This is a genomic window from Actinacidiphila yanglinensis (assembly GCF_900107965.1).
In the GTDB taxonomy this organism is placed as follows: Bacteria; Actinomycetota; Actinomycetes; order Streptomycetales; family Streptomycetaceae; genus Actinacidiphila; species Actinacidiphila yanglinensis.
The window spans coordinates 1-57,032 of the sequence record NZ_FNVU01000015.1 but is presented as its reverse complement, the minus strand read 5'-3'; the positions used below and the strand labels follow the sequence as shown (position 1 = coordinate 57,032).

The window sequence follows — 57,032 nt, the reverse complement described above, 5'->3', positions numbered from 1 at the left end:
GTGCGGCGCCGCGCGGGGGAGCGCGTGGTGCCCGCGGGCGGCCCCCGATCCGCAATTAGTTCAACCGTTGACTTAATTGCCGGGGGTCGCATACGGTTGCCGCGGTTCCTGGGGTGCCCGCCAGTCGAGGGTGCCCCATCCGGCCAGGTCCGTGGAGGTGGAGGTGAGGATGTCCCAACCGACTGCTGTCCGCGCGACAGCGCCCCTCATCCGGTATCCGCTCGGGCGGGCGATCCACGCATCCCCTGCCAACCCGTGCTCCACTCAAGGCACTTCGGCCGGGCCGACCATGAACTGACCGGCCTGGTCCCCCCCGTGAGGACCCGACACCACCGACCAGGTGTCGAGCGTCGCAAGGGCGGACCTCCTCGCGTGCCCCCAACGCGCCCGAACCGAACGATCTTTCCGCATCCGTGCTCGATGCGCCGGCAGGGGGCGATCAGGCACGGTCGGGAACAACCCAGCATTCACACCTGACACATGGAGGTGTCGCGTGAGCAGAGCACGGAGATTGACGGTCGCGCTGCTGTCGGCAGCAGCGCTCCTGGCGTCCGCGCCGGCGACAGCCGTCGCCGCCGGACATTCCGAGCACGGGCCGGGCACGCACGGTTCCGGCGGAGCCGCGCACACCGGCGTCTACCCCGACGCCTTCGCCCGCGCCGGCTACGCGCCCAAGGCCGTCGACGCGAAGATCGGGGCGGCCTGGCAGCAGCTCTTCCACGGCGACCCGGGTACCGCGCCGACGCACGGCGACGGGCAGACCCTCTACTACCAGCTCACCCCCGACATGGCCTACGTCGAAGACATCGGCAACCAGGACGTCCGCACCGAGGGCATGGGCTACGCGATGATGCTCGCGGTCCAGCTGGGCCACAAGCACGAGTTCGACTCCCTGTGGAATTTCGCGAAGTCCAAGATGCAGATCCAGAGCGGCCCGGAACAGTACTACTTCGCCTGGCACACCGACACCACCGGCAAGGTGATCGACAGCGGCGTGGCCCCCGACGGCGACCAGTGGATCGCCGCCGCGCTGGACTTCGCGTCGGGTCGCTGGGGCGACGGCACGGGCATCTACTCCTACGGCCACGAGTCCCAGCAGATCCTGCACGCGATGTGGCACGAGTCCGACAACGGCGGCGTGGACATGTTCGACCGGACCAGCCATCTGCCGACCTTCTCCCCGCCCTTCGCGGTCGGCTACACCGACCCGTCGTACAGCCTGCCCGGGTTCTATCGACTCTTCGCCAAGGCCGACCCGGCCGACGCGTCCCTGTGGAACAGCGCCGTCACCGCGGGCGAGGCGCTGCTCCAGAAAGCCGCGGACCCGCGAACCGGCCTGGCCCCCGACTACGCGAACTTCGACGGCACGCCCTACATGAGATCGACGGAGTCGCCGACCGACAACGCCTACGACCACAACTTCCAGGAGGACGCCTGGCGGGCGATCGCCAACGTGAACGTGGACGCCGCCTGGTTCGGCGTCAAGCCCTGGCAGACCACGTACTCCAATACGCTGGAGCGCTTCTTCCAGGGCCAGGGCGTGACGACCTACGTCAGCCGCTACCACCTGGACGGCACCCCGCTGGCGCAGGGGCAGAACACCTATGAGCCGGCCCACGCCCAGGGCCTGGTGGCGATGAACTCGACCTCGGCGATCTCCGCCACCGACCGCGGCCGGACGGACTTCGTGCGGGACCTGTGGAACACCCCGGTCCCCTCGGGCCAGGCCCGGTACTACGACGGCATGCTCTACCTGCTCGGAATGCTCTACGACAGCGGCAACTTCCGTATCTGGGCGCCGGCGGCTCCCGGGCACCACTGACGCGCGTTCAGGTCCCTGGGGTCAGGCCCGGGTATCGAGCGCGCCGACGGTGCCGCCATCCCGTTCCTGGGATGGCGGCACCCTCGGTCGCGCCCCGACGCGAAGGTGCGGTCGCTGAGCGCCTGGGCGGTTGGCGGTGGGCTCTTACATGGAGGCGGGCGGCAGCGGGCTGAGTCCGGTCGGGACGGACGACCGGCTGTGCGGAGGCTGCGTCGGTCTCAGCCGGTGTCGGACGGGTTCGCCGCCGCTGTCGTGTCCTGGGCGGGCTTGAGTCGCTGGGCGAGGACGGCGGTGACGAGGCTGAGGGCGGCGAGGGCGTAGAAGGCGATGCGGTAGCCGTCCACGACGGCCGTATTGCCGCTGCCGGTGCTGTGGCTGGTGACGGTGGTGGCGATGGTGACCAGGACGGCCAGGCCCAGGGCGGCGCCGAGTTGGCGGCACATGTTGAGCAGCCCGGAGGCCACGCCGGCGTTGCGCGGGGCGATGCCGCTGGTCGATGCCACGATCGCGGGCATCATGGTCAGGCTGGTGCCCGCAGCGACGACCACGGTGGGCAGCAGCACGTGCGCGACGTAGTCGGAGTGGACGGGAATCCGCCCCAACCAGGCCAGTCCCGCGGCGGCGATGGCCCCGCCGATCCCCACCAGGCGGCGGGCTCCGACGCGGGGGATCAGCTTCTGGGACAGGAGCACTCCGATGCTGATGACCGCGACCATGGGCAGCAGGGACAGTCCGGTGCGCACGGCGCTCTGGCCCAGAACCTGCTGCAGGTACAGCGAGAGGAAGAACAGCGGCGCGGTGAGGACGGCTCCCATGCACAGCGTGAGGATGTTCCCCATGCGCACGTTGGCGAGGGAGAGGATCCCCGGTGGGACCAGCGGGTCGCTGCTGCGGCGCTCGATGGCCACGAACGCCGCGAGCAGGAGCAAGCCGGCCGCCAGGGAGACGATCACGCGGGGCGTTCCCCAGCCCGCGTCCGGGGCGGCCGAGACGCCGTGGACGAGGGCTCCGGCCGACAGCGTCACGGTGATCGCGCCGGGGAGATCGATGTGCGAGCGTCGCCGGCCGGTCGCGGTCGGCGCGAGGAACATCAGGCCGGCGATCAACAGGCCGGCGCCGATGGGCACGTTGACCAGCATCACCCATCGCCAGCTCAGCTGGGCCAGCAGGCCGCCGACCACGATGCCGGCGGCCCCCGCGCTGGAGGCGGCAACGCCCCACCAGGTCATGGCGCGGGTGCGCCGGTCGGGCTCGGTGTGGCTGGCGGTGATCAGGCTCAGGCTGGACGGTGCCAGCGCCGCCGCTCCTGCGCCCTGCACCACCCGGGCCGCCAGCAGCATCCATCCGTCCTGGGCCAGCCCGCCGGCCAGGGAGGCGAGCGAGAAGACGACCAGTCCGATGTGGAAGGTGCGACGGCGCCCGAAAAGGTCACTGGCGCGGGCGGCGAACAGCAGAAGACCGCCGAAGGCCACCAGGTAACCGTTGACCACCCACTGCTGAGCAGAGGCGGACAGGCCCAGGCCCGTCTTCATGGACGGCAGGGCCACGTTCACGATGGAGGAGTCCAGCACCACCATGAACTGCGCCACGCACGCCACAGCCGCGACGGCCGCGAGCGGGACGCGGGGCTTGGCCACCCCGTGCGAAGGATCCGGCGGCGCGGATGTCCTGGTGTCCGGGCAGGTGCGTGATCGATTGGGCATGGACGCTGCTCCTCGGAGATTCCGGATAGGCTGTCCGTCAACCGTACGGCGATGCCGGATAGGCTGTCCACTTGTTGGGGGGCTGTGCCGGAGAAGCTGGTGCACCCGGGCGCGAAGAGCAGGCGTGGAGGAGTTCATGGAGGCAGGCAGGACGGCGTTCCCGAAGAGGCGTGCGGCCGCGGAACGCAACCGCGACAAGATCCTGGACGCGGCTCGGGAGGCGTTCGCCGACCCTGCCCCTGACATCTCCATGGCGGAGATCGCCCGCCGCGCGGGGGTAGGTATGGCCACGCTGTACCGCAATTTCCCCGGTCGGCAGGAACTCCTGGAAGCGCTCTACGCCGACGAGGTCGACCAGATCTGCGACGCCGCCACGATCGAGCCGGGCCAAAGCCCTGCGGCGGCCCTCACTGCCTGGCTGCGTCTGCAGATCGCGTTCATCCCGCACAAACGGCTGATCATTTCCGAGCTGCTGGAGTACACCGACCGGGAGGGCATCACCAGCCACCGGGCTCGGGCCATCGAGGCGGGTCGTCCCCTGCTGACCGCAGCCCAGGAGTCAGGACAGATCCGCGATGACCTGACGCTGGAGCAGGTCTTCGACCTGATCGTCGCCATCGCCAAGGTCAACGAATCGCCCGACTACCTGCGGCCCCTGTTCGAGACCGCCCTCGACGGCCTGCACCGAACGACAGCATGACGAGGCCATCCGGCGAAGGCTCTCCCGAGGCTGCGGCTCGACGGGGTCCGTGTGACGCGGACGCCGTTGAACGGGCTGCCGACGCCGAGGAGTTCGCGGCCCGGTACGCGGCCTTCGGTCACTGGATGCTCACCACGGCTCCCACCGTCTGAAGCGGGTCCGGCAGGGACGGCGCACGACCCGCAGCGCCGGTGCCCGCGACGGTGACCAACACCCACAAAGTGGGCAACAGGGTCGCGCAGCGGTCCGTCTTGACAGGTTGGGGCCGAGTCGCCATGCTCTCAAGAGAAAGAACGTTCGGTCTCGATGAGTCCGGCGGCGCGGCGTACTGGGCTTCCTGCGGAGCAAACCGACCGTGGCACCTGCTGACTCACGCCTGTCCCCTTCGCGCAGTCCTGAAAGGATCACGGTGACCACCGCTGACTCATCTGCCGCCGTCACATTCGCACCAGCTCTGGACGCCTCGGCCCACCCGATGGCCGAATGCTCCGCAGGGGACACCTGAGGGCGGATCGGGCGCTCATTCATACGTACATCGGGTGACGACCGGTGTTCCTGATGGACGTCCCGAGCATCCGGGACACACCGTCTTCAATGCCGCAGCAGACCCCGAGTGCAGGATCGGCTGCCACGGCCGACCTGCCACCCGCCAGTCCAGTCCCGGCGATGGGCGTTTCCCGTCGACGCGCGATACGCCCACGACCAATCCCCAACCGCGAGACGAGATCGATCGCATGGACCACGACAAACTCACCAGTGCCATTTCCGCCGCCTGGTCGGCGGACGTGCTGCCCAGCCTGTCCGCACTGATCGGGATACCGGCGGTGTCCCCGGCTTACGACGCCGCCTGGCAGGAACACGGCCATCTCCTTGCCTCCGTCCACCACTTCCGCGACTGGCTGGCGACACGCTCGCTTCCCGGCATGCGCTGCGAGGTCGTGGAACTGCCGGGCCGTTCGCCGGTTCTGCTCGTTGACACGTCGGCGAGCGCGGAGGCCAGCGCGGGCGGCACGGTCCTTCTCTACGGGCACCTCGACAGGCAGCCGCCCGTCAGCAACTGGTCGGAAGGGCTGGGGCCCTGGCAGCCGGTGCTGCGCGACGGGCGCCTCTACGGCCGCGGGTCCGTCGACGACGGCTACTCCGGCTATGCCGCAATCACGGCTCTGGAGGCCGTCCGCGCCGCCGGTGGCGCGCACACGCGGACCGTGCTGCTCCTGGAGACGGGCGAAGAGTCCGGCAGCCCCGACCTCCCGGCCTATCTGGATCACCTTGCCGAGCGGCTCCACGACGTGTCGCTGGTGATCTCCCTGGACGCCGGCGGCGGCGACTACGAGCGCATGTGGCTGACATCGAGCCTGCGTGGGGTCGTGCAGGCGACGGTCACCGTGCGCGTGATGGACAGCGGAATGCACTCGGGCCTGGCGAGTGGGATCGTGCCGAGTTCGTTCCGCATCATGCGCCAGCTGCTGGACCGCGTCGAGGACCCGGTGAGCGGAGAGGTGCTCGTGCCGGCGATGCGGGTGGCGATCCCGCAGGAACGACTGGCGGACGCCGAGGCTCTCGCGGCTTTCGAACCGGGAGTGCTGCCCCGGCGGTACCCGCTCGTGGAGGGGATGCGGCACGTCTCGGACGACGACGTCGAACTGATCCTCAACAGCACCTGGCGCCCCACGCTTTCGGTCATAGGCGCGGCGGGCTTTCCGGAGCCCGAGGTGGCCGGCGCCGTGCTGCGGGCGTGGACCTCCCTGAGGCTGAGCTTCCGCCTGCCACCCACGGCCGACGCCGAGGCCGCACGAGCCGCACTGGTGGAGATCCTCACCACCGACGTGCCCTACGGCGCGCAGGTCGAGGTCCACGACTTCGTGACGGTCAGGGGCTGGCACGCCCCGATACCGTCTGCGTGGCTCGACGCTGCGCTGGAGCAGGCAGGTGAGCGGGTGTTCGGTGCGTCGCCCCGGAGTATGGGTCTGGGCGGCGGAATCCCGTTCATGGAAATGCTGGGCAAGCGCTACCCGCAGGCCCAATTCGTGGTCACGGGTGCGGTGGGTGCTGACTCGAACATGCATGTACCCGACGAGTGGCTCAACATCAGGTTCGCGGAGCAGATCACCACCTCGGTCGCGTATCTGCTCGATGCGCACGCACGCCGACCCCGCGGTGTGTCAATTTAACGGCTCTGTCCCGTAGTCGGTGGTGGCGGTGGGCGACACGTCTCGTTGAACTCGTACGCGAGATGTCAACGCCCTGGTGGCGACCTGGGGCGGCGCAGTGATCACCCATGCCGCTGCCGCGGACGACCTTCAGCGCTTCATGTCCCAGCGCGCTGGTGCGCACATCGAGAAGGTCGGTTCCTCCCCCGCAGTGATGGTCGGCCACCCCCAGCGCGGTCACACGTGTGATCGAGGACGCCGACCACGGCACAAAGTAAGAACGCGTCCAGGCAGAACATCACGCCTGGCCGGCCGGGCGTCGCTTCCCAGCGTCGCGCCGCCTGCGCAACCGCATCGGATGCTGGACGAGATGGAGATGAAGACGATGAGTACGCAGGATCCGATCGAGCGCCTCATGGACGCGATCAATTCGCATGACCCGCAGAAGGTCGCGGACTGCTTCACCACGGACTACCAGGTCGAAGCACCCCACCGCCCCGCGGAGGGGTTCACCGGCAACGAGCAGGTGCTCGCGAACTGGATCGGGATCTTCAAGCGCCTCCCCGACATGCGGGGCCGGGTGCTGCGCCGTGCCACCGCGGGCCCGGAACTCTGGGCGGAGTTCGAGTACGTGGGTACCGGACCGGACGGCGGGACCATCGTACTGGGCGGACCCGCCATCATGTGGGCCCGTGACGGGCTGATCGCCCGGGCTCGGTTCTACATGGCTCCCGTCCCGGCTCCGGACGCCGACTGAGCAATGGTCACCTGCGCGGGGCCGACCCGCGCGGAGTGCGTCGGTGGGCGTCGTCGGGCCGGGCGGTACCCGTCGGCGTGTCTGTGGCGGGCCTGCTTCGACTGGTGCGGCCGAGGGCTGAAATGTGGGCACACTGGTGGTCTTTCGCGGAAAACCGGCCGCGCCTCGCCCGACCCGCTCAGCGGCGGGCCGGACGAGGCGCGGCGATCGGCTGCCTGCCCGGGTAGGGGAAAGCGCTCAGGGGGTGTAGCCGACCCAGGAGTGGAGCGGGTCGGAGGTGTCGCAGGTCCACTGCGTGGCGTCGGCGCCGTTGGTGCCCGAACCGCCGTAAACGGTCAGGCACTGCTTGCTGTTGCCGTTGACCAGTTCGGAGCCGCCGGAGGCGGCCACCCGGGTCCACTGCTCGGCCGTTCCCCCGTCACACGTCCACTGGGTCGCGACGGCGCCCGGGGTGGTGGACCCGCCGTAGACGGTCAGGCAGCGGTTGCTCTGGAAGTTGCGGATCTCACTGCCGTCCCAGTACCAGTTCTGCGCGCTCTTGCCGTTGCAGTCCCACTGGGTGATGTCGGCGCCGTTGTTGAGGCTGGAGCCGTAGGGGGTCAAGCACTTGCCGGTGCCGGCGTTGCGCAGGCGAACCGTGGTGATGGCGCGGGCCGTCGGCGCGAAGTCGAACACGAGGCGCTCGGGATAGGTCTCGCCGGCCTGCCCGACCTCGCTGACGCCGCGGATACGGTCGGTCGAGGCGTCGTAGTCGATGTTCTGGGTCATGTCCGGTACGGCGGTGAGGACCGAAGGAGCGGTTCCGGACGTAGCGGTGTGGACGCAGGCGCTGGTGTCGGCGCCGGGCGTGGTGCGGTATCCCGTGTCGAAGCTGCCGGGGCACATCCCGCTGATGTAGAAGGTGCCCTTGGCGTACAGCACGCCTTGCATGGCCCAGACCGGGGAGACCCAGGCGGCGGTGGCGGTGGCCGCGGCACCGACGGTGGTGTCCGAACCGCTGTCGGCCTGCGGCAGACCGGTGGAGGTGTCGAACGGCCACCGGACGATCCGGCCGTCCGCCTGCGAGGCGTAGAACTCGTTGGAGGTCAGGGCACTGTGCTCACGGTCGAAGCTGAGGCCGTTGAGACAGGGAGAGTCGAGGGTGAGGCAGCTGGTGTCCCCGGCGGAGAGCGTGTTGTAGGCGTAGCGGATCGGCAGCACGTACGCGAACCCGTCGGGCTCGGCGGCGTCACGGTGCAGATCCGAGACCTTGGCGACGTACAGCGAACGGCCGTTGGCGATCAGCAGGTTGTCGCCGAACCAGACGAGCCCGTCACCGTGGTTTCCCGCGAGAGGGCTGACGCTGCCGTCCGCGGCGGGGGTGACGAGCAGCACGTCCTCATAGTTGGGCGTGCTGGAGGAACGGTCGACAAAGCGGATCTTCGATTCCGTGTCGTCCGGCCCGTGCCACGAAGTGGCCTCCCAGCGGCGGCTGCTGTACGTACCGTCGGCGGAGGCGGTGTGGGGCACCGAGAAGCCCTGCGGGTCCCAGTCGTTGCTGCCCGAGTCGTCGACGGCGTTGTTCCAGCAGTACCCGTCGGCATCCACGCCGGGGTTGAACGGTTCGGGGAAGCACAACCCCGCCTTGCCGTCGGCGCCCTTCCCGGCAAGGAAGTCGAGGGCGACGGGAGCGAGCCCGCTCGTCGGGGAGTCCTCGGCCTTGATCGCGCCGGTGTTGTCGCTCAGCAGGTGAAGTTTGAACTGCGAGACGGTGGCCGCATCAAGGGGCGCGAGGGGGGAGGCCGCGGCGTGCGCGGCGGTTCCGGTGCCGAGGCACAGCCCGGCGGCGAGAACCGTGGCGATACCGGCGCACTTCGCCAACCGGGCGAATCTGCGTATGAGGTGAACCCGCTTTTTCATTCGCGGATCGTACAACCGCCGTCCCGGGCCGAGGAGATCCCTGCGCGTCGCACGCCGCCTCCGTTGCCATGGTGCGCCGCGGCGCCTGCGGGCACGCTCAGTGTTGCGATCCGGGTTCCGCGCCGGGCACGGGCTGCGCCGCCTGGCCCTCCGTGGGGCGCAGGTCCTGGGAGCCATGCGGACAGCAGTTCCAGTTGCTCGGCTCCCGGGCTTCCGGGCGGCGCGGTGAACCACAGCAGGCGCTGGTGTCCGTCCTCGCTGAGGAGGTGGAAGCAGTCGAGTTCGATGACGCCGAGCATCGGGCGTGATGCCGGCAAGGGAACTCCGTAAGGTGAGTCCAGTTCCGTTTAAGGTGTATCGTTTCCGGAGTCGCGTTCATCTTACGGAGGAGGTTTCGTCGCCGCAGGGAGACCGTGCTGACGGCCTCCGCAGCGGGGTGGTCGAACTCGGCCATCGCATCATCGACGAGGTGGCCGGCGTGGACGGGCTCGTGAACAACGCGAGCGCCCTGGCGCCGGCCCTCAGCATGCCGTTGCCGGCCGGGCCAAGTGGCCTACCGGAGCCCAGTTCCGCGTCGGCGGCGACATCACCCCGACCGTCTGATCACCAACCCGCGCCCCTACGACGAACAGGACTGTCACCATGCCCTTCGCGCTGAGTTCCGTGATCATCGACGCCGCCGACATCGAGCCCGAGGGCGCCTTCTGGCACCAGTTGCTCGGCGGCTCGATCCACCGCACGCCTACCCATCACTTCATCCAGGCCCCCGGCCTCCCCGTGATCGTCGTCCAGTCGGCCCCCACCCAGATCGCCCCGAACTGGCCCGAGGGCACCTCCCAGCAGATGCATCTGGACTTCGCCGTCGAGGACCTCGCGGACGCGGACCGCACTGCCACTGCCGCCGGCGCCGTCCGGCTGCGGCCTACCACCGACGTCACCGCGAAGACCGGCAGCCGCGTCTACGCCAGCCCTGCAGGACACCCGTTCTGCCTGCGTTCCGCGTGATGCCGCATGCCGCGTCCGTGTCCCGCGAGGCTTCCGCCGGCCGGTGGGGCCACCGCGGAGTACCTCGCCCGGTGGCCGTGATCTCCGAGGAAGCCGCAGTGCTCGCCGCTGCGGCGGAGCGGTCTTTGCCCGAAGGGGCGCGCACACCCTCTCGCAGCCGGACAGGTCCGCGGCCACCGCGGTGGCACCTCCCGCAGCCGACACGCACATGAAGTGACTTCGCAACGTCCCCCGCTTCGCGATGCCCGTACCGCGATCTGCACGCGCGGAGACCGTCGGCCGCCCGTTCTCAGCGGCAACACAGACCCACGTAGCGCCGGAGCGGGCTTGGACGGGCGCTCCTGGGGGCGGCGGAACTCCTGGCTGCGGATGGACAGTTCGCCGACGAGGGCGCCGAGGTACAGCTCGCGCGCGTGCGGGTCGAGGAAGACGAAGCGGGCCTGGTTCCGTTCGGCTGCGGGGAGCGCGCGGAAGTCGGTGATCAGCCGTCCGGCGAGCGGGTTGTGGGCCAGCACGTCGAGGCGCCGGCCGAGGACGAAGGCGGGGCGGCATGCCTGCTGGAGGGTGTCCAGCAGGTCCCAGGTGGCGGGGTGGACGTGCTGGGGGCGGGGGCGCCGGCGGGCGGGCCGGGGGCGGGGGCGGGCGAGGGCGTGCAGGTGGCCGCGCTCCGCGTCGTCCAGGATTCGACGGCGGAGGGTGGCCCACTTTGTCCCCCGACCAGGCGGGCCCTTCTGCGGCCTCTTTTGCCTGTTCGGATCGAGTTCAGTAGAAGCCGGGCCTCATCGCCGGGAGTGGCGGCCGGGGCACCGTCAGAACAGACAATATGGAGGCATCACATGTCGACGTGGTTCATCACCGGCGCATCCCGCGGGCTGGGGCTGGAAATCGCGCGGGCCGCGCTCCGGGGCGGCGATACGGTCGTGGCCGCCGCCCGGAATCCGGGGAAGCTGCCGGAGGACCTGCAGACATCCGATCAGGTCCTCGGCGTCGCCCTCGACGTCACCCGGAGTGAGGAGATCACCGCGGCCGTCGAGACGGCCGTGCAGCACTTCGGCGGCATCGACATCCTCGTCAACAACGCGGGCCGTGGCCTGCTCGGCGCGCTGGAGGAGATCACCGACTCCGAAGCACGCTCGCTGTTGGACCTCAACGTCTTCGGGCTGATCAACATGACCCGCGCCGTCCTGCCGGGAATGAGGGCGGCCGGCGCCGGGAAGATCGTGCACATCGGTTCCCGCTCGGGGTTCGAGGGGGAGCCCGGGGTGAGCATGTACTGCGCCTCGAAGTTCGCGGTCGCAGGTATCGGCGAGGCGCTCGCGGCGGAACTGGAACCGTTCGGCATCCAGAGCATGGTCGTCGAACCCGGCGTCTTCCGCACCGACTTCCTCGATACCAGTTCTCTGTCGACTCCGGCTCGGCGCATCCCCGCCTACGACGGCACGCCCGCCCACGCCACCCTGGACTGGATCGGCACCGCCAACCACAGCCAGCTCGGCGATCCCGTCAAGGGCGCCGCCCTGATCTATGAGGTCACCAGTGGGGACACGCTCCCCGGGCATCTGGCATTGGGCCGCGACGCGGTCGAGCGCCAACTGGTCAAGATCCGCAGCATTCAGGACGACCTGGCGGCCTGGCGGGACAAGTCCGCGGCCACCGCCTGCGATGACGCCGCCTGATCACCCCGACCGTGAGAAAAAGGACATACTCCCTATGACAACCCTGCTTACCGGACGGCCACTTGAGGGCCGCGTGGCCGTGGTCACAGGTGCCTCCAGCGGAATAGGTGCGGCCACCGCACGCCGGCTCGCCGAACTCGGAGCCTCTGTCGCCGTCGTCGCACGCCGCCAGGAGAAGCTCTCCGCCCTCGTCGCGGACATTGCTTCGGCCGGGGGAAAGGCCATATGTCTATCCGTCGACGTCACCGACCGTGCAGCCGTCCGCACGGCCGCAGACCAGGTGTGGGAGGCACTGGGAACGGCGGACCTGGTGTTCAACAACGCGGGCGTCCAGCTGATCTCCGCCATCGATGAGCTCAAGGTCGACGACTGGCAGCGGCAGATCGATCTCAACGTCACGGGAGTGATGAACGTGATCGCCGCCTTCCTCCCGCACCTGACTGCCAGCGCCGAGAGCGGAAAGCCCGCCGACCTGATCAACACCTCCTCCATTGCGGCGACGCGCATCCTGGAGAAGTTCTCGATCTACTCGGGTACCAAGGCCTACATCAGCCACCTGACCCGTCTCATCCGGGTCGAACTGGGCCGGAAGAACGTGCGGGTGAGCGCCATCGAGCCCGGCATGGTCGATACCGAACTACCCGACCACGTCACCGACCCCGATGCCAGCGGCCTGATGGCCGGCCTGCTCCGCGACATCGAGTGCCTGCGCGACAACGACATCGCGGAGACCGTCGCCTTCATCGCTGCCCTTCCCCGACACGTCAACATCAGCGAGCTGACCATCCTGCCCACGGCCCAGCCCGTTTGACGCGACAGACAGGCGGTGTGCCCGCGCTGTTGGGGCAGCCCCGGGCACACCGGCCAAGGCCCCGGCCTCCATGTGTTCTGGCCAGGTGTTGCGGGTCCGGAGGATGCCGTCCACGCCGCCCAGGAAGGTCTCGGAGATCAGTTGCGGGTCGAGAGGCAGCCGGTTGCCATGGCGCCGTCGCAGAGCATGAGGTCCCGGGGTCCAACTCGGCCCGGGGTGTGACTGTCTCGCGCCCGTGTACGGCAACGCGGCCGACCAGCTACGGTCGAGCCGTCCTCGCCAAGTCGCGCCGCTCCGGCCGGAAAGCTCGCCTCCCGTATCCGAGACGATTGAGCGAAACTCGGAGCGTGGGTCGGAATCCCCTGGCCCTGGCCACTGGCGTTCTCACGGCCTTGAGGCTTCGGGGGCATACCGGTGCGCGGGCCCACTGCAGTGCCGTTCAGGTCAGCCCACTGGCGGTGAGGAGTTCGTGAAGGCGTTCCGCAGGCAGGATCGGGTTGGCCGCCGCGCCTTCGGCGGTGTCGGGAACGGCCAGCAGCGCGGAGACCTGGTCAGGGGGCAGGAGGGGATTGGCGGCGGCTGCCCCACGGACGCTCGCCTCGGGGTCTGTGAGCAGGCGGACGGGCGGCTGGTCCCATGTGGAGTCGGCGGCAGCCAGCGCCCGAACCTCCGGATCTTCGTGGTCGAGAAAGAGCTGCAGGCCGGTACGCGGAAAACCGGGGAGCGCCAGCAAATGGGGACGCTGACGTGGAGTCGCCAGGAAGGCGTCGAGGATCGTTTCGGGCGGTGCGCACGGGTGGTGGTAAGCCAGCAGGTGCCGGACCTCCGGATCGGGATCGTCTGCCAGGCGGTTCACGAGTTCCTCGGGGAGCCTGGAACAGGTCGCGGCGACCCGGCGTAGAAGTGGATGTGCGGACGCTGCGCACGCGGCGTACCAGTCCGTGTCCGTCGTGCGTCGTTCCGCGATGGGGCCGATGACTTCGGCCGTCCTCCCGATGACCTGGTCGATGGCATCCCGCTGCGCCCAGGTGCGAGGCAGCGGATGCACCAGTGCCCGCGTCCGCACCGCGTCCTCCGGGTCGTTCGCCAGTTCCGCCAGCACTGAGGGATCGAGGTCGGCCCTGCCGGCCACGCGTTGGCGTACGACGGGATCGGGGTCGCGCGCGAGTCGGGCGACGACATCGGCGGGAGTGTGGCGGTTGTGGGCGAGCGACCAGAGGTCGCGCCCGCTCGCGAGACATGCCTCAGCCACGGAACGGGAGACCGCGTAGTTGACCAGAATGATGGATCGGCCGTGGCAATCGCGCTCTGGAAGGTCGGCTTCCATGGCCTCGGGATCCAGGACGCGGCTGTGGACCCGCGCGGCCTCGCGTACGGCGGGGACCGGGTCGGCCAGGAGAGCATCGCGTTGCAGGGGTGTGAGCCAGAGCCACAGACCGGCGGCTCGGCGCCGCAGTTCGGGGTTCTCGTGCTCGGGCATGGCACAGCGGAACGCCTGCGATATCTGCCCGGAGACCTCCAGTTCCTGCCTGATCTCGTCTGCTGTGAGCAGTTGACCGTGACCGGCGTCGTCCTGCCTGGTCAGCAGGATTTCCAGGACGTCGTCGGGCAGCGCGTCGACCCTGCCCACGCGCGGGCGAGGGCCTGAGGCAAGGGCATTGCGCACGAACGCGTCAGGGTCGTTGACCAGCCGACCACGCTGCCCAGGGGAGACGTGCCTGTTGCGAGCCAGTCCTCGGCGCACGGCCCGTTCCGGATGCGCAATCACTGCGTCGATGACGTCCGGGGGAAGGCCGCGTTCCTCGCAGAGGATCTTCCGGGCTGGACCGGCGGCAGGGGCCAGCAGACGTAGCAGGACTTCGGACGGCGCGGCGGGGTTGGCGGCGACGCCCCGCAGCCACATTTCCGCCAGAGGGGAGGAGGGCACCTTCGCATCCTGCCCTGTCGCAGTGAACCCTTGGGCGTTTCCCACTGGATCTTGACGGACCGCGCTGCGTCTCGGCGAAGGTTGAGCGGGCAGGTCAGGGTGTCCCGTCCGGTCTCGCTGGTCCTTGCAGAGCCTCACCGTGTTGCGCACAGATCGCGATCTCGGCCGGACCAATGAGTTTCGTGCGGATCCGCAGTCGACACTGCCGGATCCACCGACACAGGTGGGCCTGTGCTGGAAACATTCCAGCGCGGGAGGAAACGCATGGAGGCAGTGATGGGCGTCGACGACTCCGCGCAGGAGCGCACGATCGGGGCGGGCGAGCAGCGGACGCGGGTGAGCGGTCCCAGGGTGTTGGTGGCGGGGGCGAGCATCGCCGGACCCGCGCTGGCCCACTGGCTGCGCCGGCGGGGGGCCGAGGTGACCGTGGTGGAGCGGGCTCCCGAACTGCGTCCCGGGGGGCAGGCGGTGGACGCGCGCGGGGTCGCCAAGGAGGTCATCAGACGCATGGGGCTGGACGCTGTGGTCCGCGCGGCGTGCACCGACACCGCCGGCGCGCACACCGTGGACGCGGACGGGCAGGTGCTGGAGACCTTCCGCGCGGACGACGACGGTGGCGACGGGTTCATCGCGGACATCGAGATCCTGCGCGGGGACCTGTCGCGGCTGCTCTACAACGACACCCGCGACGGCGTCGAGTACATCTTCGGCGACCGAATCGCCGAACTCACCCAGGATGCGGGCGGAGTCGATGTGGTCTTCGCCTGCGGCAACCGGCGGCGCTTCGACCTGGTGATCGGGGCCGACGGGCTGCACTCGCCGCTGCGGGCGATGGTCTTCGGGCCGCATGAGCGGTTCCTCCGCCACCTCGGGCACGTGCTGGCCTTCTACAGCGTGCCCAACGAGTTCGGGCTGGACCGCTGGCTGCTGGAGTACCAGCACCAGGAGTCCGGACGCTCCGCCCTTCTGCGACCCATCCAGGACGCCACCCGGGCGATGTCCATGTTCTCCTTCACCTCGCCCGGCTTCGACGTCGACCACCGTGACGTCGCGGCCCAAAAGCGCCTGCTGCGTCAGCGGATGGCGGGCCTGGGCTGGCTGGCCCCGAACATCCTTGCGCACCTGGACGACACCCCGGACTTCTACCTCGACCAGGTCGCCCAGGTGGTGATGGATCGCTGGTCGAGCGGACGCGTGGGGCTGCTCGGGGACGCGGCGTTCAGCTCCTCGCCGATGTCCGGGCAGGGCACCGGGCTGGCGCTGGTCGGCGCCTACCTGCTGGCAGGAGAGCTGGCCGCCGCCGGCTGGGACCCCGACACCGGGTTCGCCCGCTACGAGACGCGGATGCGCTCGTTCGTCGAAGCCAACCAGGAGATCGGCCGATTGAACGCCCGCAGCCGCGACGTCCCCGGGCCGGACACCCAGCCGCCCCCGGACTTCGCCGGCGAATGGTTCGCCGAGCTGGTCGGCCGCGCGATCAACGGCATCGAGCTGCCCGACTACGCGGGAGCACCGGACTCCACAGCCTCCGCCGGATCACCGATCACCTCGTCGGCCACACCGTAGCGCGGGATCGCAACGGTTCCGTCACTCGGCTGATCGGCGTGCACCGGAACTGACAAGACGTGTCGGTGCGGGTGCTGGCGCCGGACTACCAGCGCATCGTCTTCTTGCTCGACGATGCCGCGCGGGAGGGGACGGGCCCGATGGACTGCCGTCGGATCGCTCAGCGGCGGGGCTGGGAGACGTCCGCGGCCGGGGTGACAGGGGTGCGCGCGAAGGCGCGGGGGATGGCGGAGCGGGGTCGGCCGGCCAAGGAACGGGGCGGCCGGTTCAGCGCCGCCTTCCGGCCAGGCGGCGAGTCATGAGGGGGGTCTCGCAACGCCCAGGAAGCGCAGCACCGCCAGGACGCGGCGGTGGTCGGCGTCGGCCTTGGGCAGGTCGAGCTTGGTGAAGATGCTGTTGATGTGCTTGGCGACCGCGCTCTCGCTCACCACCAGTTCGGCGGCGATGCCGGAGTTGGACCGGCCGCCCGCCATCAGCTCCAGCACCTCCCGCTCGCGCGGCGTCAGCCGGTCGAGCGGATCGCTGTGCCGGCGCACCAGCAGCTGCGCGACGACCTGCGGGTCGAGCGCGGTGCCGCCGGCCGCCACCCGGCGTACCGCCTCGGCGAACTCCTCGACGTCGGCGACCCGTTGCTTGAGCAGATAGCCGACGCCCGAGGTGTTGGCGGCGAGCAGATCGGCGGCGTACCGCTCCTCCACGTACTGCGACAGCAGGAGCACGGCGGTACCTGGGTACTGGTGGCGGATCACCAGCGCGGCGCGCACTCCCTCGTCGGTGAATCCGGGCGGCATGCGCACGTCGACCACGGCGATGTCGGGACGGTGCTCCTCGACGGCCGCCAGCAGCCCTTCTGCGTCGGCGACTTGCGCGCACATCTCGAAGCCGGCCGCCTCCAGCACCTTGACCACACCGATGCGCAGCAAGAGGGAATCCTCGGCGATCACGGCGCGCACGGCAGCTCCACGGTGATGACGGTCGGGCCCCCGGCGGGGCTGCGGCAGGAGAACGTGCCGTCGACGGACGCGACGCGCTTGGCGAGCCCGGCGAGCCCGGTGCCGCCGGCCCCTGCGAGATCCGCGCCGCCCGCGCCGTCGTCCGCGACGACCACCAGCAGTGTCTCCCCGATCCGGTGCACGGTCACCTCCGCCCGGGTCGCCCGGGCGTGTTTGACCACGTTCGTCAGGGCTTCGGAGACCACGAAGTACGCGACAGCCTCGACCGTGGGTGAGGGGCGCCGCGGCAGGTCCACCGCCACGCGCACCGGAATCGGGAGGCGAGCGGCGACCCCGGACAGCGCGGCGTCGAGGCCGCGGTCCTCAAGGACGGCCGGATGCAGACCACGCACCAGGTCGTTCAGCTCGGCGATCGCCTCCTTCGCCTCGCGGTGCGCCTCGTCGATCACCTTGCGGGCATCGGCCGGCAGATCGCCGAGGGTGGCCCTGGCCAGCCCCAGATTGACGGCGAGTGAGACGAGGCGCTGCTGCGCGCCGTCGTGCAGGTCGCGCTCGATACGCCGCCGCTCGGCGTCGGCGGCGTCGAGCACGCCGGCCCGGCTCTCGGCGAGGTCGGCGACCCGGCGGGCCAGCTTCTCCGTGCGGCTGGGCCCGAGCAGGACCTCGGCCGCCCGGGTGTCCAGCCGCACCAGCGCGCCGGTCAGCCGGGGCCCGAGGAACAGCAGGGCGAGGCCGCCGGCGGTGATGTACGCGGCCTGCGTGGTGTACCCGAGGTCGGTGACCCGCCACTGCGGGGGCAGCGCCCAGATCCACACGTAGATGGAGGCGGCCACGAGAGCGGCGGCCCAGACGGCGAGGACAGCGAGGTCCAGCACGGCGAGCAGTGGACCCGCCACGGCGTGGTAGCAGACCTGCCGCCACAAGGCCCGCGAGGTCAGCCGGCGCACCGCCCACGTCCAGTTGCGTCCCGGCCCGGGTGTGGGCGGGCGCGGGAGGTCCTTGCCGACGAGTGCCCGGTAGCGCCGCCGCTGCCCGACGGTCAGCAGGGGTGTCACCACGAGCGTGAGCAGCACGGGCAGCGGAGTCACCGCCGGCACCAACGCCGCAAAGGTGCCGAGCAGCCAGAGCCACAGCGGCACCACGGCGAGGTGGAGCGGCAGGCCGGCGGCGATGAGCGCGGTCCGGTGTCCCGCCCTGCGGAACGGCCGGCCCGGCACCAGCTGCAGCCACGTCGTGAGTTGCATGCGTCAAACGGTAAAGCCGCAGGCCATCCCCGTGCCATGACGCTGCCGCCCGGTTCGGGGGTGCACTTTTCTCCACCCCGGGTCGGAACCCTGCGTTACTGACGGCGCCCTGGTGCGGGGCGGAGGGTGGAGCACGTGACAAGGAGAGCCGGCGGGGAGTGGGGGAAGACGATGCGTCAACTGGCTTTGTGCGATGAGGAAGTGGCCGACACCGAGGTGATCCCGCTCTACGAAGGGGCGGAGGAGCCGCGCCCGGCGCGGGGCATGCGGCGGGCCGGGTGGCTCCTGGTCGCCTGCGGGCTCGCCCTGCTGCCGTGGTTGTACGTGCTGGCCACCGGCCTGCCGGCCACCGCGACCGCGGCGCACTGGCCGGTCGCCTGGGTCGGGCTCGACGCGCTGGAGGCGCTCGGCCTGATCGCCACCGGCCTCCTCGCCGCCCGCGGCGACCGGCGGGTCGCCCTGGCGGCCGCCGCGACGGCGACGCTGCTTGCGGTGGACGCCTGGTTCGACACCACGACGGCGGCCCCGGGCGGCGACTTGGCCACCGCGGTCGCCATGGCGCTCGGCGCCGAGCTGCCGCTCGCCGCGCTGTGCGGCCGGCTGGCGCTGCGGACGCTGAGCCGGCCCGCGTGACGCCGACCGATCGCCCTTGGGTGGGGACGAGGACGGAGAGGCGGGACGTGTGTCCGAGCAATCGGTGAGGCCCAGCGGGGTCCTGGCGAATGACGAAACCCGACTGCTGCAACGGGCTCTCCCTGAATGGGGCGGGGCGGCGCGGTGCAGCGACCAACTCACCTTCGGCACAGGGTTCGTGGACGCTCGTGATCTGCCCGATCGGTGCCGCGTCCCGGGCCGCGCCCTGGGTGATGATGATCCGATCAAGCCCGTCACATGGGCGCGGATCCTGCTGGCTGCGGAGATCGTCTTCGTCAGCGACCTGGCAGGCTCAGGCGTCGAGTGGCAAACGACCATCGGCTCAGCGACGAGGTCACCCTCGCGCCGTGCGGGACAGCGTCACTGATGCACGACCGGCCGGAGGCAGATCCGGTGGCCGGGGAAGATGCCGTAGCCTGCACCACCCAGGCCGTGCTGCGCGGCAGCACCGTCAACCCGCTCGGCCGCCCCGTACATCAGGAGATGCAGGACCATGAGCTCGCCGATCGAGGAGCCGATGCCGGAGGCCGGGATACGGGCGGAGCCGGTGGCCGGACGACTCGAAGGACCGGCGGTGCGCAGTGGGCGGCGGGAGGCGCTGGGGCGGGTGGTGTCCGAACTGCGGGACGACAATCTGTCCGACCGGGCGGCGGCGCTGACGTACTACCTGGTCCTGTCCGTCGTGCCCGCCTTGCTGGTGGTCGTCTCCACGCTCGGGGCCGTCGGGCCGGCGGCCACCGATCCGCTGAGCCGCAGCGTCCGGCGGCTGGCGCCCGGGCCCGCGCGGGATCTCGTCACCCAGGTTCTGGCGAGCCTGCAGCGGCAGCACGTCACCGCGGGCGTCTTCGGCGTCCTGGCGCTGCTGTGGTCGGCGTCCGCGTACGCGGCGGCGTTCATCCGGGCCATGAACGCCGTCTACGACGTACCCGAGGGGCGTCCGCTGCGGGTCCTGCTCCCGCTGCGGCTCGGGCTGACCGTCCTGACCATGGCGCTGCTGACCGTCCTGGCCGCCTTGGTCGCCGTCAGCCGGGACCTGGCCGACCGGATCGGCGCCGCCCTGGGGGTCGGCCACGGCGCGGTCACCGCGTGGCAGTGGGGCAAGTGGCCGCTGCTGATCGTCCTGCTCAGCCTCTTGTTCGCCCTCCTGTACTGGGCCGCGCCCAATGCCCGGCAGCCCTTCCGCTGGGGCACGGCGGGTGGACTGGCCGCCGTCGTGCTGCTCGGGGCCGCCTCCGCCGGATTCGCCTTCTACACCAGCCACTTCGGGTCCTACAGTCGGGTGTACGGGGGCCTCGCCGCGATCATCACGTTCTTCATCTGGTTGTGGCTGTCCAACCTCGCCCTGCTCCTGGGAGCGGAGGTCAACTCCGAGCTGGACCGGCAGCGCGCCATCGACCACGGGCACCCGCCGGGCCAGGAGCCCTTCATGCCCCTGCGCAGCGCCGACAAGCTCCACGACGACGCCCTGTGACCACCCGGCAGGAGCCGGGTCGGCGGCGCAGGCCGGGGCCAGTGCGGACAGTGCGGTCCCCGAGCCCGTCCACGCGAATGGGACCGAGGCCGGCCGGGGATCGCCTCCAGGCATGCCGCCCCTCCTGACCGCTGCCACGCGGCAGTGGCCGGCGCGCACCGCGCCGCGCCGGGTCAGCCCTTGACCGCGCCGGAGAGCATGCCGCGGATGAACTGCCGCTGGAAGAAGAGGTAGAGGACCACCACCGGCACGGAGATGATCACGGCGGCGGCCGCCAGCAGGTTGACGTGGACCATGTAGCGGCCTGAGAACGCGCCCAGGCCGAGGGTCAGCGGCTGGTGGGCGGGGTCGGACACCAGGATCAGGGAGAGGAAGTAGTCGTTCCAGGTCCACATGAAGCTGAGCAGGATCAGGGTCATGACGGCGGGTTTGGCGATGGGCAGGTAGATCCGCCACAGTGAGGTCCAGGAGTTGGCGCCGTCCATCTGTGCCGACTCCCCGATGCTGGCCGGGACGGCGCGGAAGGCCGCTCGCATCCAGAAGGCGCCGAAGCTGACCCCCATGCCCACGTGGGCCAGGATGATGGCCTGGTAGGTGTCGATCAGCCCCTCGGACTGGAAGTCGTAGTAGAGCGGGACGATGATCGCCTCGGTCGGGATCATGACCCCGAGGAGCAGCAGCGGGAAGAGCACCTTCTCCCCGACCACCCCCAGCACCCCGAAGGCGAATCCGCTGAGGATCGCCAGCACCGTGGACAGGGTCACCGCCGTACCCGTGATGATCAGGCTGGACTTGAGATAGTGACTGAAGCCCGCCTGCTGCCAGGCCTGGGTGAAGTTGGACCACTGCAGGTGACCGAGGTCCAGCGTGCCGGAGATGTTCGGGCTCACCGCGACGCCGAGGATCCAGGCGACGGGGAAGAGCACCGCGGCGGCGAGCAGGCTGAGAAAGGCGTAGTTGAAGACCTTTTCCCGGGTGGAGATCATCAGTCGTCACTTTCGGAGAGCTTGACCACGACCAGCGAGATGATCAGCGAGACCACCGCGAGCACCACGCCGATGGCGCAGGCCGCGCCGACGTCCGGGTTGGCGAAGGCCCGCTGGTAGAGCACCACGGTCGGCGTGATGGTGGATGTCCCGGGACCGCCTCTGGTGGTGAGCCAGACGATGTCGAAGACCCGGATGGCGCCCAGCATGGTGAGCGTCAGCACCACGGCGAGCTGCCCGCGCAGTCCCGGCAGGGTCACCGTGAAGAACTCCCGCAGCGGGCCGGCACCGTCCATCCGCGCGGCGTCGTACAGCTCGCTCGGGATGTTCTGGATCCCGGCCCCGAACAGCACCATGCACAGCCCGTACGCCCCCCAGGTCCCGGCCAGGCCGAGGGCCGGCAGCGCCCAGGTGTAGTCGCCCAGCCAGCCGCGGGTCAGCCCGCCCAGGCCGAAGGCGGTCAGCACGGAGTTGATCGGTCCGGCGGGGGCGTAGATGCGCTTCCACACCACTGCGGCGACGGCGGGGGTGAGCACCTGGGGAAGGAAGATGATCCAGCGGTAGACGCCGGACCCGCGCACGTCCCGGCGCGCGGTCAGCGCCGCGCTCGACATCCCGAGAGCGATCGGCAGGACGGAGAAGAAGACGATGAAGAACAGGGTGTGCGCGACGGCCTGCCGCAGTGTCGGGTCGTGGACGAAGCCGGTGTAGTTGGCGAACCCGGCCCAGGTGGCGGAGGTGACCCCGTCCCAGTGGTAGAAGGACAGCCGCACCCCCTGCACCGCGGGCAGCAGCACGACGACCGCGTACACCAGCAGCGCGGGGGCGAGGTAGGCCAGCCCCAGCCAGCGGCGGCGCCGCCGGTGCGGGGACACGCGGGCGCGCCCTGCCCGGAGCGGGGGACGGACGCCTTCGGCCCCCGCGCTCGCTGCCGCCACCTTGCCGGTTCGGCTCTCGCTGAGTGTGGACACCCCTACCTCGCCAGGGTCTTCACAAAGGCGGCGTCGTTCTGGCGGGCCGCGCTGACCACCGCGCTCGGGGTGGACTTGCCGGCGAGCATGTTCTGCATCGTGGTGTTGATGGTGTTCAGCAGTGTCGGTGTGGACCAGTCGAGATAGGGCACGGAGGCGCCGTCCACCGAGAGCCGCTGGGCGATGGCCACGTCGTCGGTGAACAGCGGATCCCCGGCGGGGGCCTTCACGTCCGGGTGCAGCAGGGGCATCGTGCCCTTCTTGACCGCCAGTTCGGCCGCCTGGGTGCCGGCGGCGAAGTTCAGGAAGGCCGCGGCGGCGTCGGCGTGCTTGGACTTGGCGGAGACGGAGAAGTTGGCCGCCGAGGAGGCGGTCGCCACCGGCTTGCCACCGTCCGCGCGCGGCAGGACGAACGAGCCGAAGTTCTTGGACTGGCCTGCCTTGAGCGGCAGTGATCCGGAGTAGTCGAAGTGGAACAGGCCCTGCCCGTTGACGAAGTCCTGCGCGGCGTCCGCCGCGGCGACCCCGGCGTAGTCCTTGGTCAGGTAGCCCTTGTCCGACCACTGCTTGAGAGTGGATACGGCTTTCGGGAACCCCGTCCTGTCGATGTTCACCAGGCCGTGCGAGTAGACGAAGTCGGCGATGTCGGCCGGCGAGCCGAGGGAGTCCATCAGCGAGAAGAGCGGCTCGGTGATCCCGCCCTGGTCCACGTTGCCCAGGGAGATCGGGTTGACGCCGGCCGACTTGGCCTTCGCCAGGTCCGCCTGGAAGTCCGCGAGCGTGCTCGGTATCCCGGCGCCGATCCGCTTGAGCAGGGCCCGGTTGTAGTAGACCTCGATCACCGAGGCCCGCGCGACCGGGGCGCCGAACATCGAGCCGGTGCCCATCTGCTTGCCGTCGGTGCTGAACTCGTGCTCGTTCGCGATCGACTGCGGGAAGGTCTGCTTCCAGCCGTACGCCTTCGCGTAGTTGTCCAGGTTGAGCACCAGGCCGCCGCGGACCAGGGTGCCCAGCGACTGCCAGCCGTTGTTGGCCGGGACGATGTCCGGCGGGTTGGCGGACTTCAGCTTCAGCGGCAGGGCGGCCATCACGTCGCCCCAGGGCAACGAGGTCCGCTTGATGGTGATGTTGGGGTACTTCTGCTCGAACGCGGAGACCACGGAGGTCATCCATGCGTTGTCCGTGCCGCCGGAGAAGGAGTCGAGTACCTGAAGCGTGATGTTGCCCATCGTGGCGGGGTCGGTCGAGACCGGACCCGACGAGACGCTGTTGCCGGCGGTACCGGCGTCGGTTCCCGGCATGCAGCCGGCCAGCAGCGCCGTCATGGCGACCGGAACCAGCATGATGCCGATCCGCCCTGTTCTCCTGCGCGAGACCACGATGTCTCCTGTCGTCGGTGGACCATTTGCTGTCTCGGGTACCGCGAGCTTAGGAGCGGCAGACCAATTAGTCCAGATGTTTGGAAGCTGGTTTGTTTTCACAGATCTGGCTCGCCTGGTCCGGTTGGCTTGCTATCGTGGAGGGATGACAAGCACCGGGGAGGAAACCGGAGCGGGGGCAGCGGTCACGCAGACCTACCGCCGGCTGAGCGAGGCCCTGCGCCGAGGCGCGTTCCCCGCGGGGGGACGGCTGCCCGGAGAGCGCGACCTCGCGGGAAGCCTGGGCGTGAGCCGCTCGACGCTCCGTCAGGCGCTCGGCCGTCTGGCCGAGGAGGGCAAGCTCGAACGCTCCTCGCAGCGCGGCTGGTTCGTGCGGGCCAACGTGGTCGGCGAGCCGCCCAGCACCCTGCAGAGCTTCTCCGAGATGGCACGGGCCCGCGGACTTCGGGCGCAGTCGAGGATCCTCGGCAGCCGTTCGCGGGCCGCCACGTTCGAGGAGGCTGAGCAACTCGGCATCGCCCCGGCCGCACGGGTGTTGGAGCTGCGCCGGCTGCGCAGCCTGGACCAGGTGCCCGTGTGCGTGGACCACAGCATCATCGTGCTCGCGCTCGCCTCCGGGCTCGACGCCCTCGACCTCACCGACCGTTCGCTCTACGACACCCTGGAGCACGAGTGCGGGCTGCGGATCGCCCGCAGTTCCTACTCGGTACGGGCCGAGGCCGCCGACGAACCCACCGCAGAACTGCTGCTGATCGAGGCCGGTGCGCCCGTGCTGATCGGCGAGGAGATCACCTACACCGAGGACGGCGCACCGGTGCTGACCGGGCGGATGACCTACCGCAGCGACGCCTACCGCTTCCAGGCGGATCTGTTCCGCACCATCTGACGCGTGGTCGCGCCCTGGCGTCGCCGGGGCGCGGCGGGGGCGCCGCCTCAGGTGGCGAGGAAGTCCTTGGCCGGCATGCTGCCCGCCACCCTGGCCGTCACGCCGTCCGTCACCGTGATGCCGTTCTCACCGAGCGCGTCCAGCAGCGCTCCTGCCACCGGTGGCAGGGCACCGCGGTGCGGCTGCGCGTGCGGCAGGTGCGCCGGCAACTCCTCCAGCAACGCCGCCGCGACGGGGGAGCCTTCGGCCATGAGCACCGACCCCGACAGGACCACGCTCACCGGAGCGCCTGCTGTGGCCAGCCCGGTGCGGCGCGCGGCGACACCCGCGTACGTCGCCAGGTGCTGCCCCTGCGCGCGGACGATGTCCGTCGCCACCGGGTCGCCGTCCTTCGCCACGGCGGTGACCACCCTGGCGCAACTGGTGCGGTCCCGGGGACCGGCACCGCCCTCACGGGCGGTCAGCCAGTGGTTCAGCTCCTCGGCCGTGGACCGGCTGTAGTGGGTGAGCAGAGCCTGTGTCAGGGCGGTGGGGGGCGCGAGGTCCAGCTCCGCGAGGAACACCGCCTTGAGGGCGTCGTTGGCCAGGCCGATCGCGCCCATGGCGTGCTGGCCCCACCAGCCCATGTCCCACAGCTCGCCCGAGGGACCGCGGGCCGCGATGGCGGCCGCGGTCCCCGCCGCGATCGCGACGCCGATCCCCGAGGGCTCGCCGCAACGGATCGCCGCGTACCCGTCGTTGAGGATGGTGCGACGCACCAGGGACGGCTGGCGTCGGGCCAGCGCGTCGTCCCAGTAGGCCGCGTCCTCCGGCCAGTCGACACCGGCCAGCCGGAAGGCCGCTCCGGCCAGCGCCGACGGATCGGCGCCCGCCCGGCCCAGCGCGGTGCCGACCGCGGACATGACCGCGTCGACCGCCGCCTCCGGGGTGGGGGCGCCGTAGATGTCGCCGCAGCCGGAGCGCCCGGCGCCCACCACCTCTCCCGAGGCGGTGGACACCAGGGCGGCGGTCTTGCTGTTGCCCGCGTCGACGCCGAGGTAGAGCGCTGTCGCGGTGGCCTGGTGCGTCACGGGAGCAGCCGCTCCGGCAGCCATGCGGACTGGGCAGCGGCCAGTTCGGCGTACATCGCCTCGGCGACGGTCAGCGACGGCACCAGCGGGTTCGCCATCAGCGCCCGTACGGCGTCGTCGGCGTTGCCCTCCCATGCGGCCTTCGCGGTGAGGATCTGGTACTCCGCCAGTTGCTGGGTGATGCCCAGGACCGAGTGCGGCAGCGGCTTCTGCTGCTCGGGGTGGAACCCCTTGCCGTCCACCGAGCCCCACAGCTCGACCACGGTGGAGTCGGCGAAGCCGGGCAGCCAGCCGCCGGTGTTGGTGATGTTGAACGGCAGCCGGATCGCGGTGTCGTTGTAGTACGCGCTGATCGCGTCGATGGCGAGTTCCAGCTCGTGGATGCCGCCGCGGGAGCGGTCCTGCTCCAGCCGGGGTGCGTCGGAGGCGGCCTGCTCGCGGTAGTGCTGCCAGTAGTCCGGCAGCGCGTCCATGATGACCTCGGAGCGGGTCTTGGCTGCCAGTTGCCGCTCTCGGAGGATCTCGTCGCGGAAGTAGTAGTAGTTGAAGTAGTCGGAGGGGACGGACTCCATCGCGACGGCCAGATGCAGCGCCCGCATGCCGTTCACGTCGTCGGTGGGCTTGTCCTTCAGCGCCTCGTACCGCTCGCGCAGGATCGGGAAGGCGTCCTGGCCGTCGTACGTCGCCTCGTTCGACCAGCAGTTGTGGTTGATGCCGACCAGGTTGGCCTTGAGCTTGTCGGGGTCCAGACCGGCGGCCTTGGCGACGACCGGCGGGAAGACGATCGGGCCTTCGCAGAAGGACGCGATGGGGATGTCGGTGTAGTCGGAGACGGCCTGGGAGACGATGTTGACCGGGTTGGTGTAGTTGAAGATCCGTGCGCGGGGCGCCACTTCGGCGAGGTTGGCGCACAGTTCCTTGATCACCTGCACCGAGCGGAGCGCCATCATCATGCCGCCGGGACCCTGCGTCTCCTGGCCGATGACGCCGTACTTCAGCGGGATGCGCTCATCGATCGCACGGGCGGCGAAGCCACCGGGGCGGAAGCTGGAGAGCACCGCGTCGACGTCCCGCAGTCCCTCGCGCTGGTCGGTGGTGGTGGTGACGGTGATGTCCAGCCCGGCGTTGCGGGCCATTCGCTGCGTGATGGACCTGACCACCTCGAGGTGGTCGGGGTCGAGGTCGATCAGCACGAACTCCGAGCCGTCGAACTCGCTGCCGTGGTGCATGAAGGAGGCCATCGTGCCGGGAGCGCGTGAGGAGCCGCCACCGAGGTAAGCAATCTTGACGCGGGCCATCGATCCTCCAGGATCAGATCGGGTTCCGGACACCCGGGTGTCCGGACAGGTGGGGTGCGCGTGCGTCAGGCCGAAGTGGTCGGCGCCGCAGCGACTTTGAGGGCGACCTCGTCGACGTACAGGCGCGGCCGGGCGCAGTCGGTGAAGATGGTGGCCGGCCAGTCGGGTTCGTAGTGCTCGGCGCCGGTGAGCCGGCCGACCGCCCTCGCCTTGTCGGCGCCGTGCGCCACCATCACCACGCGCTTGGAGCGCTCGCGGATGGTGCCGATGCCTACCGTCACCCCGTACCGGGGGACTTCGTCCAGGCCGCGGAAGCTCGGGAAGGTCGCGAGGTTGTCCTTGCGGGTCTGCTCGGGCAGGGCGACCACGTGGGTGCGGGCGTCGGGCGCCGTGCCCGCGGGGTTGAAGGCGATGTGGCCGTCGCCGGCGCCCGAGGCGAGCAGGAACAGGTCGATGCCGCCGAGTGCGGCGATCCGTTCGTCGTAGGCGTCGGGCTCGGCCGGGTCCGGCACCAGGAAGTGCTCGGCCTTGACGCCGCGGCCCGGACCGGCCGCGGCGCCGAGCCGCCGGACGATCTCGCGCCGGCCGAATCGCACGCAGCTGTGCAGGAGTTCGGGGTCGATCCGCCGGTAGCCGGCGGTGGCCTCGTCGCGGTCGACGTACTCGTCCATCATGACGATCACGACATGGCCGAGGTCCAGGCCGCGCGCGGCCACTTCGTCGGCGAGCGCGCGGTACGTGCTGTGCGCGCTGCGCCCTCCTGGGCAGCCCAGCACATACCGCCGCCCGTCGCGCGCCGCGCCGTCGATCTCGTCCGCGATCTCAGCGGCAAGAACGCAGCCCAGGGCTTCGGAGTCACGGAACACCGTCGGTACTACACGCACAGAGCCAACTCCTTCGAGGACCAGATACGCCACTGACAGTATCCTGGTCTGACTGGTCCATGCAACGGTCTGTTGGGTCCATCCGGAGCGCGTGCGTGGCTGACAACCCCGGTCAGCGGAGCGGATCCCGACGGCCTCCAGGTCGCAGAGCGCGCAACCCGGGGATTCAGCCCTTTGTTGTCAGGCGTGCTCCGCTTCCGCGGGTCGGCCGTGGAGGTTGGGGCACCCGTAGCGCCATGACGGCCATGTCGTCGGCGTTGTCGTCGGCAGGGACTTTCGCGAGGAGCGCGTCGCAGAAGTCGGCCGGCGGGAGGTGCGCCGCGTCGAGGGCGTGCCGGCGTAGCCGTTCCAGGCTGATGTCGATGTCCTCGTGGCGGCGCTCGACGAGGCCGTCGGTGTAGAGAAGCAGCGTGGACCCTGGGGGCAGTTGTTCGATTGCGCTGGCGTAGTGCGGGTCGGGGTCGAGGCCGATGAGTGGGTCGCGGGCCGCGGTCAGGAAGCGGGCGGTGTGGTCGGCCTCGACCAGGAGCGGCGGGGGGTGTCCGGCCACGGAGTAGTGGAAGGCGAAACGGTCGGGGCCTGGGCGTTTGACCCGGCCCAGGATGCAGGTCGCGGTGCAGTCCAGGTAAAGGGTCTGCACCGACATGTCGAGGCGACGGAGGACGGCGCCGGTGGCTTCTTGGCGATCCAGGGCCAGCCCCCGCAGCATGGTGCGCAGTTGGCTCATGGTGACGGCGGCGGGGAGGTCGTGTCCGGTGACGTCGCCGATGGTGAGTACGAGGGATCCGTCGGAGAGTTCGAAGGAGTCGTACCAGTCCCCGCCGATCTCCGCCGCGGTGTTGCTGGGGCGGTAGCGGACGGTCAGGTGCAGGTCGGGAAGGTCCGGCGGGTCGGTGAGCAGGCTGCGTTGCAGGGCGAGGGCGAGTTTTTTGGTGCGCTGGTATTCCAGGGCGCTCTTGAGCGGTTCGTGGGCCCGTTCCAGGAGTTGTCCCAGCAGTTCGGTCTCTGGTTGGCCCAGGGGTTGCCGGTCCCCGCAGACGGTGGCGGTGACCAGGGCCGCGACGGTGCCCTCGACGACGACGGGCAGCAGGATCACGCTGTTCGCCGCGGGCGGCATCCACGGCTCGGTGCCAGGAGGGGCGAGCTCGAGGGGAGGGGTACCGGGCGGGAAGGTGGCCTGGACGGGGACGCGGTGCTCGACCGCGTGCGCCAGGGGACTGCCCGGCCGCAGATGCTCCTCACGGTGCGGCGGGAGCGGCGGGAGGTCCGGCCGGGTGGTGGCCGCGACGCGCTCGGCGGACTGGGTGCGCCCGGGGCGTCGCAGCGCCTGGGGGAGGAGGTAGACGGCGCATGCGTCGGCCAGGGCGGGCACGACGACGTGGGTGAGGGCGACCAGGATCTCTTCCAACTGCACCATGCCGGCGGTGCGGGCACTGGCGCGGGCGAGTAGATCCTCGCGACGCGTCTCTTGCCACTCCTGCTCGACGTCCTTGCAGGTGCCCACCCATTCCAGCACGTGGTCGTTGTCGATGACGGGTGCGGCCTCGACCGCGACGTGCCGGTAGCTCCCGTCGACCGTGCGGACCCGATAGGAGGTCGTGAACACCGGCGGGACCTCGGCGAGGGCGGCGTACCAGTCCCGGACGACCGGCCCCCGGTCGTCCGGGTGCAGCGCATCCGTCCATCCGTCGCCCCGGTACTCCTCCCAGCGCTGCCCCGTCATCTGCTCCCAGCCGGGGCTGCGCTCGATGACCCCTCCCCGAGGGCTCATCGCCCAGATCACCTGCGAGGTGGCGCTGACCAGGCTCGAATATCGCAGGAAGGCGCGCCGCCACTCCTCGGACAGGACGCGGTCCCGCTCCGCGGCGCTCACCTGCTCGGTGACCTCCAGGATGACGGCCAGGAGGCCATAGGTCCCGTCCGCAGTGGTCAGCCGGGACACACTGCAGGTGACGTAGCACGCCCGGCCGACCCTGGACCCGGTCTGGAGCATGTCCGCGGGGGCGGCCGTGATGACTTTGGGCCGACCCGTGGCCAGGACGTGGTCGAGGACCTCGAAATAGGCGGCCCGGGTCGCGTCGTGGAAGGCCTCGCGCATCGGCGTGCCCAGCGGAAGGTCACCGAACAGCCGACGACAGGGCTCGTTGGTGTAGGCGATTCGATGCTCAGGTCCATGGGTGACGACGACGGCCACTGCCATGGAATCGAAGACGTCGGACCCCAACGAGGACAGGGGCCCGCCCTCACTCAGAGAAACCACCGGCGCTTCCTCCCGCCAGCTCCGGAAATCGACCTCGGTGACGATTCAACCCATAGATCCCATGATGCGCCTGTTTCTGACCTCGGGCTCAGCGAATCCGGCCATGGGCTCGCGGCCTGCGCGGGCATCGTGGGATGCGCTGGTCAGGCGCCGGCGCGAGCGCTCTCCGATGTGCTGATCGGGGCCCGCATCCGTGGCTCTAGGACCCGTTCGCGTTGATCGTCACGAACCCTGACTCGTACGCGCCGATCACCGCCTGCGTCCGGTCCCGCGCCTGCATCTTTGCGAGCACCGCGCTGACATGGGACTTCACCGTCTCCGAGCCGATCACCAACTGTTCGGCGATCTCGGCGTTGGACAGTCCCCGGGCCATCAGCCGGAGCACCGTCGCCTCGCGTGCGGTGAGAGCGACCCGCTCCAGCGCGTCGCCGGCCGACCGGCCGCCGTACTCGGCGGCCAGGGCCCGGACGGCGGCCGGGAACAGCAGCGAGTCGCCCTCGGTGACCAGCCGCACGGCGTGCACGAACTCCGCCGGCCGGGCCCGCTTGAGCAGGAAGCCGTCGGCCCCGGCGCGCAGTGCCTGGTACACGTACTCGTCGTTCTCGAAGGTTGTCACCACCAGGATCTTGGGTGGGGGTGCCACCGTACGCAGCACGACTCTGGTCGCCTCGATCCCGTCGAGCAGCGGCATGCGCACGTCCATGGCCACCACGTCCGGGCGCAGCTGCCGCACCAGGGGGACGACCGCGGCTCCGTCGGCTGCCTCACCCACCACCCGGATGTCGGGCTGGGCTTCGAGGACCGCCCGCAGGCCCGCCCGGACCAGGGGTTCGTCGTCGACCAGCAGCACGGTGATCGGCATGGACTCAGCCTACTGACGGGCCGGTGGGGTGTTGCTGGGATTCCCGTGGTGCCGCGAGCCCGTCGAGGGGCAGCCGTACCCGCATCCGCCATTCACCGTTCACCGGGCCGGCCTGCGCTTCCCCACCGAGCAGGGCCGCCCGCTCACGCAGGCCGCGCAGGCCGCTGCCGCCACGGCTGCCAGGGCCGGGCGCGGGCGATGGCGGCCGCGGCAGCGGATTTGCCACCTCCAGTTCCAGCTGCGGTCCGGCCATCGCCACTCGCACCCGGATCGGCACCGGGCCGGCGTGCCGTAGCACGTTGGTGAGCGCCTCCTGGAGGATCCGGTAGCCCTCGCGGGAGATCGGCCCCGGCAGTTGGCCCAGCGGCCCGGACAGCTCGGCGTCCACTGCCGAGCCCGAGCCGCGCGCTGCCTCCAGCAGCCGGTCCGCCTCCCCCAGAGTGGGCCGTGCGCCGGCCGGCCTGCCGCTCTCGCGCAGGATCAGCAGTACCCGGTCCAGGTCGTCCAGCGCGCTGCGGCCCACCTCTTCGATCGCGGCCAGCGCCCGTTCGGTGAACGCGAGGTCCCCGGCGGCCCGGGCGGCACCCGCCTGGAGCACGGCGACGGTCAGCGCGTGGCCGATGGAGTCGTGCAACTCCCTGGCGATGCGGTTGCGCTCCAGCAGCTGCTCGGTGCGCTCCTCCAGGAGGCGCAGCCGTTCCGCGGGGGAGGGCCCGAGCAGCATCCGGGCAAGGCGGGTGACGACGTGCCCGAGCGTGATCAGCAGGACGAGCGACCCCCCACCCGGAAACGCGGCCAGGGGAGTCCACCACCAATGCGGCTGCCAGACGCCCAGGGCCGGAACGGTCACCGGAGCACCACCGACCCCCAGCCTCAGCATCTCGATGGTGAGCATCGGGCCCCAGGCGGTGGTCATCACGGCGACTCCCGCGAGGACGAGCCGTGCCTCCAGCCAGAGCACCGTCCGCCAGCGGTCCTGCCACGTGGTCGCGGTCGCCGCCGCGATCGTGGCGTCGGGCCGCCCGCGTTCGTCCGGCACCAGGAGCGCTTGGGCCTGGAGGCCCTCCCCGAGGCGCACCACCGGGATCAGGCCCGCCGGCACGGCCATGACCGCAAGCAGGTACAGCTCCCTCGGCGCGAAGAGTCCCCACAGCGCGATGGCGCCGGCCGGCACGCACAGATGCAGCCAGCGCGTGTACGTGACCGGTCGCGCCAACGGCCGTGCGAGCCCGCGGAATCGGGTGGGACGGAGGGAGTCGGGCACCTGGTCATGCTGCCAGCCGGGCGTACGCGGCGGCCCCCCCGTACGGGGGAGAGGAAACCCACCGCCGGGGGAGGCGGCGGGGTCCTCTCCACTGCCAAGGTGGCTTCGTCACCAGCATCGACGGCCATGACCCCACGACGGACCGCGGTGGCATCCGGATAACGGCCGGCTCACCGTCACCGTGCCCCCGGTCCGCGACATGACCTGACATCGAGCTTCCCGGCGCGAGGCCAGGCCCCGATGGTGACCGGCCGCGCACGCTCATGCGCGTCCATGCGCACGGCCGACCGCGCGGGCCACGCAACCCTGGTGCGGCCGGAGCCGGCCATCGACACCTCTGAACCCGGAGACAATGATGAAGCACACCATCGCCCTGGTACTGGGCGTCCTTTCGCTCGGTGCGACATGCCTTTCGCCCAGTGCGCCATGCTTCGCCGCGACCGGTCCGACGTCAGCGACGACGCTCTCGTGGAATCCGTGTGCCCAGCCCGATGGCCCCGCCGACCAGCAGTGCGCCGACCTGTCCGTCCCCGTGGACTACGGGAAGCCGGACGGCGCCCACCTCACCTTGCGCGTCACGCGCCTGGTCAGCGACCGCCCGGCCGCCCGGCGCGGCACCCTGCTCGTCGTCCCGGGCGGCCCGGGCGGCTCCGGCGTGGACACGCTCGCCCACACGGGACCGGCGATGCGCGAGGCTTTGCACGGCGCCTACGATCTGGTCAGCCTCGACCCGCGCGGGGTGGGCGGATCCACGGCAGTCGGTTGCGGACTGAGCGCGGACGACCGGGACGTGATGAACCTCCGCAGCTGGCCCGGTCCCGGCGGCGACATCACCGACAGCGTCGCCCGCGCCCATCGCATCGCCGACGTCTGCGCCCGCAACGGCGGTGCCGTCGTCCGCAGTTACTCCACGGCGAACGAGGTGCGCGACATCGAGCGCCTGCGCCAGGCCCTCGCTGCCGCGAAGGTGTCGATGTACGGGGTGTCGTACGGCACGTATGTCACCGCCGCCTACGCGCAGGAACACCCCGAGCACACCGACCGGGTGGTGCTCGACAGCACCGGCGATCCTGACCCGGCGCGAGTGGAACGCGGTTGGCTCGCCAATACGGCGGCCGGCGCCGACGAGCGGTTCCCCGACTTCGCCCGCTGGGCCGCCGAACCCGCACGCGACCGCAACGGCCTACGGCTGGCCCAACACGCCAGCGGAGTAGAGCCGTTGGTGCTGTCCCTCGCCGACCGGCTGGACCGCGCGCCCCGGGCGACCACCACACCGCACAAGCCGCTCACCGGCGACATCCTGCGCCAGGCCGTCCAGCAGGCGCTGTACAGCGACGGGGGCTTCCCCGCGCTGGCCCAACTGATCAAGACGGCCGAGGACCCCCACGCCACGCTCGCCCTGCCACCCGGATACGCCACGCCGATGCCGGACCGCGACGCAGCCGTGTTCACGGCGACGCAATGCAACGACGTGAGCTGGCCCCGCGACGTTCACGGCTACGCCCGCGCCGTCGCGACCGACCGTATCCGCCACCCGCTCACCGCGGGACAGCCGGTGAACCTCACCCCCTGTGCCTTCTGGCACACCGAGCCTGCCGAAACCCCGGTCCACATCACCTCGGACGGGCCCTCCAACATCCTGATGCTCCAGAACCTGCGGGACCCGGTCACCCCGTACTTCGGCGCCCTGCGCATGCGGACGGCCCTCGGCGACCGGGCCCGCCTGGTCACCGTCGACCAGGGCGGCCATGGCGCCTACCACGCCGACGGCACCACCTGCGGCGACCGGGCAGTGACGGGGTATCTCCTCACCGGGCACCGCCCGTCGGCCGATCTGCGCTGCCCGTCCGACGACTTCGGCGCCGACCCGTTGATCCGGCACCACGTCGAGCACGACCACACCGGCTCACCCGCGGATGACGTGGGTTGACCGGGGAGGTCCCGTGCGCGGACCGGGGCGGGACGACCCACGTGGGCTGAGCGCCGCGTGCGTGACGAGGACCGACCACCGGCCGGGTCGTCCGAGTGGATGACAAGGCGAGCCCGTAAGACACCTCGGCCGGAGGATCCGTCGGCGGAGTCGGCTTTCTACGCTGAAACAGCAGTCGGACAACTTGCTGGAGGACGCGTGATCAAGGCCGAGGGATTGACCAAACGCTACGGGGAGAAGCTGGCCGTCGACGGCTTGACGTTCACCGTCAAGCCGGGTGTGATCACCGGATTTCTCGGCCCGAACGGCGCCGGGAAGTCGACGACGATGCGGATGATCATGGGGCTCGACTGCCCCACGTCCGGCTCGGTGACGGTCAACGGCAAGCCGTTCGCCGAGCACCGTCGCCCGTTGGCCGAGGTCGGGGCGCTCCTGGAGGCCCGGGCGGTGCACACCGGCCGATCGGCTCGTAATCATCTGCTGGCGATGGCTGCGACAGCGGGGATCGGGGCGGAGCGGGTCGATGAGGTGATCGGGATGGTCGGGCTCGGCGACGTCGCCGGTCGGCGCGCCGGTGGTTTCTCGTTGGGCATGGGGCAGCGCCTGGGTATTGCCTCGGCACTGCTGGCCGATCCGCGGACGCTGATTCTCGACGAGCCGGTCAACGGGCTGGACCCGGACGGGGTGCGATGGATTCGCAACCTGCTCAAAAGGCTGGCCGGCGAGGGTCGCACCGTGTTCCTGTCCTCGCACCTGATGAGCGAGATGGCGCTGACCGCCGACCACATCATCCTGGTCGGGAAGGGCAAACTCCTGCGGGACCAGTCGATGGCGGAGTTCATCGCCGGCGCGTCCGCCGATGTCGTCACCGTCCGTTCCCCGCAGGCAGGCCGGCTCGCCGACCTGCTGGCCGGCGCCGACGTCACCGTCCGCAACGTCGCGGAGCAGACGCTGGAGGTGCAGGGCCTCACCAGCGACCACATCGGTGTGACCGCCGCGGGCGCCGGAATCACCCTCCTGGAACTGGCCACTCACGCCGCGTCCCTGGAAGAGGCGTACATGGCCCTGACCGACGAGTCGATCGATTACCGTTCCAGCGTTGATGACACCGAGGTTGCCGCATGAGTACCGCCACGACCGACGCCCCTGCCGCACTCCCGATTCCTCGGACCGCTGTCGACAGCCAACCGATCACCCTCGCGCGGGCGGTGAAGGCCGAATGGATCAAGTGGCGCAGTCTGCGTTCGACCTGGACGGTGCTCGGCGCGGCCGTGATCGGCATGCTGGCCGTGGGGTTGATCGTCGCCTACAACACACGCCATCTGACGGGCAACCAGGACGCCAACGACCTTTCGTCCTCCGCGACACTGCAGGGCTTCTTCCTGGGGCAACTGCTGATCGGGGCACTGGGTGTGCTGTTCGTCTCCAGTGAGTTCAGCACTGGCATGATCCGCTCGACGTTCGCGGCAGTCCCCAAGCGTCTCCCGGTACTGTGCGCCAAGCTGGTGGTGTTCTTCGTGGTCACCGCGGTGGCGATGACCACGATCACCGTGATCACCTTCGTTGCCTCGCAAGCACTGATCGGCCACTACCGCACAGGCTTCTCGCTGTCCGACCCGGGGGTGTGGCGCATCGTGCTGGGCACGAGCCTCTACATGGTGCTGGTCGGGGTCATCGGAGGAATGATCGGCTGGATGGTGCGCTCGACCCCCGGCTCCCTGGTCAGCTTCTTCGCCCTGCTCTTTGTCCTGCCGGAGTTGCTGAGCCTGTTCGCATCGACGGGCCGGCACATCGCGCAGTTCCTTCCGTCGCAGGCAGGGGAGGCCTTCGCTGTTGCGCAGCCCGAGTCCCCCCATCTTTCCCCCGGAGCGGGCGTGCTCGTGTTGTGCGCTTGGGTGGTCGCCGGGATCGTCGCGGCAGCTTTCTCCCTGCATCGCCGCGACGCCTGAGTGGGACACTGAGATCATGCTCCCTGGCCGCGTCGGCGTCACACCGGCAGCACGCCATCTGCTACAGGACTTGACGCTGGCCGTGGGCGTCGCCTTGGCCGCCGTGCTGGCCGACGTCCTCGGTCCCGACGTCCGCAGCGTCTACGCACCGTACTGGGACGTGGCCCTGGCCGCGCCGCTCGCCCTGCGCCGTCGTGCGCCGGCCACGGCCGCCGCTCTGATCGCCGCGGTCTGCCTGACGCAGTGGCTGGCCGATGTGGTGGCCAACGCCGACCTGGCCGTGCTGATCATGCTGTACTCCCTGGGCGCCTGGGAGCGACGCCGCTGGCTGCTCGCTGCGGCCCTCTTCGTGGGCGAGGCCGGCGTCGTCATGGCCGTGGCACGATGGACGCCGAAGCCGCACCAGTGGCTGTCGGGCGTGATGGCCACCGGAACGGTCACCGCCGCCTTGGTCATCGGCCTCTACGTCCGCACCCGGCGGGCCTACCTGGCATCGATGATCGAGCGAGCCGAGACAGCCGAACGCGACCGCGACCATCGGGCCCGGATCGCCGTGGCCGAGGAACGCACCCGCATGGCACGCGAGATGCACGACGTCATCGCCCACAGCCTCGCGGTCATGATCACCCTCAACGACGCGGTCGCCGCCACGTCCTCCGATGACACGGTCCGGGACACCGTCACCCAGGCATCCGATGTCGGACGTCAGGCCCTGGCCGAGATGCAGCGCATGCTCGGCGTCCTGCGCAGCACCGACCCCGCGGATCTCACACCCCAGCCCGGCACCGCGCAACTGACGGACCTGATCTCCATCGTCCGATCGGCCGGCCTGACAGTGGAACTCGCGATCTCCGGTGACCCGGGCAACCTGGCACCGACCACGCAGCTCACCATCTACCGCATCGTCCAAGAGAGTCTCACCAACGTGCTCAAACACGGCCGCAACGTCCGGCGGGTGATCGTGTCCCTCGGTTACCGGGACGATCGCGTAAGGATTCGGGTCATGGACGACGGTGACCCCCGCACGCCGCCGGACGACACGGTGACCGGACACGGACTGGCGGGGATGCGGGAACGGTCCGCTCTCTACGAGGGCAGCTTCCACGCGGGTCCGGTCCGCGGCGGCTGGGAGGTCTTCGCCGACCTCGGGCTGACCGACCCGGCGGGTGTCGCATGACGATCCGGGTGCTGCTCGCCGATGACCAGGATCTGCTGCGTCACGGCTTCAAGATGATCGTCAACGCGCAGACCGACATGGAAACCGTGGGCGAGGCGGCGAACGGCACACAAGCCATCGAGCAGGCGGCGGCGCTCAGGCCGGACGTCGTTCTCATGGACGTCCGCATGCCGGGAACGGACGGGATCGAAGCCACTCGTCACATCGCCGCCCATCTGCCCGAGGTCAAGGTACTCATCCTGACCACCTTCGACGTCGACGAGTACGCCTTCACCGGCCTGCGCGCCGGCGCCAGCGGCTTCCTGCTCAAGAACGTCAGGACGGAGGAACTCCTCGCGGGCATCCGGACGGTGGCCCGGGGCGATGCCATTCTCGCGCCCAGCACCACCCGCCGACTTCTCGACGCCTACGCCGGCACCTTCCACGCCACGAAGGAGGGCGTCCCCCCGAAGGATGTCCTCTCGCCGCTGACGCAGCGCGAACGCCAGGTGTTCACGGAGATGGCGTCCGGCCTCACCAATCAGGAGATCGCCGACCAGCTCGTCCTGTCGGAAACCACGGTCAAGACACACGTCGCTCGGGTCCTCGCGAAACTGCACCTGCGCGACCGGGTCCAAGCGGTCATTTTCGCTTACGAGAACGGACTGACCACACCGAGCAACTAGGATCCCTGCGAGTCACGGCGGACGCACGCGTCCAGCGTCTCTCCTGGTTCGCCGCCGCCGGACAGCGTCCAGCATCCCCTCGCCCAGATCGGCTTGTTGGCGTCCCGCAGGCGCAGCACGTACTGGCCACGGTCGTTGGCCAGGGGCACCAGCGTCCGGCCGATCCGGGGTGGTGACCGGTACCGAAGCAGCCTCCCTCGACCTCCCCGACCCTTTGGGACCGCGGTCCTTCCCCCACACGGGATGGAGCGTTTCGGGCGCTGCGGCCTACTCCTCGGTCCTGAAAGATGATGGGGCAGAGGATGTCGAAAACAGCCCGGCGGCTCCGTCTCACAGGGAGATAGGGCCACCGTGGCCGGACCAAGGCAGGGAGGCCAATATGGCGATTCTCCGGATGGACAACGTCGGCATCGTCGTCGAGGACATGGACGCCGCCGTCGCATTCTTCGTGGAACTCGGAATGGAGCTGGAAGGAAGGGCGGAGATCGAGGGCCCCTTCGCCGACCAGTGCACCGGGCTCAACGGCGTGCGCTGTGAGATCGCGATGGTCCGGACGCCGGACGGTCACAGCAGGCTTGAGCTCGCGAAGTACCGCAGTCCCGCGGTGATCAGCGCCGGGCCGCGCGACCGGCCGCACAACATCGTGGGCACGCACCGCGTCATGTTCGCCGTCGATGACATCGAGGACACCGTTGCCCGTCTGCGCGCTCACGGCGGAGAGCTCGTGGGCGAGATCGCCCGGTTCGAGGACAGCTATCTGCTCTGCTACCTCCGCGGTCCGGAGGGCATCATTGTCGGACTGGCCGAGCAACTCGGCTGACGTTCCCCGAAGGGATCGTGCACCCGGACAAATGGACCTTCAGTTCGTCGTTGTGTGTTTCATTTCCGGTCAGCCGGCTCCGTGGAGGAACGAGCGGCACCGGGGGTTTCATCAAGGTGGGCAGGATATGCGTGCTCGCCCGGACCGAGGTCCGTTCCACGAGGGAGCGGAGTCGGCCCAGGCCCTCGATGTTCGGGGAGCCTTCGCGGGAGATGACGGGCATGCTCCCGCGTTTGCGCAGTTGCCGGCGGACGGCCGGAAGTCGTACGCCTTGTCGCCGAGGAGTGCTTCGGGACGGTGGCGGGCCCCGCCCGTCATGGCGGCGGCCCGCCGCCGAGGTGCCCCGCTGCTACTGCCTGCGAGCGAGCCCGAAGAACCGTGCGCGCCAACTCTTGCGCGGAGACCTTGCTGGTATCGACCCTGAGGTCGTACCTCGCCTCATGGGCGTGAACGGTCCGCAGGTGCCCCCTCGCCAGGCCCGCCGGATTGCCCCGTGCCGCCTCCCGCTCCTCCAGCACATCGATCGGGCAGTACACCCCGACGAGATGGACCTCTACGTCGGCGAGCGCCTGGAGCCAATCCTCCAGCAGATCGGGATGCAGCAGCATCTCGTCGACCACGACGTTGCAGCCCTTGAGCGCCAGTGTGGCGACCGACGCGCAGGCGGCGGTAAGCATCCGGCGTCCGACGTCGCCGTACCGGACGCAGATCAGCTGACGGCCGTCCTCGTCATGCTCGGACCGGTCGTAGCGGAACCCTTCGAAGCTCAAGTGCCCACCGCGGGCACCGGCCCACTTCTCCGGCACCATCGAAAACAGCGTGTCGATGCCCCAGTACAGGTACGGCACATCGCTCTCTTCCTGGATCGCGCGGGCCAACGTGGTCTTACCGGAACTTGATGTGCCGTTGAGAAAGATCACGTGACCCGGGCGGTCATCCTGCACAGAGGCTCCCATCCAGCCAACGTATCGGCCCCGACCGACGACGGTGCGGCCCTCCGACGCACGACGCCGCGCACCCGCCGCGGCCGCCTGGATGTTGTGCGTGAGGGCCGCCGCCGTCGTGCTGTGCGCCACGACGGTGCTCGCGGCCGGCCTGCAGGCCTAGGACGACACCGGCCTCTACCGGCCGCTCGCCCTCCCGCTCGTGCTTCGCCTCGGCGTCCCCTGGAGGTTCGCCGTGGCGTACAGCGTCCCGCCCGCGCCAAAGTCGCCACGGGCCGATCTCTTCTGAGGCAAACCGCCGCCTCGCCCGGCGACGACCACCCCTGCTGCGCGAACATCCCGGCGCCGCGCTGACCCTTACGAGGTCCGAAGGAGAGCGCGGCCGGCGCCCCGCGGGCCCTTCCGTTGTACGGAAACGAGAACGGACGGGGATCTTGACACGCCTTCAACTTCTTGGTGATATCTGACGCGTCACGTTTGATTGTGTTCGGTTGATGGTCGAGACGCTGCTCAAGAAGGAACAGTGCGGGCGGGACGGCACCGCACGACGCCACCGTACGGACGCCACCGTGAGGACGCGGGGCGACACCCACCCACCAGACCACCTCCCGGCCCGCGCCTGATCCTGCGGCGCGGCCGAATCCCACGATGCGGGGGCGCCGTGCTCCCCCCACGTTCCCCCGCATCGCCGGTGCCGCCTGCCAGGGCCCGCCCCCCGCGGACCCGTCCCGCCCGCGCCGTGGAGGATGCCCGAATCGAGGAGAGCTCAATGAAGAGACCTGTGCGCGGCCTGCTGGCCGCGCTCACCGGCGGGCTCCTGGCCGTGGCCGGCCTGTCCGTCACCGCCGCGCCGGCCGCCCACGCCGAGGACAACGGCGTAGGCGCCAAGCCCCTTCTGGGCTGGAGCAGTTGGAGCTTCGTGCGGTCGCACCCGACGGCCGCGGTCATCGAGGCGCAGGCCAAGGCGCTCAAGACCAGCGGCCTGGCGAACGACGGCTACGTCTACGCCAACGTGGACGACTTCTGGTACCACTGCCCGGGCTCCCAGGGCCCGGACGTCGACCAGTACGGCCGCTGGGTCACCGACGAGACGAAGTTCCCGCCGCGCGGCGATGAGAACGGCATCCAGGTCGTCGCGGACTACGTGCACTCCCTCGGCCTGAAGTTCGGCCTGTACGTCACGCCGGGCATCTCCAAGCAGGCCGTCGCGCAGAACACCCCGATCAAGGGCACGAGTTACCACGCCGACGACATCGCCACCACCACCGGCGAGGCGAACTACAACTGCGGCGGCATGGTCGGCATCGACTACTCCAAGCCCGGCGCGCAGGACTTCGTCAACTCCTGGGCCGACCAGTTCGCCGGCTGGGGCATCGACTACCTGAAGATCGACGGCGTCGGCACCCCCGACCAGCAGGACGTGCAGGCATGGTCCGACGCGCTGCGCAAGACCGGCCGCCCCATCCACCTGGAGCTGTCCAACAACCTGGACATCAACAACGCCGCCACCTGGAAGAAACTGGCCAACGGCTGGCGCACCGGCGGCGACATCGAGTGCTACTGCGGTGCGAACGGCAGCAGTTACCCGCTGACGTCATGGTCCTCGATCTCCTCCCGTTTCGACCAGGTCGCGGCCTGGGCGCCCTACGGCGGCCCCGGCGGCTACAACGACTACGACTCCCTCGAAGTCGGCAACGGCGCCAACGACGGGCTCACCCCCGACGAGCGCAAGACGCAGATGAGCCTGTGGTCCCTGGCCGCGGCGCCCCTCACACTCGGCACGGACCTGACCCACCTGGACCCGGCCGACCTCGCGCTGCTGAAGAACCGCGACGTGCTCGGCGTCGACCAGGACGGTATCGACGCCAAGCGGATCTCGTCCGACGGGGCTGCCCAGGTCTTCGCCAAGACCGAGCCGAACGGCGACACGGTGGTCGGCCTGTTCAACACCGGCTCCGCGCCCAAGCTGGTGTCCGCCGCCGCGCCGGCGCTCGGCCTGCCCGCGGCTCCCGACTACTCGCTGACCGACCTGTGGACCCACCAGGCCACCGAGTCCGCCGGCACCGTCGCCTCCGTGGTGCCCGGCCACGGCGTCGCGCTTTACCGGATCACCCCGCTGAAGAAGGCCTCGGCCACGCTGCCGCCCAGCACTGCCCTCACCGTCGGCGGCCTGGACGCCCCGACCCAGAGCTCGCCGGTCCCGCTCACCGAGACCTTCACCGACTACGGCGCCAACACGCTGAAGAACGTCACCCTCACCCTGGGCGCGCCCAAGGGAGCGGGTGTCACCCCGGCCGCGCCCGTCCGGTTCGGTTCGGTGCCCTCCGGCGGCACCGTGGAGTACCCGTTCACCGTCACCGTCCCCGCGGGCCCCGGCCCCTTCGACACCGCCGCGGTCACCGCCAAGGTGACGTACACCTCGCGTTCCGGTAGCGAGCAGGCCACGGCGGGCGCCACCGTGGACGCCGCCAAGCCCGTCGGCTCCCCGTACAAGACGTTCGCCTCCACCACGGCCGGCTTCGGCCGGTCCGGCACCCAGCTGGGCATCCGCGCCCAGGGATCGGACGTCTACGGCAGCACCAACGAGTACGGCGCGATCTACCAGCCGGGCGCCGAGCACGACGGATCCACCACCGTGGTCAAGGTGACCGCGCAGACGAACACCGACCCGTGGGCCAAGGCCGGCATCATGGTGCGCAACGACATCACCAACGCCTCGGGCTCCCCCGGCTTCCTCATCCTCGCCGTGACCCCGGGCAACGGCTACGCCCTCCAGTGGGACAGCCACGGCAACGGGCAGTTGGACTCCAACCAGTCCCGCGACCAGGCCGTCACGCCCGTCTGGCTGAAGCTGGTGCGCAACGGCACCACCTTCACCGGCTCCTACTCCACCGACGACTCCACCTGGACCCAGGTCGGCAGCGTCAGCGTCCCGCAGGCCGCTGCCACGCAGGACGTGGGCGTCTTCGCCACCGCGCACTCCGCGGGCAGCACGGGCGAGGCCGACTTCGACTCCTTCACCACGAGCTGACCCTCCCGACCACGAACTCCCCGTGCTCCGGACCCACCGGAGCACGGGGAGTCCGCTTTCGCGGGGGACGGCAGCCGGGAGGAGCCACGCCAGTGCCGGCGAACACGGCGATCACGGCACCGCAGTCATGGGGGAATGTGCGCAGGGCATTGTGCGTGATGCCCGACATTGTGCGAGTCTGGCGGGAGAGGAAATGTCTTGGGCGGATTTGCCGCCCGCCAGTCGATGACCCTATGGGATCGTAGGAGAGCAACAGGTGAGCGGCTCGTACGAGCTGATGGCCCTGATCGACAATGCCGGCACTGTGCTCCGCTGGACGCAGGCCGCCGAGCGCTTGTGGGGCTACTCCGCCGCCGAGGCAACGGGCCGTCCAGCCGATCGGCTGTTGACGACCGGTGGCGAGTCCAGGCCTGCCGGTCCGCTGACCGCCTCGGGGAGCTGGTCCGGACCGGTAGCGCTCAGACAGCGCGACGGGGGGTGCCAGATGGTGGATCTTCGCGTCACTCCTCTTCCCACAGGCGAAACCGACCAGGACTGGCTCGCGTGGGAAGCTGCCCCTGTCGAGGCGGGTCCCCGCTCCGGCCTGGATACCGGGATGCTGAAGACACTCTTCGGGCACGCTCCGACAGGTGTGGCGTTCTGGGGGCTCGATCTACGCTGCACCTGGTACAACGACACGCTCACGGGCATGGATTTCATGCCCGGCGGTCCGCGGGTGGGGGACCGGCTCCCGGACCTGCTGCCACCCGGGCGCGGGCACCGCCTGGAGGACACGATGCGGCGGATCCTCGACGGCGGCCCACCGTCCATGGATCTGGTGTGGATGCATCCCCCGGCAGGAGGAGACCCCGAGCTGTCGCTGTCCTTCTTCCGTCTCGACGACGGGGACGGCCGGGCGCTGGGCGTGTGCCTGACGGTCGAGGACATTCGCGAGAGCTGGTCGCGGCAGCGCTTGGGGCTCCTGGTCGAGGCCGGCACCCGGATCGGAACCACGCTCGATGTCATGCGCACCGCACAAGAGCTGGCCGACACCACCGTGGCGACGCTCGCGGACTTCGTCACGGTCGACCTCGCCGATTTCGTCGTGCGGGAACAAGAGCCGCTGGAGCGCCTCAGCTCCACGGAGGCCAGCATTCCCGCCTTCTACCGTGGCGGAATGGCCTCCATCCACCCTGGCGTTCCCGAGGCCCTCTGGCAGCGCGGCATGCCGGTGCTCGTTGCTCCGTCCTCCCCCTACACCGACGTCAGGGATTCCGGAGAACCCCACTTCGAGCCGGTGATAGACACTTCCATCCCGGGAACCTGGCGCGACCACGACCCCGACCGGGCCAGGGTCTTCCGTCAGTTCGGAATACACTCCCTGATGATCGTCCCTCTCCAAGCGCGCGGGAAGGTGCTCGGCATCGTCTCCTTCCTGCGGTCCAGGAACCAGGCCCCTTTCAGCAGCGTGGATGTCTTTCTCGCCGAGGAACTGGCGGCGCGGACCGCCCTGTCCCTGGACAACGCCCGGCGCTACAGCCGCGAGCGCACCGCGGCTCTCGCTCTGCAGCGCGACCTGCTGCCCCACATCCTGCACAGCGGCGACGCGGTCGATGTGGCCTCGCGCTACCTGCCCGCGGACAAGCACGGAGGCGTCGGCGGCGACTGGTTCGACGCGATCCCGATGTCGCGCAACCGGGTCGCCCTCATGGTCGGCGACGTCGTCGGCCACGGCATCAACGCGGCGTCGACCATGGGCCGGCTCCGCATGGTGCTCAACACCCTGACCAACCTGGACCTGCCCCCGGAGGAAGTGCTCGCGCGTCTCGACGAACTCGTCGTCGGTCTGGCGCGGGACCGACCCGAGGAGGAGCTCACCTCGCCCAGCGTGGGAGCCACCTGCGTCTACGTCGTCTACGACCCCGCGACCCGGCGCTGCACCATGGCCAGCGCAGGGCACCCCCCGCCGGCCATCGTCACCCCCGACGGGAACGTCGAATTCGTCCGTCTACCCCCTGGAACGCCCATCGGCGTCGGGCTGGGTGACTACCGTTCAGTCGAGATGGAACTGGCCGAGGGAAGCCTGATCGCGCTGTACACCGACGGCCTGGTCGAAACCCGCGAGGCCGACATCGACCACGGACTGGACCGACTGCGCACCGCCCTCGCCGTGCCGGCAACGACACTGGAAGACCTCTGCACCCAGGTCATCGACACCACACTGGCCGGAAAGCAGCCCGAAGACGACGTCGCCCTGCTGCTCGCACGCACACTACCCCTCGCACCGTGATTTGCGTCTTCGGAGGTGATGCAGCGGGTTGGACCTGATCCGGGGGTTTGCCTCGGCGTCCAGGTTGGTGTCCGCAGAGACGAACGGCCACCGGCTGATCTTCGACGTGGTGCGTGTGCGCTTCCGGCCCCGGCAGTCTCCGGTGCTGCGGGGTCAGTGCTGTCCAGGTGTTGGGGACTCTCCTACTGTCACGAGCCCGGTTTCGTAGGCGATGACGAGGAGTTGGGCGCGGTCGCGGGCGGCGAGTTTGGTCATGGCGCGGCTGACGTGGGTCTTGACGGTGAGGGGGCTGAGGAGCAGCTTCGCCGCGATTTCGTCGTTCGAGTGGCCGCGGCCGACCAGTGCCAGCACTTCGCGTTCCCGGTCGGTGAGGCGGTCGATCCGGTAGTCCGTCGTGCGGGAGTCGGTCCGGAGCTTGGCGGCGATGTCGGCGATGAGGCGGCGGGTGACACCGGGAGACAGGAGCGAGTCGCCCCGTGCGACGATCCGCACGGCCTGGATCAGCTCTCGGGGAAAACAGGGCCAGCTCGCGTGCACGGGGGTGTCGGCACGGAGGAAGTTCGGCCATGGTCACCGGGCAGTCCGTCCTTGCCCTTCCACTGATCCTACGCCGCTCGGTCGGGCGGTCTGTTCGTGCGTGTGCGCGGCGTGGCCGGGTATCCGGCAGGAGCGGGCGGGCGGCCTGTTGGGGGCCGTACGGGTGGTGTCCGGCGTGGCCGGGTTGCTTCCCCGGGCCGTGCCGCCGCCTGGCCCGAGAATGCGAGGCGGCGAGTAACAGGCGGGCGGAGGAGGCGAAGCCGAACGGTGCGTACGGCGATGGTCGAGGCCTTGGCGTGGTGGGGTGCCCTGTTCGCGACGCAAGTGATGCTGATCGGTCGGGTAGACGCGGTCGAACTGGCCGTGGCGGGGGCCGCCGCCACGGTCGGCGCTCTGGCGGCGTGCCGCATCCGCCGCGCGGTGCCGGCCGCGCCGGGAACCCCGCGCGCGAGGCGGCCCCGCGCGGCGACTCTTCGTGGCGTGCTGGCCCTGCCGTGGTCGCTGGTGCGGGGGAGCGGGGTGCTGGCACGCGACGTGCTGCACGGCGGCGGATGCGCGGCGGGAACGCGGGTCGCCACCTTGCAGGAGGGCACGCGCACCGCTTCGGTCGCCCTGCTCCTCGCCGCGTCGCCCGACAGCTGCGTCCTGGCGATCACCGAAGGTCCGGACGGCGAGGACCGGGTGGAGGTGCACGCCCTGCGGCGCCGTCCGTCTGCGGTGGAGCGGGCGATCACCGGACGCGGGAGGACCCGGTGAACGCCTGGGAGGCGGCCGCGCTGGTCCTGCTGGCGGCCGGCGGGCCGGTGTGCCTGTGGGGCGTCGCCCGCGGCTCGGCGGTGCGGCGGCTGACGGCGCTGTCGCTGCTGTCGACCGTGGTGGGCGCCGTGTTCATGGTGCTGCCCCAGGCGTACGCGCGGCCGTCGTACCAGGACCTCGCGCTGGTGCTCGCGGTCCTGTCGCCCGCGGGGACTCTGGTCTTCACCCGCTTCGTCGCGGGACGGCCGTACGACAGCGAGGGACCGGAACGAGAGTCCGTACGGGAGACATCGTGACCCGCCCGGGAGATCGGGCGAGCGGGGAGGCATGCCGATGAGCGGAACGCACATCGCCGTCCTGGTGCTGCTGTGGGCGGGAGTGGCGAGCGTGTTGCTGTCGGTGGCCGCGCTGATACGGCTGCGAGGGCCGCTGATGCGGCTGCACGCGCTGGCCGCGGCCTCCTGCCTGGGACTTCCCCTGCTGGCCGTCGCGGTGGCGCTCCAGGAGGGAGCGGGCCGCGCGGCCGTCAAGTCGCTGCTGATCGGGCTGGTGTTCGCCGCGGGTGGCACCGCGAGTGCGATCGCCGTCGGAAAGGTGACGTCCGAGGCGGAGAAGCGGGGGGAGCGGTGAACGAGGTCGTGGTCGGCGTCGCGCTGGCGCTGGTGGTGGTCTGCGCCACGCTCGCGGTGCTGTGCCGCGAACCGGCCAGGCAGGCCGTGGTGCTCGGAGCCCTCGGCCTCTGCCTCGCCGTTCTGTTCGCGGTCCTCCAGGCGCCGGACGTCGCCCTCTCGCAGATCGCGGTCGGGACCGCGTTGACGCCGCTGCTGATCCTGCTCACGGTCCGGAAGGTGTCCCGTCCGATACGCGACGCGGACACCCACCCCGGCGGCCCGGAAGAGCCCGGCAGTCCGGAACAGCCGGGCGGGCAGCCGGATCCGGACCTCGGACCGGGCGAACGGCGCCCGCCGGGCAGGGGCGGAGCATGAGCTCCCGGACTCGGCTGCTGCTGTTCGGCGCCGCCGCCCTGGTCATCGCCGCGTTCTTCGCCGTCGCCTGCACCGAGATGCCGCGGTCCGGTGGCGCCTCCCACCCGTACGGGGACCGGGCGGTGGCCGCGGCCCTCGCCCACCGCACCGCCAACGTCGTGTCGTCGGTCAACTTCGACGTCCGGGCCTTCGACACCCTCGGCGAGGAGTCGATCCTGTTCGGCACCGTACTCGGGGCGACGCTGCTGCTGCGCCTGGCCCGGGACGAGCATCGGCGGCCCGCCGCGTCGGAACGGGTGCTGCCCACCACGCGGCTGCTGGGCACGGTGCTGCTCCCGGTCGCGCTGGTGGTCGGGGTGTACGTCGTCGCGCACGGCCAACTCAGCCCGGGCGGCGGGTTCCAGGGCGGTGTGGTGCTCGCCACCGCGCTGCACTTCGGCTACGTCGCCGCCGACTACCGCGTGCTGGAGCGACTGCGGCCGCTGGCCGTGCTGGACGTCGCCGACTCGCTGGCGGCGGCTTCGTTCACCGCGATGGGCCTTGCCTGCCTCGCGGCGGGCGGCGCGTTCCTGCGCAACGTGCTGCCGCTGGGGACCTTCAACACGATCACGTCAGGAGGAACGGTGCCGCTGTTCAACGCCGCGGTCGGCGTCGAGGTGGCCTCGGGTGTGATCGTGCTGCTCGCGCACTTCCTCGACCAGGCCGTCGAGATCACCGGACCGGGCGAGACAAAGGAGGAACGCTGATGGGTGTGTGGCCCTATCTTGCCGCCGGATGGATCCTGCTGGTGGCCCTGTACGGACTGGTGACCAGCCGGAACCTGATCCACGCGGTCGGGTGCCTCGCGGTCGCGCAGTCCTCGACCTACGTCATGCTCCTCGCCGTCGGATACCGCGACCACGGTACGGCGCCCGTCTTCTCCGACCTCCGGCCCGGCTCCCGCCCGCTGGTCGACCCCGTCGTCCAGGCCCTGGCCCTGACCGACGTCGTGGTCGGGGCGACCGTGACCGCGCTGCTACTGGCGCTGACCATCCAACTGCGCAAGCGCCATGGGACCGTCGACCCCCAGGCCCTGACCGGGCTGCGGGGCTGACGGGGTGACCGCCGCCGTCCTGCTGCCCGTGGCGGTGGCGATCCCCCTGCTCGGCGCGGCGCTGCTGGCGGTGGCCGGCCGGGTGCTCCCGCGGGCCGGCTGCGACGTCCTGGCGACCACGGCAGCCGCGGGCGAGGTCGTGTGCCTCGCGCTGCTGTGGCCGCGCACCGGCGGTGTCGCCACGGCCCGGCTGGGCGGCTGGCCGGCACACGTCGGCATCGCCCTCGTCGCCGACCCGCTCGGCGCCGGGCTCGCCCTGCTCGCCGCCTGCCTGGTCCTGGCGGTCGTCGTCTACTCCTGGCGGTACTTCGACGAGCCCAGCGGGGAGCGCGCCGGCGTGTTCCCCGCGATGGTGCTGCTCTTCGAGGCGGGCATGGTCGGCTTCGCGCTGACCGGCGACCTCTTCAACGCCTTCGTCTTCTTCGAGTTGATGGGAGCGACCGCCTACGCGCTGACCGGTTACCGGATCGAGGACCCCCGCCCGCTGCAGGGCGCGATCACCTTCGGCATCGTCAACTCCTTCGCCGCGTACTGCTCCCTGCTCGGTATCGGCATGCTCTACGCACGCACCGGGCAGCTCGACCTCGCCGCGATCGGCCGCCAACTGGACCGCCACGACCACGCGGACCTGCTGGTCGTCACCGCCTTCGTCCTGGTCGTCACCGCGATGCTGGTCAAGGCCGCCGTGGTGCCCTTCCACTTCTGGCTCCCCGACGCTCACGCCGTCGCGCCGACACCGGTGTGCATGCTGCTGTCCGGCGTCATGGTGGAACTCGGCGTCTACGGCGTCGCCCGCGTCTACTGGACGGTCTTCTCCGGTCCGGGAGGCGTGCCGCACGACGCGTTCCGCCACACCTTCACCGCGCTGGGGGCGCTCACCGCTCTGGTCGGCGCCCTGATGTGCTGGCAGCAGCGGCACCTGAAGCGGATGCTCGCCTTCTCCACCATCAGCCACACCGGGCTGTTCGTGGCCGCGCTCGCCCTGCTGACACCGGGCGGCACGGCGGGCGCCGCCCTCTACGTGGCCGCGCACGGATGCGCCAAGGCGGCACTGTTCGCGCTTACCGGGGTGCTGCTCGACCGGCACGGGTCCGTCGACGAGTACGGACTGCACGGCCGCGCCCGCGATCTGCCGGTCGCCGGGGTCCTCTTCGTGCTGGGCGCGCTCGCCCTCGCCGGGTTCCCGCCGTTCGGCACCAGCCTGGGCAAGGCCCTGAGTGAGGAGGCCGCCGCCGGTTCCGACGGATGGCTCCTCCCCGTCTACGTGGCGGCCTCCGCGGTGACCGGCGCCGCGGTGCTTCGCGCGGGGCTGCGGATCTTCTGGGGCGCCGGTCCGGTTCCCCGCAGTCGCCCGGACGAGGCGGAGACGTCGGGTGAGGGCGAGGAACCCGAGGTCCGCGACCCGCGGCGGGCCATTCCGCCGATGATGATCGTGGTACCCGCGCTTCTGATCGGACTCTGCGCCACGTTGGGATGCCTGCCCGCAGCTTCGCGCGCCCTGGCACGAGGTGCCCGCGCCTTCACCAGTGCCGCCGCCTACCGCGACGCCGTGCTCGGCGCGGCGTCCACCGTCACCGGCCGGCCGCCGTCCTCGGCGTGGACCACCGTTGGTGTGCTCCTCGGCCTCGCCTCGACCGCGCTCGCCGTTCTCCTTGCGACGTTGGCCGTCTGGGCCCCGCGCCCGGAGCGTCCGCTTCGTACGGCGGTCGCCGCGATCCGCCGGCTGCATTCCGGTCACCTTGGCGACTACCTCGCATGGCTGGCCGTGGGGGTCGCAGTGCTGAGTGTGGTGCTCGCCGCGCAGACATGACCACGTGGTCTTGAGCGCCCCGCTGCCGGTGCCGATGTCCAGGACGTCCGTGCCCTGCGCCAGGTGAGGGCCCGGATCAGCAGCCGGGTGTCGTGCTGGGGGGGCGTAGACACCGGGCAGCCTCAGCGCCCTCTCCCGTCGGCGGTCCATGGGAACGGTCATCCCGTCGTCACCTCGCACCAGGTCTCGTGGCGGCCCGCGCCCCTCGTGAAGCTGCCCGGGGCATCGTCGTGGGGCTGGCTGGATCTCCGCTGCCTGCTTGCGCGAGGCAACGCACCTGCGACCCGCCGCTTGGCGGCGCTGACCCCCGGGTGCCCCCTCCGCCGGACGGGATGCGCGGATTGCGCGCAGTGTCCGAGGAGGCGCGCCGCCGCCGTGGGGTGCAACGTTGCTCTGGTGAGGCGAAGCGATCAGGACCGTCCACGTACCAGGGCGGCGTTCAGTTCTGGCATGGCCGGGCAGGCGCCCTGTATGACGGCAACCCATCTCGAACAGGAAGTGACATTCGAAGGAGCGGGCCCGCTCGACGCCGGCCGTCTGGACGCGCTGCCGAAGGTGGCGCAGGTGACGGAGGCGCCGCGCGAGGAGCTCGATGCCGTGTACTACGACACTGCGGACCTGCGGCTGCTGTCCCGAGGGATCACCCTGCGCCGGCGCCGCGGGGGCCACGACGAGGGCTGGCACCTGAAGCTGCCCGCGAGCGCCGGCAGGCGCGAGGTCCACGCGCCGCTGCGGGCCGGCAAGCCGGGGGAGGTCCCCTGGGAACTCGACCGTAGGGTCCGGGCGTACACGCGGAGCCACCGGCTGGGCCCGGTCGCGCACTTGCGCACCCACCGGCGGCGGCACCTGCTGCTGGACCGGAAGGGCCGCACCCTCGCGGAGGTCGCCGAGGACGAGGTCGACGCGCACATCCTCGACGTCGAGCGGCTCCGGACCGCCGCCATGCACTTCGCCGGCCCGGAACCCGCCGACTCCCGCGCCGGAGCCACCCGCCGAACCGACGCGCGGGACACCGCGCCCCGCGGGTCCGGGGCGGACGGAAGCGGCACGAGCACCCGCGTCGTGCACTGGTCCGAGGTCGAGGTCGAGAAGGAGCGCGGCGACGAGCGGCTGCTGGGCGCCGCCGACCGCTGGCTCGACGCGCACGGCTGGAGCCGGCCGGCGCGCACCGGCAAGCTCGACCACGCGCTGGGCGCCGCGCTGTCCCTGCCGCCGGACGCCGCCCCGCCGTCCCGGCCGCGCCCGGGCACGGCCGGGGAGTGCTTCATGCGGCGGCTGTCGGAGCAGACCGACATCCTCCTGGAGACCGACGCCGCAGTCCGCGCCGACGAACCCGACGCGGTGCACCGGATGCGTACGACCAGCCGCCGCCTGCGTAACCTGCTGCGCGACAACCGACCGCTGCTGGACCGCCGGCGTACCGATGCCGTCGCCGTCGCGCTGCGCCGTCTCACCCGGGCGCTGGCCGATGCCCGCGACCACGAGGTGCTGGCGGCCGATCTGCCCCGGCAGGCGGCACAACTGACGGAACCTCAGGAGCGCGCGCTGGCCGGCCGGATCGCCGGCCAGGAGGCCGCGCGCTACGCCGAGGCACACCGCTCGGCGGCCGCGTGGCTGGACCGGCCCGCCTACTTCGCGCTGCTCGACGCCCTCGACGGGCTGCGCACCGAGCCCCCGCTGCGCCCGGGCAGGAGCCGCCGGCCGGCGGCGAAGCACCTGCGCAAGGTCGCCGCACGGAACCACCGCCGCCTCTCGCGCCGGATGAGGACCGCGGCCGACGCCCCCGCGGGCCCGCCGCGGGACAAGGCGCTGCATCAGACCCGCAAGGCCGTCCGCAGGGCACGTCACTCCGCGGAGACCGCACTGCCCTATTCCGGTAAGAGGGCGAACAAGTACCGCAAGCGCGCCAAGGCCCTCCAGGGAGTGCTCGGCGCGCACCAGGACGCCGTCGTGGCCCGGGCCGAACTTCCCGACCTCGCCGCGCGCGCCCGCCGGCGGGGAGCGGACACCTACGGTTACGGCCGGCTCCACGCCGAGCAGGAACGCCGCGCCGCCGCGGCGCTCGATGCCCTCCCGTCGATGTGGCGGCGGCTGCGCCCGTACTGAGGAAGGGGCCTGCCTCCGTCCCGGGCTTCCGCACTGCCGGCCCCGTGCGTCGGTGTCGCCTGCAGGAGCCGGAGATGAACGATGAGAGCGGCTCCGTCGGGTCGGCAACCGCCTGGCGCGTCGGCCGGGTGTGGACGCAGCGACAACAGGAAGCCAGAGAACGGAGTAGGGCTGCGATGACCGCAGGACATGATCGGGACGACGACCCGCGCGGTCCGGGCGGCGGTGCCGGCCGGACCGAGACCCCCGAGGAGCGCGCGGACCGGCGCTGGACGGACCTGCTCCAGGAGTTGCGGGTCGCGCAGACCGGCGTGCAGATCCTCTTCGGCTTCCTGCTGACGGTCGCGTTCCAGCAGCGCTTCACCCAACTGACCGCCACGGACCGGGACATCTACGTCGTGACGGTCATCCTCGGCGCGGCCACCACTGGCGCTCTGGTCGGGCCCGTCTCGATACACCGGCTGCTCACCGGACGCCGGCTCAAGCCGGAAACGGTGGCATGGGCGTCCCGCCTGACTGTGTTGGGCCTGGTGCTGCTGCTGTGCACCATGGCGTCGTCGCTTCTGCTGGTACTGCGCGTGGTCGTACGCGACCCGGTCGCGGGCTGGCTGGTGGGCGCGATGGCGGCGTGGTTCGTCCTGTGCTGGTTCGTGCTGCCATTGTGGGCCCGGCACCGCAACACGTCCTGACGGCGCGGCGCGTCGGGCAACGTGTGCGGTCTGAGCGGAGGAAGGCTCACGGCGTCTTGCGGTGAAGTCCCCACGATGCGAGATCAGTTGGCGATTTGGCGGCAGCCGCGTCTGTCGGACGTGGCCGTGGCGGCTAAGCAGGCCCGGGCAGTCGGGCCGACGGTGCACGCCTGGGGCGACCCCGGCTTCTCCGCGCGGCGCGCACAGCACATCTTCAGGACCTGGACCGGAGAGGACGAGAGGTGACCATGCCCGAGGAATTTGGCGAGGACGTTCGCGGAGCGGTGCTTTTCGACGTGGACGGCACCTCGATGGACACCGTGTACCTGCACACCGTCGCGTGGTGGGAGGCGCTGAGGCAGCAGGGCTCGGTGGCGACTATGGCCCGGATCCACCGGTACATCGGGATGGGCAGCGACCACCTGCTGGATGAACTGCTCGGCAAGGACCGGGATCGGGGCGCGGACGAGACCCTCAGCGCCGCGCACGACACCCTCTATGCGCAGTACTGGTCCCGGCTTGTTCCGCTGCCCGGTGCGTCCGCCCTGCTACGAGAGTGCTCCGTGCGTGGATGGCGCGTGGTGCTCGCCTCGTCTGCCAAGCAGGAGGAGGCGGAAGTGATGACCCGTGCGCTCGACGCGGACGAGGCCATCGACGCGATCACTACTTCCTCTGACCTGTCGTCCAGCAAAGCGGCTCCCGATCTTGTCCAGAGGGCGTTGGAGCGGGCGGCGGTCCCCGCCGAGCGCGCGGTCTTCGTCGGCGACGCCGTGTGGGACGCGAAGGCCGCCCGCAAGGCGGGAGTCCGCTGCCTGGGACTGGTCGCCGGCGGCTGCTCGGCAGGGGTAGGGCGAGGCGGGAATGGAGAGGGTGTACAAATCCCCGGCGGATCTCCTCGACCACCTCGACGACAGCATCCCTGCGGGGCCCTCCGGCGGAAAGTGACCCTGGCCGACTGCCCCGGCGCTTCGCCGGGGAGTCCTGGCCTGCCGAGCGGGGAGCGGTCGGGCGTCTGGTGCCTCCACCCGGACGGACTTTCCCGCGAAGCGGCCTCAGCCGACCCTTTCTACGCTGGTCCGGCGGATGCCGGACAACGGCATGTCACCTCCCTGCGGAGGATGAAGTCCTTTGGGAGGACCGATGGCGATCCGGCACCAGCTGATCGAACGCACTCCGGAGCAGGTCTGGGCGGTGCTGGCCGATCCACGGCGCTACCACGAGTGGGTGGTCGGTGTCGCCGGTTCGGCCTCCAGCAAGGGGGAGTGGCCCCGGCTCGGCGCCGACCTCGTCTACCAGGTGGCGCTCGGACCGTGGAAGGGTCACGGTCGTACGGTCGTCCGGCGCTCCGAGGCCCCGCACCTGCTGGAGTTGGAGGCGGACAGCGGTCCCTTCGGCTCCGCCAGGATCGCCCTGGAGGTTCGGCCGTGGGGCGAGCAGGACAGCGGCGTGATCATCGATGAGCACCCCCTGCGGGGCGCGGCGGGTTCGTTGCACAACGTCGTCGTGGACGCCTTCCTCCAACTACGGCATCGCAGCATGCTCAAGCGGCTCGCCGACGTCGTCGAAAAGCGCACCCCCCGTGACCGGGAACCGTTGCACACCGTCAAGTGACCGTTCGTGGGCACGACGCCCTCCCGGGCTCCGACCGGCCCACGCACGGGCGGCAGGCGGGCGACGTCCGCCACCAGGACCGAGGAAACGGGAGCACGTCATGCCGGACGCGGTGGTCATCGGGGCAGGCCCGAACGGTCTGGTCGCCGCGAACCTCCTGGCGGACGCCGGCTGGAGCGTGGAGGTCCTGGAAGAGCAGCCCGAGCCCGGCGGGGCGGTGCACAGCGACCATGACGTCCACCCGGACTTCGTCAGCGACGTGTTCAGTTCCTTCTATCCCCTGGCGGTCGCTTCCCCCGCGCTCGCCGCCCTCCGGTTGGAGGACGAGGGGCTGCGGTGGAGCCACGCGCCGAGCGTGCTCGCCCACCCGCTGCCCGACGGCCGCTGCGCCGTCCTGGACCGCGATCCGGACGCCACCGCCGCCAGCCTGGAGTCCTTCGCGCCGGAGGACGGCGACGCCTGGCGGGAACTGTACGGACTGTGGAACCACGTTGGGGAGGACCTGCTGGGATGCGTGTTCGCGCCCTTCCCGCCGATCCGCAGCGGGGTACGGCTCCTCGCGAAGGTCCGGGCGGCCGGTGGGCTGCGCCTGACTCGCATGATGATGCTCCCGGCACGGCGGCTCGGCGAGGAGTACTTCGCGGGGGACGGCGGTCGGCTGCTGGTGGCCGGCAACGCGCTGCACGCGGATCTGTCCCCGGAGTCCGCCATCGGTGGCGGCTTCGGCTGGCTGATGTCCATGCTCGCCCAGCGGCACGGGTTCCCCGTGCCGGTCGGAGGGGCGTCCGCGCTGACCGAGGCGATGGTCCGGCGTCTGGAGCGACAGGGCGGGAGAGTGCGGTGCGGCGAGCGCGTCACCGAGGTCGTGGTGCGGGGCGGCCGCGCGCTCGGTGTGCGGACCGCGACCGGCGAGGCCGTACGCGCCCGGCGAGCGGTACTCGCAGATGTCTCCGCACCCGCACTCTTCACGCAACTGGTCGGCGCCGAGCACCTGCCCGCGCGGCTTGTGGCGGACCTGCGCCGCACCTTCCAGTGGGACTTCTCCACGTTCAAGGTCGACTGGGCCCTGGACGGCCCGATCCCCTGGACGTCCGAGGGGGCTGCCCGTGCGGGCACCGTGCACCTCGCCGACGGTGTGGACGACCTGACCCGCTACGCCGCGCAGATCGCCGTCCGGCACGTCCCGGACCGGCCCTTCCTGCTGCTCGGGCAGATGACTACCACCGATGCGACCCGGTCTCCCGCGGGAACGGAGTCCGCGTGGGCCTACACGCACGTCCCCCAGGAGATCAGAAGCGACGCCGGGGACGACGGCCTGACCGGGACCTGGGACCGTGGCGAGCAGGAGGCCATGGCGGACCGGATGGAGGCACGAATCGAGCAGTACGCGCCCGGCTTCCGCGCCCGTATCCGGGCCCGCCGCATCCTGGCCCCGCCGACGTTGCAAGCGAGGGACGCCAACCTGGAAGGCGGCGCGATCAACGGCGGCACCACCGCCCTTCACCAGCAACTCGTTTTCCGGCCCACACCCGGCACCGGACGCCCCGAGACTCCCGTCAAGGGCCTGTACCTGGCATCTTCCGGGGCGCATCCCGGCGGCGGGGTCCACGGAGCACCAGGTGCCAACGCCGCGCATGCGGCGTTGCGCGGCCCGATCCCGCGGTCCGTTGTCAGCTCTGTGCAGCGCGCCCTGACCTCCCGCCGCTGACAGCCGCCCGCTCGATCGCGGACCGCACCGGCTCGTCCGGCGCTGCACGCCGTACGCCAGGCTGCGCCCGCCTGACCATCGCTGCAGACCTGCTCGTCGTAGCCCGGCCTGGGCCTTCAGGGCACCCGCACCGCCAGCAGCGCGATGTCGTCAGCGTCGGCGCCCAGGCCGTGCAGGAGTTCCTCGACGAGAGTGGCGACCGATTCCCCGGCCCAGGAGGCCGCCTCCCGACGCAGCCGGGTCATGCCGCGTTCCAGGACCTCACCGCGGCGCTCGACGAGCCCGTCGGTGTAGAGCAGGAGCGTCGATCCCGGGGGGCAGCGGGATGAGCAGCGGGGGAGGGTGCCCGGCCCGGGACCACTCCACGACCCACGGGCCGCCCGGTTCGCCCTTGAGCAGGGCGTACACGCAGGTGGCGGTGGTCGACGGGTGCAGGGTGTGGTTCGCGCGGTCCAGCCGGCCCAGGATCTTGCCGGCCGGCTCCTGCCGGTCGCAGGCGATCCCGCGCAGCATGTTGCGCAGCTGGCTCATCGTCACGGTGGCCTGCAGGTCGTGGCCGGTGACGTCGCCGATGATGAGCGCGATGTCGCCCTGCGGCAGCACGAAGCAGTCGTACCAGTCGCCGCCCACCTCGGCGGTCGTCTGCGAGGGTTCGTACCCCGCCGCGAGCCCGAGCGGCGCGATGTCGGGCAGCGACGGGAGCAGGGAGCGCTGGAGCCGCTCGGCGATGCGCTGGGTCTCGCGGTGCAGGCG

The 57,032-nt window shown here is 70.8% G+C and carries 49 protein-coding genes and 3 pseudogenes; 31 read left to right on the top strand and 21 right to left on the bottom strand.

The window, feature by feature from the left end; all coding sequences use genetic code 11:
• Nucleotides 1-493: 493 nt before the first annotated feature.
• Complete coding sequence (locus tag C4U44_RS28320) at nucleotides 494-1,822, top strand: glycosyl hydrolase family 8 (RefSeq protein WP_146088355.1); 1,329 nt, start codon at nucleotides 494-496, stop codon at nucleotides 1,820-1,822.
• Nucleotides 1,823-2,040: 218 nt separating this feature from the next.
• Here the strand turns inward: C4U44_RS28320 and C4U44_RS28315 are convergent, their stop codons facing one another.
• Entirely contained in the window at nucleotides 2,041-3,525 is a 1,485-nt protein-coding gene (locus tag C4U44_RS28315; RefSeq protein WP_160145124.1) for an MFS transporter, read from the bottom strand.
• Between the two features lie 124 nt (nucleotides 3,526-3,649).
• Between C4U44_RS28315 and C4U44_RS28310 the strand changes: the two genes are divergently transcribed.
• The 3 genes from C4U44_RS28310 (at nucleotide 3,650) to C4U44_RS41680 (ending at nucleotide 7,132) form a co-directional block, all read left to right on the top strand.
• On the top strand, nucleotides 3,650-4,225 hold the full coding sequence (locus tag C4U44_RS28310; protein WP_235032407.1) for a TetR/AcrR family transcriptional regulator: 576 nt from the start codon (nucleotides 3,650-3,652) through the stop codon (nucleotides 4,223-4,225).
• Nucleotides 4,226-4,959: 734 nt separating this feature from the next.
• Complete coding sequence (locus tag C4U44_RS28305) at nucleotides 4,960-6,396, top strand: M20/M25/M40 family metallo-hydrolase (protein WP_103888895.1); 1,437 nt, start codon at nucleotides 4,960-4,962, stop codon at nucleotides 6,394-6,396.
• Between the two features lie 364 nt (nucleotides 6,397-6,760).
• On the top strand, nucleotides 6,761-7,132 hold the full coding sequence (locus C4U44_RS41680; protein WP_160145123.1) for a nuclear transport factor 2 family protein: 372 nt from the start codon (nucleotides 6,761-6,763) through the stop codon (nucleotides 7,130-7,132).
• Between the two features lie 237 nt (nucleotides 7,133-7,369).
• Here the strand turns inward: C4U44_RS41680 and C4U44_RS28295 are convergent, their stop codons facing one another.
• Together C4U44_RS28295 and C4U44_RS42745 are read right to left on the bottom strand one after the other, a co-directional pair.
• The gene (locus tag C4U44_RS28295; protein ID WP_103888893.1) at nucleotides 7,370-9,031 is read right to left on the bottom strand and encodes an RICIN domain-containing protein; all 1,662 of its coding nucleotides are present in this window, start codon (nucleotides 9,029-9,031) and stop codon (nucleotides 7,370-7,372) included.
• Nucleotides 9,032-9,128: 97 nt separating this feature from the next.
• Nucleotides 9,129-9,333: pseudogene (locus C4U44_RS42745) on the bottom strand (transcriptional regulator); the annotation flags it as partial.
• 340 nt (nucleotides 9,334-9,673) lie between these two features.
• On the opposite strand from C4U44_RS42745, the gene C4U44_RS28285 reads away from it, so the two are divergent.
• Nucleotides 9,674-10,036 carry a VOC family protein gene (locus C4U44_RS28285; RefSeq protein WP_103888892.1) on the top strand — a complete coding sequence of 121 codons (363 nt, stop codon included), beginning with the start codon at nucleotides 9,674-9,676 and terminating at the stop codon, nucleotides 10,034-10,036.
• Here C4U44_RS28285 and C4U44_RS42740 read toward each other — a convergent pair.
• Complete coding sequence (locus C4U44_RS42740; protein WP_235032421.1) at nucleotides 9,991-10,608, bottom strand: MmyB family transcriptional regulator; 618 nt, start codon at nucleotides 10,606-10,608, stop codon at nucleotides 9,991-9,993. The two genes, C4U44_RS28285 and C4U44_RS42740, sit on opposite strands and share 46 nt — an antisense overlap.
• A gap of 264 nt (nucleotides 10,609-10,872) precedes the next feature.
• Here C4U44_RS42740 and C4U44_RS28275 point away from each other — a divergent pair, with 264 nt between their 5' ends.
• Nucleotides 10,873-11,712 (top strand): SDR family NAD(P)-dependent oxidoreductase, encoded by an 840-nt coding sequence (locus C4U44_RS28275; RefSeq protein ID WP_103888891.1) that lies wholly within the window; start codon nucleotides 10,873-10,875, stop codon nucleotides 11,710-11,712.
• A 34-nt stretch (nucleotides 11,713-11,746) separates the two neighbouring features.
• Nucleotides 11,747-12,523: an SDR family oxidoreductase gene (locus tag C4U44_RS28270; RefSeq protein WP_103888890.1), complete on the top strand. Its 777-nt coding sequence runs from the start codon at nucleotides 11,747-11,749 to the stop codon at nucleotides 12,521-12,523.
• Between the two features lie 439 nt (nucleotides 12,524-12,962).
• Here the strand turns inward: C4U44_RS28270 and C4U44_RS28265 are convergent, their stop codons facing one another.
• Entirely contained in the window at nucleotides 12,963-14,450 is a 1,488-nt protein-coding gene (locus tag C4U44_RS28265) for a hypothetical protein (RefSeq protein WP_235032406.1), read from the bottom strand.
• 264 nt (nucleotides 14,451-14,714) lie between these two features.
• On the opposite strand from C4U44_RS28265, the gene C4U44_RS28260 reads away from it, so the two are divergent.
• Entirely contained in the window at nucleotides 14,715-16,016 is a 1,302-nt protein-coding gene (locus C4U44_RS28260) for an FAD-dependent monooxygenase (RefSeq protein ID WP_235032405.1), read from the top strand.
• Between the two features lie 296 nt (nucleotides 16,017-16,312).
• On the opposite strand, the gene C4U44_RS28250 is transcribed toward C4U44_RS28260, so the two are convergent.
• Both C4U44_RS28250 and C4U44_RS28245 read right to left on the bottom strand, forming a co-directional pair.
• The gene (locus C4U44_RS28250) at nucleotides 16,313-16,969 is read right to left on the bottom strand and encodes a response regulator transcription factor (RefSeq protein ID WP_103888887.1); all 657 of its coding nucleotides are present in this window, start codon (nucleotides 16,967-16,969) and stop codon (nucleotides 16,313-16,315) included.
• Complete coding sequence (locus tag C4U44_RS28245; protein WP_103888886.1) at nucleotides 16,957-18,213, bottom strand: sensor histidine kinase; 1,257 nt, start codon at nucleotides 18,211-18,213, stop codon at nucleotides 16,957-16,959. The genes C4U44_RS28250 and C4U44_RS28245 overlap by 13 nt, the downstream gene beginning before the upstream one ends.
• Nucleotides 18,214-18,384: 171 nt before the next feature.
• On the opposite strand from C4U44_RS28245, the gene C4U44_RS28240 reads away from it, so the two are divergent.
• Together C4U44_RS28240 and C4U44_RS28235 are read left to right on the top strand one after the other, a co-directional pair.
• Entirely contained in the window at nucleotides 18,385-18,846 is a 462-nt protein-coding gene (locus C4U44_RS28240) for a hypothetical protein (RefSeq protein ID WP_407642902.1), read from the top strand.
• Between the two features lie 514 nt (nucleotides 18,847-19,360).
• Nucleotides 19,361-20,338 carry a YihY/virulence factor BrkB family protein gene (locus C4U44_RS28235; protein ID WP_103888885.1) on the top strand — a complete coding sequence of 326 codons (978 nt, stop codon included), beginning with the start codon at nucleotides 19,361-19,363 and terminating at the stop codon, nucleotides 20,336-20,338.
• Nucleotides 20,339-20,511: 173 nt separating this feature from the next.
• Here the strand turns inward: C4U44_RS28235 and C4U44_RS28230 are convergent, their stop codons facing one another.
• The 3 genes from C4U44_RS28230 to C4U44_RS28220 all read right to left on the bottom strand — a co-directional run bounded on the left by C4U44_RS28230 (nucleotide 20,512) and on the right by C4U44_RS28220 (nucleotide 23,638).
• A complete protein-coding gene (locus tag C4U44_RS28230; RefSeq protein ID WP_103888884.1) occupies nucleotides 20,512-21,324 on the bottom strand; it encodes a carbohydrate ABC transporter permease in 813 nt (270 codons plus the stop codon).
• A complete protein-coding gene (locus tag C4U44_RS28225) occupies nucleotides 21,324-22,199 on the bottom strand; it encodes a carbohydrate ABC transporter permease (RefSeq protein WP_103888977.1) in 876 nt (291 codons plus the stop codon). The genes C4U44_RS28230 and C4U44_RS28225 overlap by 1 nt, the downstream gene beginning before the upstream one ends.
• 98 nt (nucleotides 22,200-22,297) lie before the next feature.
• Nucleotides 22,298-23,638 carry an ABC transporter substrate-binding protein gene (locus C4U44_RS28220; protein ID WP_103888883.1) on the bottom strand — a complete coding sequence of 447 codons (1,341 nt, stop codon included), beginning with the start codon at nucleotides 23,636-23,638 and terminating at the stop codon, nucleotides 22,298-22,300.
• Nucleotides 23,639-23,819: 181 nt separating this feature from the next.
• Between C4U44_RS28220 and C4U44_RS28215 the strand changes: the two genes are divergently transcribed.
• Nucleotides 23,820-24,560 (top strand): GntR family transcriptional regulator, encoded by a 741-nt coding sequence (locus tag C4U44_RS28215; protein ID WP_103888882.1) that lies wholly within the window; start codon nucleotides 23,820-23,822, stop codon nucleotides 24,558-24,560.
• Between the two features lie 47 nt (nucleotides 24,561-24,607).
• Here the strand turns inward: C4U44_RS28215 and C4U44_RS28210 are convergent, their stop codons facing one another.
• From C4U44_RS28210 to C4U44_RS28185, 6 genes are all read right to left on the bottom strand, one after another.
• Nucleotides 24,608-25,630 (bottom strand): BadF/BadG/BcrA/BcrD ATPase family protein, encoded by a 1,023-nt coding sequence (locus C4U44_RS28210; RefSeq protein ID WP_160145122.1) that lies wholly within the window; start codon nucleotides 25,628-25,630, stop codon nucleotides 24,608-24,610.
• The gene (locus tag C4U44_RS28205) at nucleotides 25,627-26,928 is read right to left on the bottom strand and encodes a family 4 glycosyl hydrolase (protein ID WP_103888880.1); all 1,302 of its coding nucleotides are present in this window, start codon (nucleotides 26,926-26,928) and stop codon (nucleotides 25,627-25,629) included. Before C4U44_RS28205 ends, C4U44_RS28210 begins: the two co-directional genes overlap by 4 nt.
• Before the next feature lie 65 nt (nucleotides 26,929-26,993).
• Nucleotides 26,994-27,812 (bottom strand): 6-phosphogluconolactonase, encoded by an 819-nt coding sequence (locus tag C4U44_RS28200; RefSeq protein ID WP_103888879.1) that lies wholly within the window; start codon nucleotides 27,810-27,812, stop codon nucleotides 26,994-26,996.
• Between the two features lie 166 nt (nucleotides 27,813-27,978).
• On the bottom strand, nucleotides 27,979-30,072 hold the full coding sequence (locus C4U44_RS28195; RefSeq protein ID WP_235032404.1) for a SpoIIE family protein phosphatase: 2,094 nt from the start codon (nucleotides 30,070-30,072) through the stop codon (nucleotides 27,979-27,981).
• 199 nt (nucleotides 30,073-30,271) lie between these two features.
• Entirely contained in the window at nucleotides 30,272-30,934 is a 663-nt protein-coding gene (locus C4U44_RS28190) for a response regulator transcription factor (protein WP_103888877.1), read from the bottom strand.
• A 4-nt stretch (nucleotides 30,935-30,938) separates the two neighbouring features.
• Nucleotides 30,939-32,198, bottom strand: a complete 1,260-nt coding sequence (locus C4U44_RS28185) for a sensor histidine kinase (RefSeq protein WP_103888876.1) — start codon at nucleotides 32,196-32,198, stop codon at nucleotides 30,939-30,941.
• Between the two features lie 355 nt (nucleotides 32,199-32,553).
• Between C4U44_RS28185 and C4U44_RS28180 the strand changes: the two genes are divergently transcribed.
• From C4U44_RS28180 to C4U44_RS28160, 5 genes are all read left to right on the top strand, one after another.
• Nucleotides 32,554-34,128 carry an alpha/beta hydrolase gene (locus tag C4U44_RS28180; RefSeq protein ID WP_103888875.1) on the top strand — a complete coding sequence of 525 codons (1,575 nt, stop codon included), beginning with the start codon at nucleotides 32,554-32,556 and terminating at the stop codon, nucleotides 34,126-34,128.
• 198 nt (nucleotides 34,129-34,326) lie between these two features.
• Nucleotides 34,327-35,253: an ABC transporter ATP-binding protein gene (locus C4U44_RS28175; protein WP_103888874.1), complete on the top strand. Its 927-nt coding sequence runs from the start codon at nucleotides 34,327-34,329 to the stop codon at nucleotides 35,251-35,253.
• Nucleotides 35,250-36,077, top strand: coding sequence for an ABC transporter permease (locus C4U44_RS28170; RefSeq protein WP_103888873.1), 828 nt, complete (start codon nucleotides 35,250-35,252; stop codon nucleotides 36,075-36,077). The genes C4U44_RS28175 and C4U44_RS28170 overlap by 4 nt, the downstream gene beginning before the upstream one ends.
• Nucleotides 36,078-36,093: 16 nt before the next feature.
• Entirely contained in the window at nucleotides 36,094-37,254 is a 1,161-nt protein-coding gene (locus C4U44_RS28165; protein WP_103888872.1) for a sensor histidine kinase, read from the top strand.
• The gene (locus tag C4U44_RS28160) at nucleotides 37,251-37,919 is read left to right on the top strand and encodes a response regulator transcription factor (RefSeq protein WP_103888871.1); all 669 of its coding nucleotides are present in this window, start codon (nucleotides 37,251-37,253) and stop codon (nucleotides 37,917-37,919) included. The genes C4U44_RS28165 and C4U44_RS28160 overlap by 4 nt, the downstream gene beginning before the upstream one ends.
• Here the strand turns inward: C4U44_RS28160 and C4U44_RS41675 are convergent.
• Nucleotides 37,916-38,068 carry an NUDIX hydrolase gene (locus tag C4U44_RS41675; RefSeq protein ID WP_160145120.1) on the bottom strand — a complete coding sequence of 51 codons (153 nt, stop codon included), beginning with the start codon at nucleotides 38,066-38,068 and terminating at the stop codon, nucleotides 37,916-37,918. The two genes, C4U44_RS28160 and C4U44_RS41675, sit on opposite strands and share 4 nt — an antisense overlap.
• Before the next feature lie 230 nt (nucleotides 38,069-38,298).
• On the opposite strand from C4U44_RS41675, the gene C4U44_RS28155 reads away from it, so the two are divergent.
• Entirely contained in the window at nucleotides 38,299-38,739 is a 441-nt protein-coding gene (locus C4U44_RS28155) for a VOC family protein (protein ID WP_103888870.1), read from the top strand.
• Between the two features lie 314 nt (nucleotides 38,740-39,053).
• On the opposite strand, the gene C4U44_RS28150 is transcribed toward C4U44_RS28155, so the two are convergent.
• On the bottom strand, nucleotides 39,054-39,815 hold the full coding sequence (locus C4U44_RS28150; protein ID WP_200823437.1) for a chloramphenicol phosphotransferase CPT family protein: 762 nt from the start codon (nucleotides 39,813-39,815) through the stop codon (nucleotides 39,054-39,056).
• 637 nt (nucleotides 39,816-40,452) lie between these two features.
• Between C4U44_RS28150 and C4U44_RS28145 the strand changes: the two genes are divergently transcribed.
• Nucleotides 40,453-42,714, top strand: coding sequence for an NEW3 domain-containing protein (locus tag C4U44_RS28145; protein ID WP_103888869.1), 2,262 nt, complete (start codon nucleotides 40,453-40,455; stop codon nucleotides 42,712-42,714).
• A 256-nt stretch (nucleotides 42,715-42,970) separates the two neighbouring features.
• Nucleotides 42,971-44,983: a SpoIIE family protein phosphatase gene (locus C4U44_RS28140; RefSeq protein ID WP_103888868.1), complete on the top strand. Its 2,013-nt coding sequence runs from the start codon at nucleotides 42,971-42,973 to the stop codon at nucleotides 44,981-44,983.
• 153 nt (nucleotides 44,984-45,136) lie between these two features.
• Here the strand turns inward: C4U44_RS28140 and C4U44_RS28135 are convergent.
• Nucleotides 45,137-45,496: pseudogene (locus C4U44_RS28135) on the bottom strand (response regulator transcription factor); the annotation flags it as partial.
• Nucleotides 45,497-45,799: 303 nt separating this feature from the next.
• On the opposite strand from C4U44_RS28135, the gene C4U44_RS41670 reads away from it, so the two are divergent.
• The 12 genes and pseudogenes from C4U44_RS41670 (at nucleotide 45,800) to C4U44_RS28080 (ending at nucleotide 56,279) form a co-directional block, all read left to right on the top strand.
• On the top strand, nucleotides 45,800-46,276 hold the full coding sequence (locus C4U44_RS41670; protein ID WP_160145119.1) for a hypothetical protein: 477 nt from the start codon (nucleotides 45,800-45,802) through the stop codon (nucleotides 46,274-46,276).
• A complete protein-coding gene (locus C4U44_RS41665; protein WP_160145118.1) occupies nucleotides 46,273-46,572 on the top strand; it encodes an MrpF/PhaF family protein in 300 nt (99 codons plus the stop codon). Before C4U44_RS41670 ends, C4U44_RS41665 begins: the two co-directional genes overlap by 4 nt.
• Nucleotides 46,573-46,609: 37 nt before the next feature.
• Nucleotides 46,610-46,906, top strand: coding sequence for a monovalent cation/H(+) antiporter subunit G (locus C4U44_RS28125; RefSeq protein ID WP_160145117.1), 297 nt, complete (start codon nucleotides 46,610-46,612; stop codon nucleotides 46,904-46,906).
• Complete coding sequence (locus tag C4U44_RS28120) at nucleotides 46,903-47,262, top strand: Na(+)/H(+) antiporter subunit B (protein ID WP_103888864.1); 360 nt, start codon at nucleotides 46,903-46,905, stop codon at nucleotides 47,260-47,262. The genes C4U44_RS28125 and C4U44_RS28120 overlap by 4 nt, the downstream gene beginning before the upstream one ends.
• Nucleotides 47,259-48,008 (top strand): MnhB domain-containing protein, encoded by a 750-nt coding sequence (locus tag C4U44_RS28115; protein WP_103888863.1) that lies wholly within the window; start codon nucleotides 47,259-47,261, stop codon nucleotides 48,006-48,008. The genes C4U44_RS28120 and C4U44_RS28115 overlap by 4 nt, the downstream gene beginning before the upstream one ends.
• Nucleotides 48,008-48,355: a sodium:proton antiporter gene (locus C4U44_RS28110; protein ID WP_103888862.1), complete on the top strand. Its 348-nt coding sequence runs from the start codon at nucleotides 48,008-48,010 to the stop codon at nucleotides 48,353-48,355. The genes C4U44_RS28115 and C4U44_RS28110 overlap by 1 nt, the downstream gene beginning before the upstream one ends.
• A gap of 4 nt (nucleotides 48,356-48,359) precedes the next feature.
• Complete coding sequence (locus C4U44_RS28105; protein ID WP_103888861.1) at nucleotides 48,360-50,165, top strand: complex I subunit 5 family protein; 1,806 nt, start codon at nucleotides 48,360-48,362, stop codon at nucleotides 50,163-50,165.
• A gap of 471 nt (nucleotides 50,166-50,636) precedes the next feature.
• Nucleotides 50,637-52,271, top strand: a complete 1,635-nt coding sequence (locus C4U44_RS28100; protein ID WP_103888860.1) for a CYTH and CHAD domain-containing protein — start codon at nucleotides 50,637-50,639, stop codon at nucleotides 52,269-52,271.
• 176 nt (nucleotides 52,272-52,447) lie between these two features.
• A complete protein-coding gene (locus C4U44_RS28095; RefSeq protein WP_103888859.1) occupies nucleotides 52,448-52,960 on the top strand; it encodes a DUF6328 family protein in 513 nt (170 codons plus the stop codon).
• Between the two features lie 248 nt (nucleotides 52,961-53,208).
• A pseudogene (locus C4U44_RS28090) lies at nucleotides 53,209-53,730 on the top strand (HAD family hydrolase); the annotation flags it as partial.
• 370 nt (nucleotides 53,731-54,100) lie between these two features.
• Nucleotides 54,101-54,571 carry an SRPBCC family protein gene (locus C4U44_RS28085; RefSeq protein ID WP_103888858.1) on the top strand — a complete coding sequence of 157 codons (471 nt, stop codon included), beginning with the start codon at nucleotides 54,101-54,103 and terminating at the stop codon, nucleotides 54,569-54,571.
• A gap of 100 nt (nucleotides 54,572-54,671) precedes the next feature.
• Complete coding sequence (locus C4U44_RS28080; protein WP_103888857.1) at nucleotides 54,672-56,279, top strand: phytoene desaturase family protein; 1,608 nt, start codon at nucleotides 54,672-54,674, stop codon at nucleotides 56,277-56,279.
• A 116-nt stretch (nucleotides 56,280-56,395) separates the two neighbouring features.
• On the opposite strand, the gene C4U44_RS43495 is transcribed toward C4U44_RS28080, so the two are convergent.
• Both C4U44_RS43495 and C4U44_RS28075 read right to left on the bottom strand, forming a co-directional pair.
• Entirely contained in the window at nucleotides 56,396-56,578 is a 183-nt protein-coding gene (locus tag C4U44_RS43495) for a SpoIIE family protein phosphatase (RefSeq protein ID WP_322973693.1), read from the bottom strand.
• The coding region (locus C4U44_RS28075; protein WP_322973689.1) for a PP2C family protein-serine/threonine phosphatase at nucleotides 56,541-57,032 on the bottom strand (492 nt) is incomplete at its 5' end. The genes C4U44_RS43495 and C4U44_RS28075, both read right to left, overlap by 38 nt.

What these genes read in the sequence shown, in the direction of transcription:
- C4U44_RS28315 (WP_160145124.1), bottom strand. Translation starts at nt 3,525, where the DNA reads ATGCCCAATCGATCACGCACCTGCCCGGACACCAGGACATCCGCGCCG.
- C4U44_RS28305 (WP_103888895.1), top strand. Translation starts at nt 4,960, where the DNA reads ATGGACCACGACAAACTCACCAGTGCCATTTCCGCCGCCTGGTCGGCG.
- C4U44_RS41680 (WP_160145123.1), top strand. Translation starts at nt 6,761, where the DNA reads ATGAGTACGCAGGATCCGATCGAGCGCCTCATGGACGCGATCAATTCG.
- C4U44_RS28295 (WP_103888893.1), bottom strand. Translation starts at nt 9,031, where the DNA reads ATGAAAAAGCGGGTTCACCTCATACGCAGATTCGCCCGGTTGGCGAAG.
- C4U44_RS28285 (WP_103888892.1), top strand. Translation starts at nt 9,674, where the DNA reads ATGCCCTTCGCGCTGAGTTCCGTGATCATCGACGCCGCCGACATCGAG.
- C4U44_RS28275 (WP_103888891.1), top strand. Translation starts at nt 10,873, where the DNA reads ATGTCGACGTGGTTCATCACCGGCGCATCCCGCGGGCTGGGGCTGGAA.
- C4U44_RS28270 (WP_103888890.1), top strand. Translation starts at nt 11,747, where the DNA reads ATGACAACCCTGCTTACCGGACGGCCACTTGAGGGCCGCGTGGCCGTG.
- C4U44_RS28260 (WP_235032405.1), top strand. Translation starts at nt 14,715, where the DNA reads ATGGAGGCAGTGATGGGCGTCGACGACTCCGCGCAGGAGCGCACGATC.
- C4U44_RS28245 (WP_103888886.1), bottom strand. Translation starts at nt 18,213, where the DNA reads ATGCAACTCACGACGTGGCTGCAGCTGGTGCCGGGCCGGCCGTTCCGC.
- C4U44_RS28240 (WP_407642902.1), top strand. Translation starts at nt 18,385, where the DNA reads ATGCGTCAACTGGCTTTGTGCGATGAGGAAGTGGCCGACACCGAGGTG.
- C4U44_RS28235 (WP_103888885.1), top strand. Translation starts at nt 19,361, where the DNA reads ATGAGCTCGCCGATCGAGGAGCCGATGCCGGAGGCCGGGATACGGGCG.
- C4U44_RS28230 (WP_103888884.1), bottom strand. Translation starts at nt 21,324, where the DNA reads ATGATCTCCACCCGGGAAAAGGTCTTCAACTACGCCTTTCTCAGCCTG.
- C4U44_RS28220 (WP_103888883.1), bottom strand. Translation starts at nt 23,638, where the DNA reads ATGCTGGTTCCGGTCGCCATGACGGCGCTGCTGGCCGGCTGCATGCCG.
- C4U44_RS28215 (WP_103888882.1), top strand. Translation starts at nt 23,820, where the DNA reads ATGACAAGCACCGGGGAGGAAACCGGAGCGGGGGCAGCGGTCACGCAG.
- C4U44_RS28205 (WP_103888880.1), bottom strand. Translation starts at nt 26,928, where the DNA reads ATGGCCCGCGTCAAGATTGCTTACCTCGGTGGCGGCTCCTCACGCGCT.
- C4U44_RS28190 (WP_103888877.1), bottom strand. Translation starts at nt 30,934, where the DNA reads ATGCCGATCACCGTGCTGCTGGTCGACGACGAACCCCTGGTCCGGGCG.
- C4U44_RS28180 (WP_103888875.1), top strand. Translation starts at nt 32,554, where the DNA reads ATGAAGCACACCATCGCCCTGGTACTGGGCGTCCTTTCGCTCGGTGCG.
- C4U44_RS28170 (WP_103888873.1), top strand. Translation starts at nt 35,250, where the DNA reads ATGAGTACCGCCACGACCGACGCCCCTGCCGCACTCCCGATTCCTCGG.
- C4U44_RS28165 (WP_103888872.1), top strand. Translation starts at nt 36,094, where the DNA reads ATGCTCCCTGGCCGCGTCGGCGTCACACCGGCAGCACGCCATCTGCTA.
- C4U44_RS28160 (WP_103888871.1), top strand. Translation starts at nt 37,251, where the DNA reads ATGACGATCCGGGTGCTGCTCGCCGATGACCAGGATCTGCTGCGTCAC.
- C4U44_RS28155 (WP_103888870.1), top strand. Translation starts at nt 38,299, where the DNA reads ATGGCGATTCTCCGGATGGACAACGTCGGCATCGTCGTCGAGGACATG.
- C4U44_RS28145 (WP_103888869.1), top strand. Translation starts at nt 40,453, where the DNA reads ATGAAGAGACCTGTGCGCGGCCTGCTGGCCGCGCTCACCGGCGGGCTC.
- C4U44_RS41670 (WP_160145119.1), top strand. Translation starts at nt 45,800, where the DNA reads ATGGTCGAGGCCTTGGCGTGGTGGGGTGCCCTGTTCGCGACGCAAGTG.
- C4U44_RS28125 (WP_160145117.1), top strand. Translation starts at nt 46,610, where the DNA reads ATGAGCGGAACGCACATCGCCGTCCTGGTGCTGCTGTGGGCGGGAGTG.
- C4U44_RS28115 (WP_103888863.1), top strand. Translation starts at nt 47,259, where the DNA reads ATGAGCTCCCGGACTCGGCTGCTGCTGTTCGGCGCCGCCGCCCTGGTC.
- C4U44_RS28110 (WP_103888862.1), top strand. Translation starts at nt 48,008, where the DNA reads ATGGGTGTGTGGCCCTATCTTGCCGCCGGATGGATCCTGCTGGTGGCC.
- C4U44_RS28100 (WP_103888860.1), top strand. Translation starts at nt 50,637, where the DNA reads ATGACGGCAACCCATCTCGAACAGGAAGTGACATTCGAAGGAGCGGGC.
- C4U44_RS28095 (WP_103888859.1), top strand. Translation starts at nt 52,448, where the DNA reads ATGACCGCAGGACATGATCGGGACGACGACCCGCGCGGTCCGGGCGGC.
- C4U44_RS28085 (WP_103888858.1), top strand. Translation starts at nt 54,101, where the DNA reads ATGGCGATCCGGCACCAGCTGATCGAACGCACTCCGGAGCAGGTCTGG.
- C4U44_RS28080 (WP_103888857.1), top strand. Translation starts at nt 54,672, where the DNA reads ATGCCGGACGCGGTGGTCATCGGGGCAGGCCCGAACGGTCTGGTCGCC.